The sequence below is a fragment of the Chamaesiphon sp. genome, from assembly GCF_041738855.1.
Lineage (GTDB): Bacteria > Cyanobacteriota > Cyanobacteriia > Cyanobacteriales > Chamaesiphonaceae > Chamaesiphon.
In genome coordinates, this window is sequence record NZ_JBGSPA010000226.1 from 1 (window position 1) to 49,791 (window position 49,791).

Genomic DNA, 49,791 nt, shown 5'->3' on the forward strand with positions numbered 1-49,791 from the left:
CAAGACAGCGCATCAGCGACCGAAATCGCGCTGAGGTCTCCTCGTGCTAAGCGTTTCGGTCAAGACAAGACAGGCGGACTTTGCAGCACTAGCGGCGATTTTAATCGCTGTGCTGTCCTAACCGCCTTGGCGGTTGCTATATCATCCCAAGTAAATCGAATTGACTGAAGCGACTCAAACGTAATCCGATCGCGATCGCGAATTTTTCCCGCCCACTTATCTGCAAATACTCCTTTGTAGACATCATCCCAAGCTGAAGTTAAGAATATGTTGCTGTAATTCTGGAAAGAAGGCATGAAAATCTCGTTCGAGATCGATCGATTCCCGTTGGAGTATTAGCATTGCATCAACAAGCTTAATTCTGGCACCCATCTTAGCTCTAATTCGATAATCAATTCTATCTAGAGCATTTTCTACACCATCTAAATGTTGATAGCTGATTAACCAATCGCCATCCACCATACACCCGATTATTTGTCTAGCTGCTGGTGGGATATCGCCTGAATATTTTTGGAATGATTGATATATCTCTGTCGTAAAATCAGCGAAGATAGTATCAGAATATATCTCCCAATTCTTTACTAGTAAATAGTCGTAAAAAACATCGATTAATATTCCGGCAAACTTACTATACTCTTTATCGATTCTTTTCTTGCTACTTTTGACAATTGGATGGTTATCGGTAATTTTATCAATGGCGTAATGCCTACTGATACCTCGCCTTAAATTACAATTGAGGTCAAATATCTTGCTCTTGCTAGATCGAAATCCTCATACTCACTAATATACAACCATTTGCGATTGCGACCGCCCAGAAGCTTCATAATTTGTTTGTAAGCTAATGGTAAGGTTCCATATTGATACTCGATCGATTCTAACTCTCGATCTTCACAACCTATTAAATCTTCTTCCCTAGCAATTCCTCTCCTCAGAATTTCTGATTTTAGTTCGTCTATATTAGTAATCATGAATTTTCTATATCGATCTAAATAAGTCACATACCGCACAACAATCCAAACCAATCGAGAGTCAAAATCAAGCCGCCATTAGCAGTTCTGACATCTTAGTTTTCAGCTCAGATGATGTAACCAGCGGCTTGTAAACTTCACCCTCATAAGGCTTCCAGAAATAACCAGTCGCGAAATTGCGGAGTGTTGACGGAGAGCCTAGTAATTGCCAAATATCTCGATCGACCACAATTCCAGGTAGACTAGCTACTGTCCCATCGTCGATTAGTTCGCTGTAGGTTCTAAATTCATCAACTTCTACACCGACAATCCCATATCTAAAAGCTGGAGCCGATCGCAATCTTTGATAGAGTAGTATACCTAACTCAGTCATCAGATAAGCACTTTCTGGCGCGTCGATACCGATTTGGCTCAGTCCACTCGGACAAACTCGACACCACCAATTTCCTTCCATATCTGCAAATACATCTGCTTGACATTGAGATTCGCTCCCACTATCGATCGTCCAAGTTACATCACTGAAGTGTTCGGCAAATTTCTCCGCCTGGGATTGTTCCCTACCACATTCCGCCGAGAGGCTAAAAACCCATGCCATCAGTTTACTCCTAATTAAACTAGTTCCCAGGCATCACTAGTAGTAGCCAGTGCTGCTTCATCGATATTTGGTCTCATCCCTAAGCATCGAGCATGACGACCAATTTTGGGTTTACCATTATCTGCCATCATCCCTCGATAATATAGTTTGGTCATTCTACGGCGATCTCAACTATTCGGACAGCATATCATCAACTTCGCTGTCGGAGTATCAGCTTAACCAATTCGATCATTCAACTCATCTTCATCCTCATCCAGATCGATTTCCTCAACCAGAGGCTCCGCCAACAATTCCTCACCATTAACAATCGATTCAACCACCACAACCTGACGAACAAATACCAGAAATTTCGCCATCGGGGTGTTAAACCTGTTGCAGACTTCTCACTCAAATACTTGAAGTGCTCGATCCTCTAAGGCTTGGATGGTAAAGCAGATAGCCAACGGCTTAAAGCTTGCTTGCGTTGCTGACTAAGTTGAGATGGGCTAAGTTCGTTTAATTGCTGTTTACCGAGTGCTTTGGGATTATATATGCCCAACTCCCAAGCTCCATATACGGGATTAGGTAGAGTGATATAGGCTGGCTCGAAGATGCTATTATCAGAGACTTTACCGATCGATCCGTAGCGGTTTTTGTTACTCTCAACATAGGTTCGTCGCGCTTGATTCGTTTGTCCGGCTTTATCATCAAGATCGTTGAGATTATCACCAATCAGAGCCACCACATTATAGGGTTTACCATCTGCTTGACCATTAATTACTGCTGCTCTGCGCCATTCTTTAGATGTATCTATTTTACCTGCTATCGTTTTAGTAAATTCGCCTTTGAGGATAACGGTACTAGGATCTACACCAGTAAAACCGAGAGATTTTAGATTATCGATCGTTAAAACTTCTAGATCGTTTCCTGTGCCATCTTTTTGACTAGATTTAGTTCGATCGGTAATAAAAAATACTTTACCACCATTAGCATTGACATAATTAACAAACTCAACTGATCCAGGTACAGCTACAGCCTGTTTAGCGGCGATCCATTGATTCCAACTACTGGAATTAAACCGATTATTGCTATCAATTAATCCTGCTTGGTATCGGCTATTATCCAAAACGGTTTCATCGATATCGACAATCACCGCTAGATTGCGAATTTTTTGAGATCGAACATAGTCAAAGATCGTTCTAGCTGTATTAAATGCTTGATGAGTCAGAGCCGCATATTCGCCAGATTGCTGTACCCAGTTAAGTGCTAACACGGATTGCTCGTTAAGCTGTTGCTGAGTCAGAGAAGCTGGTGTTTCTGGCTCTTTAAATCCGACAGAGAGAAGGGCTACTGCTGTCAAAGCGGCGGAGAATATTGATTTTTGCACTGTGGTTAGATAGATCGTCAGCAATGACGAGAGCGACGGTTTAACCAGCATATCGCTTTCATACCCGTCAGTGCAGCTAATATTCGATCGATATTGTCTGAATTTCGTCCTGATTTATAGCTTGGATCCCAGTATATCGTAGTGTCTAGATATTCACTACTTGAGCGCATGACTAATCCCTCAGTTAACTTCTCTTTTCTGGCTGATATCACTCCCGACTTGGATCTTCTACATTGCTTTGCCCAACAAGCAGAGATCTACCTCCATTTAGATCCTAATACTTGCCTAATCAAGATCCGTCAGTTCGGTGAGTTACTAGCGCAGGAAATTGCGGCTAGAAATGGTGAATCGATCGATCCAAGTGAATCTCAGGAGCTTTTACTGCGGCGATTAAGCATGAAGGGAATTATAACGAGATCGAGTAATCTTTTTCATGACATTAGAATAGATGGTAATAAAGCTCTTCATCATGGTTTAAGAGATTACGATCGAGCCTTGAAACGTTTGAAAGATGCCCATCAATTAGCCTGCTGGTTTTACAACACTCACAGAGACGAACGTGAGCTAAATACATTTATACTACCACAAGATCCATCAATTGAATGGGAGAAAACGGCCCAAGTATTATCTACTACGAAAGCAGTAAATCAAGCATTAGCAGATAGACTAGCCGAAAAAGAATTTCAATTAAATGAATTATCGACAGCCGAAATTAATGAAAGATCTGCGATCGATCGACAACTTGGAGAAATCAAAGAACTCAAGCAATTATTAGAACAAGAATTAATCGAAAAAGAAGGTATTAGCAACCGCCTGAAAGAACTAGAACAACAGGCAATCAAAATGACTATCATCCAGAAGGAATCAACGATTATGAGATCTCACCAACAAGAAGAAAAAATTATATCAGTAATCGAACTGGGCACTTTGAAAATTGGCACAGTGGTACGAGATCGTTATGAGATATTATCACAGCTAGGTGCTGGTAGCTTTGGTATTGCTTATATTGCTAAAGATCGGGAATCTCCAAGTCATAGGAGTTGTGTTATTAAGCAGTTTAATCAAATAAACATTGCCGATAACGACATGAAGACTGCACGGGAGGGATTCGATCGAGAAGCAAGATTTTTAGAGCAACTAAATCATGATTGTATTCCTACACTCTATGCTCAATTTGAGGAAAAAGGACAGTTCTATATTGTGCAGTCTCTAGTAGAGGGTGTACCATTGTCCCAAGAATTAAAAGCTGGAGAGAAAAAAGATGAACAATATATTAAAAAACTACTCATTAATATCCTTACACCACTAGAGTATGTCCATAAACAAGATATTATACATAGAGATTTAAAGCCAGCTAATTTAATTCGGCGCAATGATGGTGGAATTTCACTCATTGATTTTGGAGCAGTGAAAGAATTAGTAAATCAACCGACAAGTCGAGCCGGAACAACAATTGGAACACCAGGCTATATGCCTAGCGAACAGGCGATCGGACAAGCAACACTAAGTAGTGACATATACGCTGTTGGTAAGATTGCGATTCAAGCTGCTACTGGCGTTTATCCATCTGAACTTGAGAGCGATCGAGATACTGGAGATCCAATTTGGCAATATCTTGCGCCAGAGATTAGTTTGGAGCTAAAAGAGATATTAAACAAGATGGTTAAATATAACTTTGCGGCACGTTATTCAAGTGCTGCTGAAACATTAAAAGCGCTAAAAGTAAATCAATCAACCAATCGAAATAATTCTGATACAGTCATAGAAAAAGTAATAAGTGCTTTAATTGGGTTATTAATTATAGGTATAGGAATTAAGTCTTGGGACTATTTGACAAAAACTAAAATTAGTAATAACACGATTACCGTTGGTATTCTCACTAGTCCAGCCGATTATCGAGAGTTAGGTGATTACTTACGAAAAGAGTTAGTACCAGCAAACTATTTTGATTATCTTCAAGGTAAACAGGTTGGCATTATTATTGAAGGCGATAAAAGCTTATCCTATCAGGAGGTAAAAAAAAGGCTAGCAGCTAAGAAATGGGATATTGTCTTTGCTAGATCTCCGATGATTGCCAGATTTTCTCAAAAACAGAGTTACTCTTATTTAGCAGGAATGTTTCCAGGTAGTGCGACCTACAAGTCTGGAATCTTTGTCAAAGCTAATAGCCCAATTCGATCGATTAATGATATCAAATCGAATACAGTGGTGGCATTAGGCGATTTTAACTCAGCATCTAGTTTTTATATGCCCGCATATGATTTATACGGTAAAACATTCTCAGCCAAAATTGCTCGTGGTGAATCACCAATGAGTATGGTTTCACAAGGTAAAGCTGAAGTTGGTGCAGCAGCTATCGGTGATAAGCTTAAATCCAATAACTCAGAGTTTAGAATTATTCATACGAGCCGGAATATTCCAGGAAGTGGGGTTTATTTATCCCCACAATTTGCATCACAGCACCAACAGATTAAGCAGGTGTTATTGGCTGCGTCAAAGAGTATAACCAAAAAAGTAAATTATGGTGATGTACCTGAACCAAATTATACAGAGTTTGACAAGATTACCGATCGAGTTGACTCGATTATAGAATGCGTCGATTTTGATAAGACTCCCACAAATTTATTTTGCGATCGGTCTGCTAATCGATCGGATAAGTAGATTAGCATAAATATTTGTAACTCAATTATTCATCTTCATCTTCATCCAAATCGATTTCCTCAATTAAAGGCTCCGCCAAATATTCTTCACCATTAGCCATCGATTCAACCGCCACAACCTGATGGACAAACACCGGACATTTCGCCGTCGGATCGACATCGCGCTTGTACAATGGACTTTCCTCCCCGCGACAGAGATAACCATCGAAAAACTCACATACCGCGCAACAATCCATCCCACTCAAGATCGCCGAGTCAACTGCAAAGGATTTATGACTGGCGGGTTTGAGCATCAAGCCGCCTTTTGTCCATTTGGCTGATAATAGTCCCGTTGCGGCTAAATGTTGCCAACGGGGATCTTCTAGTACGCTATCGGCAATGCGTAGCCACGCACCATCGAATTCGGCTTCGATTTCGATGTCAAATTCTTGTCCCGCATCGACTCGCGCTACTTGGGCTTTCGAGAGGTGTTCGGGTGCTTGTCCGAAGGTAATGGTATCGCCGACTTCGGGGATGTGAATCCAATATTTATCGCGCAAATCGCCAGCACGGGAGAGTTCGTGCAAGGCGGACTTGGAGCCGTGGATCAGGATGAGGTGTTGGGGATTGACGCGATGGATGACTTGGGTAATCCCGACTCGATCGGCATGGGCAGAGAGATTGAAGCGTTGAATCTTGGCTCTGACTGTGAGCGCGGTACCATCGAGTTCGATTTCACTCCCTGGTTCTAGGCTTTGGAGGAAGCGTCCAGGGGATTCTTCATCGGTATAGCCAGAGATGAAAACGGCGGCATTTTCCCGTTCTAATAAGATTTTAGCGTAGCCGATGCTGGCTCCACCTGTCAACATGCCAGAGCTGGCGATAATGACTGACGGATGGGCGATCGCGAGGGGGCGTTCTTTGGGGGACGCGATCGAGATGATGCGCGGTGAGGATTTCTCGCTGAAGAAGGGGGACTGGGTTTTGGCGAAGTTTTGGACGGCGGCGGGGAGTAATTCTAGTTGTGTTTGGAATAAGTCGGTGACTTCGCGGACTAAGCCATCGATGTAGACGGGGACATTGACGCTATGAAATAACGCGCTGGTGCGGATGGCGAGGATGATTTCCTGAGCGCGTCCGAGGGCAAAGGCGGGTATTAGAACGTTACCACCATTGCCGACGACTTCGACGATCGCTTTTATCAGATCGCTCTCTTGGCTGCGGCGGGAGGGGTGGGTATCTGCGCCGTAGGTGGATTCGGTGATTAAGATGTCTGCCTGGGGTAAATCAGCGAGTTTTAAGCCTTCTGCGGTGCGGCTGCTGGTGGTATTGTAGTCGCCTGTATAGAGGAGCGATCGATTGCCGTACTGCATGTAGATACAAGCCGCGCCGACGATGTGCCCAGCATGAATGAATCGCACTGTCAAGCCTGGGAGGGGCGAGAAGTCCACGCCGACGGGTTGAGTTTGGAGTGTGAACAGGGTGCGATCGAGATCGTCAGCGGAAAATACCTGTCCGAAGTCTTCATTTCCCTGTCTCTGCTGTGCTGCTTGCACCTTTAAACCGTCTGTCAGCATCACATGGGCGATTTCTCGCGTGCCGTAGGTACAAATCATCGGTACATCAGGAAAATCCCGATGAAAAATCGGCAACGCCCCAATATGATCGAGGTGAGCGTGGGTAATTAGGATCAGATTGGGACGTTCTAATAATTCAAATGCGGGCAGAGGATCGCTCCCTTTCGGGCGAGTCCCAGCATCCATGACGATTTCATACGGCCCAATTTGGACGCGAAAACAAGACGCCCCGATCCCTCGCGCCGCACCCAATGGGGTGACAATCAACCTGTCTAGATATTTATCACCTTCATCGGTGGTTACTTCTTCCCGCTCTGCCCAAACGCTAGATTTGGCAGAAACATACTTACTCTGATGCGGATAAGCATAGACACGCGCCACCTTAGTCCGCGCATTTACCTGAACTCTGGCGCGTAATTCTGTGGGCACTAAGCTTTGAGCTTCCCATTCCCAGGTTGGCTCCTTGACTCTGGTAAGGGATAGCTCCCAATCTCGCTCACATAGCTCCAGATTTAGTGCTGAGACGGCGATTGGCGTAATTTCAGTCTTGCGGTCGCGATCCAGATTTCGGGGGTTATAGACGGTCTTAGGGGCTACACTGGGGAGAGATTTGACGCTCGATTCTGTTACCTCTTGCCCATCGAGTTGGGCGGCTGCGACAATGGTTAATGTCATTCCTACCCGCTGGGCGACAAACTGCCACAATTGCCCAGATTTAACTGGCAACGGCGGCTCGAATAGTGTCGGGCGAATAGTTGCTTCGCCAGGACGCTCGATCTTCAGCGAGACGATATTGTGCTTGCGACTGACTTGATTGGTGCTGCCCACACAGACAAATCGATCTCTTTCAAGTGTGCCATGGAACTGCTCTTCGACGATTTGCAACCGTGTAATATTGCCATCGGTTTGCATAATCGGGATGACGCGCCACTGTCTGCTCCCCTCGCTAATACTGACATCTCCCAGAGGTGCAGCCCGAAATTGACAGCCATCGGGGGTAGTTAAGACTAATTTATTCGGATCGCGATCGTCGGGAGCGATAATGCCACTAACGGTCATTTCACAGTATTGTGCGAGTGAAATTGTGACGTTATTAGTGGACATAAGCGTGTGAGGGATTGGGAATATGGGGCGGTAGATACCATCCAACTATGACTTATTGTATACCTGACAGAGATTTGTCTAACCAAGTTGTCAAATCGGTGGTGGTATTGAAGTCTAATAATGCGTTGCCTAAAGATTCGATCGCTTCAAGATTGAGATTGTTGATGAGATCGATCGAGTTAGGATCTAGCATTCCGAGCTTACGCGTTAACATTCTAAGGATTAACGATTTTCCTTCTTCATTGCGACCTTTCTGAGTAGCAATATCAATTGGTTCGAGATATTTGCGGAAAGGTTAAAAGGTGGCTGGGGTGACTGCTAATTTATGCAACAATCCCAGGCGAGAATCTTTTTAGATGGTTGCATCGGGTGTGAAATAGACATCGATTTCCCGCACTTGAGCGTCGATCGTTTTTGCTGTATAGACAATTTACCTACTTTTCGCTTTAAATCTATCGATTACGACTTCCCAAAGAAAAATAAATGCTGCTGAGGCAACACACTTTCATTTTTCAATAATTTTAGTCCTACCGCCTTCATTTCTTGTTGAATCTGTTTTTGAGTAGTTTTGTGGCGCGGCTTAATATTAACCTTGGGATCTTCACCCCGATATTCTGTTAAGACAACTCGCCCGCCTGGTTGAAGTGCATTCACAATTTCTGTCATCATTTCACGAGGATAGCTAAACTCGTGATAAGCATCTACCATAATTGCTAGATCGATACTCGCTGGCGGTAATTTGGGACTTTGTTCGGTGCCCAATTGCGGTTGAATATTCGTAATCTTGCTATTTTTAATCCGCTGTTTCAACAGCTCCACCATTTCTGGCTGCACATCGACTGCGAGCACCTTGCCTTGAGGTACCTGTCGAGCTATGAGCTGGGAAATATAGCCTGTACCCGCCCCAATATCGGCTACAACGTCGGTAGATTTTAGTCCCAATGCTGCGACCATTTTCTGGGGTTGCTCCTCTGTGGCGCGATCTGGACGCTCTAGCCAGCCTGCGCCCTGATGTCCCATCACTTGGGCGATTTCTCTCCCCATATAATATTTACCCGTACCGTCGAAGCTGGGTTGTCGATAGCTGTAATATTTGGATTGGATCAGAGCAGTGCTAGTTGGTGCGGCGATTTGCCAGCAGATGAGACAGGAGATGAAAAGTTTGCAAAAGTTTTTAAAAAGCATTTAGTTTTAAATGATTGACAGAAAATGTATTTAGTCAGATCGATCGAAAGTTAATAGGTTGAATCCATCCGCCAGTCAGATTCAGGAACGCGCTGATAAATACTATTGTCTCTTTGCATCATATTGTAACCTACCAATTCCCGTCGGAGCGTGGCTTGAGAGTGGCTTTTTGCAGCGTCTGGAGCGCGTCGAGATCTAGACGATAGTATTGAAGACACCCCAACAGGATCGTAGAGTAGGTGCAATTCATGAGTTGCGCCTACTCTGATTATCAATTGAAAATCTAGACATCGGTGGTATCTTGTTCGGCGACTTTGCCAAATAAATATCGATCGCCAATATACTTGAGAATCACCCTGCCAAACTTCGGATCGTCCCTTTCGATCCTGGGCTTGACAACCACGCCTTCCCTACCATGCGTACCACCGATGAGCGAATCACCATCGGAAAATCCTTTAATAACTGCTAGTGAAAAAGCACCTTCATATACTAATGGTACTTGCTCTACTTGATAGCGATCGCATAGAGATTTAAAGATGGGATAATCGACATATTTACCATCCAACAGCAGATCGAAGGCACGGAAATTGATTCTTTTGGCACCATAGGTGTAAGCTTGAATGCCTTGTCCGTAGACTTCGCCATACAAGATCGCTTGTTTGTGACCTTGAGTTTGCAGATCTGCGAGTAAATTTTTGATACCAATTAAGGTGTGAGGAAACCAGTAAGTATTTGCGACGATCGTATTTGGATCTTCTGGTTCTTTGCGACGTAATGTTCTCGAACCAGCCATCATTGTCGGCTGTTCTTCATCGGCGTGCCAGACAAAACCTATTCGACAATTCGTACCGTGAATTTTTTCTGTAGCGATGACTAATTCCCCTATTTCTAATAAATTGGGGTAGCTTCTCATGTTTTCCAAGTTGGTGTATTTAGGAAAATATGGATCTTCGACAGCACTATCACCCGCTTGTGCTTTAACTGGTGGAAAGTACTTTGTGGCGTTGTAAAACTCCGCGACATCCTCACCTAGTTTCATCCCATTTTCGGGGTGAACTACCAGCCCAAACGATGGCTCTCCGCGTAATTTGATGCGATGAACTACCAAGACGCGATCGCCATTAATATCAGTTTTTTCAGATAGGTATGCACCAACATTTAACTGTTCGGCAACTGCTTTGGTCAACACAGTACCTTGCTCGAAATATACAACCAAATCACCAGGTTGATGGACACCTTTTTTGACACACATTTGCCAACCTTGAACGGTAGCTAATTCTAGAGCGTCAGCATTATGGTGAGGTTTAATCTCCAAAATTTCGCAGACTTCGACTTTAATCGTACTCATATCACCGGAATTAGTCTGGGCAGAGCTAAATTATGATTTTTGGGACATTTTACCTGCTCAAGACAAGACCGCGATGTAATACGCGATCGCCAATGACTGCTGAATGGTCGGCACGGTGCATCGTACAACGATTGTCCCAAACAATAATATCATCTGGCTGCCACTGATGGCGATACCACCGATACGGACGAATGGAATGCTGGTAGAGGAGCCGAATGATGCGCCCAGCCTGTGCGGGTGCGATACCGGAGATAGCTTGACAGCGTGCTGGTGTGGACAAAAATAGTGCTAGACGACCGGAAAGCGGATGCCGCTGAAATAACGGATGCCAGCTCTGGGTTTCCCCTTCAGGCAACGTCAAACCAGAGACTACATGCAGTACTTGGGCATCGGCAAGTTGCGCTGTGACTGAGCGAGGTAATGTGTCATACGCCCGATATTGGTCGGAAAATAACGTCCCACCCCCAGCTGTCGGGATCGTCACCGCCCGTAAGGCGGTGTAGGCAGGGGGGTGAGCGATATAGCTAGTATCGGTGTGAAAGACGCTCCTAGGTGGGGTTGTGCGTCCGATGTTGCTGACGATATTCAGATTTGGTTGATGCGATACGGGTGTCTCACCGATCGTAAAAGTTAAGTGCCCCAAGCGATCGAGGAAACGTACAAAATCCGCATCATTTGCTGACTGCTGGCGGAAGACGACAAATCCATTAGCGGCAAGAGCGTGTTTGAGAGGGTCGATATCTGCATCTTGGAGCGCGGTGATGCTGACGCTATTAATTTCAACCCCAAACGGTGAAAGTGCATGAAAATCCATGTTTTTGCTGCTGCTTACTAGTTCTATTCTAGCTACTCTATTCCCAGCGGAGAATTAGACATCTAGTCAAAATCTCTTTATGGTGGGTATAGCAGTACCACAGGAGGTGACTGCATGACTGATTAGCTCTATAGGAGGCTGCTGATAGTGTCTGATTCGATCGAGCGAGTGGCGATTGTGGGTGGAACGCATGGCAATGAATTGACGGGTGTACATCTAGTCAAGAAGTTCGAGCGATTCCCTCAATTGCTGCATCGCGAGAGTTTTGAGTGTGTCACTCTCCTCGCCAACCCCCAAGCAGTGGTGGCAAATCGACGTTATATCGATCGCGATTTGAATCGCAGTTTCGACAATGCAGATTTGGCTAATTTGGCAACTGGTTATGAAGCTCGACGCGCCCAGGAGATCGTGCTGGAACTAGCCAATGTCGATCTGATTATCGATTTGCATAGCTCTACCGCACAGATGGGGTTGACTATTTTGCCGTCGAGCAGGCATCCGTTTAATTTGAAAATGGCGGCATATCTGAGTACACTGCATCCTGATGTGCGAATTTGTTATGGAATCAGGTGCAATGCAGATGACCCGATGCTACGATCGCTCTCACCGCTGGGGTGTACGATCGAAGTTGGTGCGATCGCTCAAGGCGTACTCAATGCCGATCTCCTCATCAAAACGGAAATGCTGGTGCAGGCGATTCTGAACTATGTGGAAGCCATGAATCAAGGTAAGCCGCTACCTGTACCGTCGAGTGTGACTGGCTATCAGGCAATCGGATCGGTGGATTATCCCCGTGATGCTACAGGCGAATTGACAGCGATGATTCATCCTCAGCTTCAGTTTCGAGATTATCAACCATTGCATCCTGGCGATCCGATGTTTTTGACTTTTACGGGTGCAACGATCCCCTATCAGGGTGCAGCGACGGTGTTTCCGATTTTTATCAATGAAGCGGCTTACTATGAGAAAGGGATTGCGATGACTTTTACAGATCGACAGGAGTTGATAGTTGACAGTTGACTGCGAATCGACGGAGCGGCTTGCGCGTCACGGAGGTTCCATCTTTCCTCGCCCCCAGTATGGTCTGACCCAATTGTGAATCAGGTGAAGGTATTCGATCGCTATTCTTTGTTCTACTGGGTAAAGTCGATCTGTGGCGACAGACTTCACTCGTACAGATGAAGCAATAATCCAAACGTGGCAAGGCGATCGTTAGCATCTGTGTCACTGTAGCACTAATTTTATTCAGAAATTGCCGCTCTAACTACAATAACTGTGCAGTCGGAATTCTGCGCGATCGCTTCGGGAATATTACCTTGGATCGTCTGCTGGAGTAGACCCTCCCGACTCGCTCCCAAGATAATCGCATCGCATTGTTTCTCGGCGGCAAGATCGATCGCCATAGCAGCGATCGCATCAGAATAGAGCGGCATAATAGTAGTAGGAATACTTAAACATTGTCGAACAAAATCGGCAGTTGTCGTTAAGTTATTCAGATCTGGTTGGGAATTAGTGGGGTCGAAAAATTGACAGAGGTAAATCTCTGGAGCGCGACTGAAAGAAACTAAAGCTGGCAATAATTTTAGAGCATACTGCATATTGGGGCCACCAGAAATCGGTACTAACCACCGATTGAGATCGGTCAGGCGTAACAGAGCTTCTACCGCAGAGTAAGGAGTTGGCAACTCATTTATTGCTGGCAATTGGCTGATGTTTTGTAACTTTTTACCCAATTTAATTAATACTACCGGACAAGGAGCTTGTCTAATTGCCGTATCCACGGTACTCCCAAAAATCCGACCTGGATTAGCGGTTTTACCCTGCCAACCCATGCAGAGTAGATCGATATGTCGCTCTTTAATTGTCTCTAGAATAGTGGTAGCTGGATCGTGAGCGACGCGGATTTGAGTATGTACCGGAATATCCCAGATTTTGCCTTGGGCGGTGGCTCGTTCTAAAAGTTGACGACTAGATGCAATATCTACCGCAGTTTCAGTAGGAGAACTGGCATGAGGGATGACGATCGCACAGAGGCATTCTAATTCGTAGTCGTGTGCTCTGGCGATCGCCGCAGCTAGTCGAAGTAGGGTATCGGCAGTGTGGGGATTGCTCAGGGGTACTAATAATCGCCCCTTACCCGTAGCTGGCGATCGAGTTTGATAGACGATATAAGAAGGATTGGGCTGGGGTTTGAGGAAGCTCTGGTTACTACTTACCCGCTCGGCTTCACAGCGAATAATATCGGCGCGGGTAATGATTCCCACCAGTTTGCGTCCCTCAATGACTGGTAAGCGACTGACTTGATGGCGATTTAATAGATGCAGGATGGAAGTGAGGGTATCTTGGGGCGTAACCGTAATCACCCGCCGCGTCATAATTTTGACCAAGGGTGTCTGGCGATCCCAAAGCTGGGAAGTGAGCACACCTAGATCGCTTTGAGTGAGGATGCCAACTAATATACCCTTATCTAAAATCGGAAATCCGCGATGGTGAGAACGCGCAAAGGCTTCTAAGGCATCATCCATCGTCATTTGACTAGCAAGTGTCTCCACCCGTCGTTGCATGATGTCAGCAGCAATTAAACCTTCCCAGCGTCGATCGACTAAATTTGGACGCTCGATATTAATCCCTTTGCGGGTGAGTAAATGTTGATAAATAGAGTCGGGAAATAATTGCTCGGCGACTAGATAGGCAACCACCGAGCCAATCATCAGGGGTAAGATCAAATTGAACTGAGCAGTCATTTCCCAGACGATCGCGATTGCCATGATTGGGCGGCGGGTAATGGCACTAAACACCGCACTCATCCCAGTTAACGCATAAACTGTCGGCGAACTCAGAATCAAATTGAAGGGTAGCAAATCGCTATGATAGCCACTCTGAATACCTGTAGCTACTAAATTCCCCAACGCGGCACCTAAAACCAAACTGGGTGATAATAGTCCCCCCGGAGCCGTCGAACCAAATGCGACTAAGCACATCAAAAATTGACTCGCCAAGATCCAGGCTGCCGTCTGCCATTGAATATCACCAAGGACCAAAAAATCTTTTAAATCTCTGCCTCCTTGTAAGGCGTCTGGCAATAAAGCGGTAATAATTCCAGTGATACCGCCAGCTACCGCGATTTTGACTGCTAGCGATCGACCGTGAAATCGAGCGTGATAGAACTGCAAACTTGCCAGCAAACTGCGATTGCAAATCGCGCCCACCAATCCACCCAGAATACCGACAACAATTAGTAATGGAATCTCAGCAACAGCAAACTGGAGCTGGAGATGACTCAGATCGGGAATCATCCCACGCCCACCCAGCCCCAAGGAAACGACGCCACCCACTACTGCCGCGATAATTGCCGTTCCCAAAGTCAGATCGGGCAAATCCTGTAAGAGTTCTTCAATGACAAATATTACCCCTGCCAGCGGCGCATTAAAACTCGCAGCTAGCCCCGCCGCTGCTCCTGCGGCCATTAATTGACGTTGATAGGTGGGAGAAGTATTCGTCCAATAGCTCAATTGAGCGGCTAGAGCTGCACCAATTTGCACGGTGGGGCCTTGTCGTCCTAAAACCAAGCCAGAGCCGAGCGAGAGACAGGTGCCCAGCCATTTTACCACTGCCACCCGCAGATCTAAGGCGATCGGTACATACCCCAAAGCAGCCTTAACTTGAGGAATACCACTGCCTGTTGCTTCTGGTGCCAATCTTTCAACCAGTAAGCCACTCAAGCCGCCACCGACAATCCCCACCATCGGGAGTACCAGCCAAGCTGGATAGATGCCCGTCAAACCCACCCGCCAGCCCTCCAACCACAGGATTGAATGTTTGAGACTAACCGCAGCCAGCGCGGAGACTAAGCCGATCGCACAGGCTTCAAAAATCGCGATTTGTTTCGGGCGCAATACTCGATCGCCTTGTCGAGCAAACCAGGATATCCACATCGGGGGTAAATTCTGATAGAATGTTTCGATCCAGTCCTCAGATTCTGTTCGGCATCAACTTCAGATTGTTAAAATCATCAACGATACCATTATGTTCGCAAGTCGCCAGATCTGAACATACTTTTAGTCGAAGATGACGATCCGATCGCCTCTGGGACAAATGGGTCAGCTCTTCGACGATCTGGTCGCATAATTATTTTGGCTGTTAGATCCAATTTATCATTAAATTCTCACCAACTCCGAGTGCATATCCCCGAGCCAAACTCATGACTAAGCTGGGTACAACTGGAGATCTAAGCAAGGCGGCGGAGTTATTTGGCTCGCTGGAGCAGATAAAATATATAGATGGTTACCAAATTTTCGAGCGAGCATTTATTTAGCACTCTAAATTTAGATAAGACGCCAAGCGCGAAGTAATGAATATGGGAAACATTGTTGGGATCGATTTGGGCACGAGCAACTCTGTCGCGGCGTTTAAATTGGCAGATCTCGAAGTAGTCACCGCTGGCGACAATACACCACCCGATCGCAAATTGACTCGATCGATCGTCACAGTCCAATCCGAACGCTTAGTCGTTGGCGAAGTTGCCTATCGTCAACTCAATGCCGCACCCGAACAGACGATCGTGTCGATCAAAAGATTGATGGGGCGTGGTTTTAGCGACTCTGTAGTCCAAAATCAGCTTGCCGATCTGAGCTATAAAGTGACCGAATCGAGCGAGGGTACCGCCAATAGTCTCGCCGTCTGGCTGTATGGCAAAGAGTACGAACCTGAAGATATTTCCGCCGCCATCCTCCGCCAAGTCATCGCCAACGCCGAAGCATATCAAGCCCAAACCGGACAAAATAGTCGGATTACAGGCGCAGTGATTACCATTCCGGCGTATTTCAACGACAAGCAACGTCACGCCACCCTGACAGCCGCCAAACGCGCCAAACTGACAACTGTCGAACTGTTGCCAGAACCCACCGCCGCCGCCATTTCTTACGGGTTCAAGCCCGATGCTGATGATGTCCAGACGATTTTGGTGTATGACTTTGGCGGTGGTACCTTCGATGCGTCATTGATTACGACAGCGGGGAATCAATTTATCGAGTTGGGCAAAGCGGGCGATCTGTGGTTGGGGGGTGATGATGTCGATAGTCGGCTGGTGAATCTGATTAAGCAAAAGGTAGCCGAGGCAGCTAGTTTGAGATCTTGAAGGATCGATCGCCAGGATGCCACATTATCAACGGGTGCGGTTCCTTCAGGATCTCAAACTAGCTGCCGAACGTGCCAAAATCGACCTCAGTCAAGCGATCTCGGTGCAGGTGCAGCCAGCGACACCATTGCTTGACGAGCTGGGAATGGCGATCTCGATCGATATTACAGTCACTAGAGCCGAGTTTGAAGCCTTGATTTTACCGCTAGTCGATCGCACTCTAGAGATTTGCCAAGAGGCGATTAAATATTCTGATTATCCCCAAGAGACGATCGATAAGGTGCTGTTGGTGGGCGGTTCGGCGCAGATTCCCCTCGTCCAGTCGCGGGTACAGGCGGTATTCGGGCGCGATCGGGTCGTCGTCCATCCCCGCCCGATGTATGCTGTGGCGGAGGGTGCCGCGATCGTCGCCGCTGGATTGACGGAGCAAGTCAGCACGGTATCGCGCAATTACTGTATCGAGTTGGCAGACGAACCGCGATTTGTATTGGTAAAGCAGGGCGAAATCCTGCCGTTGCTCAAAACCCATACCTTCAAAACGGGTAGCGATGGTCAAAAGTTGCTGCACTTCAAATTTTTTAGTCCCGATGATGTCCGCAGCCAGCGCGATCTCCAACCGCACGATGAGTTGATTGGCGATATGTGGCTGGTGCTCAATGCCGCGTATCCGAAAGGGACAGAAGTATTATTGACGATCGAATTGGACGAACAACACAGTTCGATTCAGATTACGGCGATCCTCAAAAATGACCCGTCAGTGCGCGAAAGTTGCTCGTTCTCGCGCGGTGGTGTAGATGAGAAGATTTCGCTCGAAGTTGAATCCCTGATTCAAGAATTAAATGATGAGTGGAATCTCACGCCGTTTGGGATCGCCGAAGTCAATCGGTTGGCTGGCGATATTATGAAATCTGTCAATCAAATCAAGGATGGCAATCTCGAACAACGCCAAGATCGGTTGGCAGCAGCCCAAACTAAATTACATGAATTACAACTATTTGCTTCCAAGGATCTGACTTGGGGCAGTGCATTGCTGAGTGAATTACAGCTAGTCTTGGAATATTGTAGCCAGCACCTACACGATCTCCAAATTACTCGCATTCAGGAACTAATAGAGAAATTACAAAAGATTTTGGCAATCCAAAACTTATCAGCGATCGATTCCTGCTTGGTAGCAGGTCGCAAAGAATGCGAGAATTTGCCCGAACTAGTTCAAGCTGTTTTATATTGTCGAGATGGGATCGCTCATACCAGCACGATCGCCCCTACCCACGCGCAATCAATGAGGATCAAATTCGATCGCCTCTTGACTGCTACCAAATATAACGATCGACCAGAAATCGATCGATTGGTTGCTGAATTGCTCCAAGAAATCGAACCCTATCGCACTAGCGTGACTAGTGGCACTACTATTAGTATTCAACCAACTCGATAATTTATGAATACTAAAATTGTTTGCCCAGTGTGCGATCGCGCAGCAATTGAGGTCGATACTTGTCCCAATTGTCAAACCGATCTATCTCTGATTCGGATGCTATCTGAGCTACCACTGATAGTATCGACCACACCTGATTTTTCGTGGCTCAAATGGTCGATTGGCATCTTGTTGACTGCAATTTTAGTGGGTTGGGAAATATGGGTGCATTAGCTTGGCTCATAATTATCATCGTCCTCAGATTTGCAATCCCGTGGCTCAAGCGCACACTGGATGAACGGGCGAAAAACAAGGTTAAAGCTAGTGGCTCCGGTGGGGGTAATCATCAAACCCGCACTCACAGAGGACGCGATCGTGTAGCGAAAACTCAGTCAGTAGTAGACAACGATCCAGAAGTTATCGATCTGTCTCCGGTAGCAGATTTAGGTACAAATAACTCGGTAAGTTGGGATCTTCAGCAACGAGAACGCGAACGAAGCAACCAAGCTGAATTTCTGATTCAACAGGCAAAATCAGCGATCGCCAGCGATACATCCAACCCATTTGATAGTATCGAATTATTACTCGCAGCGATTGAATTTTATAAAAAAAGTTATTTACTGGTAACTAAAGATAGTTGTATCCAAGCGATCGAGGGGATTCAGCTAGAAATCGATCGGCGTCATCAATTTCAATCACTCATTCGCGAAGCAACAGCCACATTTTATCACAAACAATTTAGTCAAGCTCTGGATACTTTACTCTTAGCTCAACAGCTCTATTCACCCCCACAATTGATTAAGACGATCGCCGAATGTGAAGAGCAAGCCCAAGTCGAAAAAATTTATCTTCAATCCTTAACTGAAGCTAAAACACTCAGTTATACTGGTCGATTTCGCGAGGCGATCGGCATTATCGATCGCGCATTGGTGGAGTTTCCCCGTCAAGATGGGGAAGATCTCAAAATTAGATTGAATCGGGTGATTGCAGCTAAGCAGCAATTGAATCTAGGTAAAATCGAACAGATAATTGGTAATATTACTACCGCCAAATATCATTATACTGCGGCAATCCAACTGCTCCCAGATTGGCAAGAACCACAGTTACAACTGGCAATTATTGAGGTACAATCTGAAGCAAGTAGCACAGCAATATCGCAGCTAAGTACTAGTACCGATTCGCACACAAAATGCTTGGTAGGTCTACTCTATGCCAAACAAGGACAGTACGAGCGCGCTAGAGCAACATGGTCGGAACTCGATCGCCAAACCGTCCGCTCTTACTATCAAGCCGATGTGCAGCAAGACATCGCCCAATGTCAACTCATTCATACTCAAATCAAACAACTAGTCGATCGCGGTGAATTAGAGCAGGCGCGAATGCTCAGTCTCGAATTTATTGCCAGATATGGTAATGATGCAGTCATTGAAAGCAATTTAAAAAATTGTATCCTGCCAGGAATCGAAGCCAAAATTTGGAAAGGCGAAGATTGGCAAAAGATCGCGATCTTGACGCGCGAAAACTGGTCGAGTCAACCAACAATCGTCTCTTTACACAACTGGACAATTGCCCTATATTATGCTACTCAAATCGATGATAATCTTGAAGAACTAATCGGTGCTTGGGCGACAGCGATCGCCAATATCGATCTCGATCCATCGATCCAAGACTTACCTTGGCTCCAGACTAAAGCTAGCTCAGTGGGGGATATTAGTGGTAAATTATGGCAACTACTAGAGCAGCGGATTGAAGCCATCAAAGATATCGATCCAGTCAGATATTTACACCTGCGCGATCGCTATCGTCAGGAATTTTGGGCGATGGAATTGGCGCGATCGACAACAACTGCTAAGATTGAAATTGGGGAACTGACAATTCTCCCTGGATGTTATCAACGCTACTACTCACAAATTTCACTCGGCGAAACACCTCAACTGTGGAAAACTCTCTACACAAATTGGGGTAAAGCAGTTGCTGCTTGTTTGGCTGGCGATCGACACCGCGCCGAAGCGATCGAAATCGATTTAGTAGTAACCAACAGCTTAGAAGCATTTGCCGCTCGATTTATATTTTATCAACAAGGTTGTTATTATCTCCAACAAGAACAGTGGCAGAATGCGATCTATCCACTCAATGATGCTAAAATTACCAATCGTAACGATCGCGAATGGTGGAGTCATCTTGACGAACTTTGTATCGAGCGACGACGTAAAATACATGACTTTGACGAGCATCTCAATTTTGGACAGTTTTGGTACGATCTGTTGCTGAGTCCTCAAAGTGAAGACTATCTCATCCAATACAAAGCATTGAAAATCCAGCAAGAATGGGGTGACTCGATCGTCTCTGACGAGTTATCGCTCTCTAAAATTAAAGATTTGCAATTTAATTATCCCCAGCATCTAGTCGTCAGAGAGATCGCAAGTCAAATTCAAGAATACTGCTGGAAGCATCAATAACTCCAATATCGATATTTTATGCCAACTAAAATTGTAGAAAATCCTTATAAAATCTTAGGAGTATCGCCACTGTCTTCAGATGCCGAGATAACTAAAGCCTTTAGTCTCGCGATGAAGCAGCGCAAATATCCACCCGATGCGATCGCCAAAGCTCGCAAAAGCTTGATGAATCCAGACGAACGCATCATCGCTGATTATTTAAATCCGATCGTCCCCCGCGTCAACCGCTTTAAAATTGCCGACTCAACAGCGACAAATCAAATTGATTACCCAGTTGAAGAAAGATTGACGATTTCCCAAATTGATAAATTGATTGAGATCGAAATCGATAAATTAGTTCGCGTAGATCGAGAGCAGGATAGCGATCGTGAATTAGCCAATCTCGTCTGGGATGTATAAGCAGATGTCCGATCGCCATCAGCCAGAGCAGAGCTTCGTTATCAGTCAAGCCCAACAACAACAAACGATCGAGCAAATCGGAGTGCTACTCAAAGAGCGACTATCATTGCAACAAGCTCTTGCCAACCGCGTCACCATGAATACGGCAAGTAGCGAACAGTTATTTTTAGAACTACTGGAAATATATGACGCACTCGAATCTCTGCATGAATACCTCGCCGCCAATCGTCAATTAACCGCACGAGCGATCGAACGGCTACCGAAATCGATCGGTACTATTCAAAGCAAACTCCTCGGCATTCTTGCCAAAAGACAAGTCGAAAAAATCGCGACAGCAAATCTCGAATCAGCTCTCGACTTGTGCCAAATTGTCGATGCCCAGATCGATTCAGCAGTCACAGCTCCGACGATTACCAAAGTAGTCAGACAGGGGTTCAAAATCGGCGAATCGCTATTACGTCCGGTCGAAGTGACGATCGCTACCCCCGCCGATCGACTGCCAGAATAGCCCCCATCCACCATTCACCATTCACACTCGATCGGGAAGTAGATGACACTCAGCCCATCCAAATACCAACGCATCTATGCAGTAGTCAAGCAAATTCCCAGCGGTACAGTGCTTACTTATGGACAAGTTGCCGAATTAGCGGGTTTGTATGGCAAGGCGCGGCTGGTAGGTTATGCATTATTTAAAGTAGAGATTGCCTCCGATGTGCCGTGGCAGCGGGTAGTCAATTCTAAAGGCGAAATTTCTTATTCGATCGCCCGCTGTGGTGGCGACTATTTACAAAAAACTTTACTAGAACAAGAGGGGATCAAATTCGATCGGGGCAATCGGATCGATCTCAAACAATATCGCTGGCAACCAGCATTCGATTTAATTGATGAGTAACCCAGAGTTGGCATTTTGAATTAGTTAGAGAACCCGTGTGGAGATGTTAGGATCTGTAAATATACTCTTGCAGAAGGTGTAGGTATGACAGTTGCTGTCCAAAAAATGACCCTAACAGAATTCCTTGCCTATGACGACGGCACGGATAAATTGTATGAATTGGACAATGGAGAGCTAATTGACATGCCATCTGAAAGCGAAATCAATCGTCGGATTGCCATGTTTCTGTCGATCTATTTCAGCCAATTGGGCATTCCATCTTATCGACTGACGATGAAGACAGAGGTGGCGGTAAGTGGATCGCGAGTATCGGTGCGCGTGCCAGATTTGCTGATATTGTCTGAAGAATTAGCGACGGAAATGGATGGGGCAAGTCGATCGATCGTATTAATGGATATGCCGCCACCATTATTAGTAGTAGAAGTTGTCAGCCCCAACCAAGAAAAGAGAGATTATCGATACAAGCGCACGGAATATGCAGCGCGGGGCATTGCTGAATATTGGATTGTCGATCCGCTTCAGCAACGGGTGACGGTGTTGGAATGGGTGGAGGGTTTGTATGAGGAAAAGGTATTTGCAGGAGATAATAAAATCGAGTCGAGCGTGTTGGAAAGTCTTGATTTGACTGTCGATCGAGTTTTGCAGGGATGGTAGTTGTGTCTGCAAAAGATATTTTTTAGCGATTCAAAACTAAGCACTAAAATCTAGGCAAACTCTGCTAGTTCCAACCACCTTTCCGTCGTCGAATCGATCGATTTGTTGACTTGTTCGAGATCGGCTGTAAGCTTCTGAAGCTGACTATAAGCGGCATCGGGTGAGTGAGCTAGTGCTTGTTCGAGCTTGACTTTATCAGCTTCGAGCTTGGCGATTTGGGCTTCGAGCTTCGTAAATTCTCGTTGCTCCCAGGTAGACAACCGCCGTTTTTTGGCATCGTCTTTGGGTACTATGACGGGAGTTACTACGGGGACAGATTTGGAAGTAGCGCGATCGGTTTTGGCTGCCAATTTGTCCGCATTGGCTTCGGCTTGTTTGTAGTCTAGATAGACGGAATAGTTGCCAGGATATTCGCGGATTTTGCCTTCAGCTTCGATCGAGAATATTTTCTCAACGGTGCGATCGAGGAAGTAGCGATCGTGTGAAACTACAATGACACAACCGTTAAATTCGGATAGATATTCTTCCAATACGCCGAGAGTTTGGACATCGAGATCGTTTGTCGGTTCGTCGAGGATCAATACATTCGGCATACTCATCAGTACCCGCAACAGAAACAACCGCCGTTTTTCACCACCAGAAAGTTTACTAATCGGCGTATATTGTTGGTTGGGTGTAAATAGAAACCGTTCCAACATTTGGGACGCACTAATTTGACTACCGTCGGCGACTTTGACATATTCACCAACTTCTTTGATATAATCGATCGCACGGAGTTGTTCGGTACCTGCTTCTTGTAAGTCTTCAGAGTGTTGATCGAAGTAGCCAATATGAATGGTGGCACCGATATCGACACTACCTTTGTCAGGTGCCAATCTGCCCGTACAGATGTCCATCAGTGTCGATTTACCTGCTCCATTTTCACCGATGATCCCGATTCGATCTTCAGGCGAAAACTCATAGGTGAAATCGGATATTAATTGGCGATCGCCATAATTTTTAGATACGCCGACTATTTCGATTACTTTCTTACCAATTCGCCGTGTCGGGGTAGATATTTCTACGCGTCCAGTTGTCTGTTTAAATTCCTTTTCCTTGAGATCTTCCGCTCGTCCGATTCGCGCTTTTTGCTTGGTGCTACGCGCCTTGGCTCCCCGCTGCAACCAAGCGAGTTCGCGGCGCAATAAGCCTGCATGTTTGCGCTGGGTGCCCACCATTGACTCTTCCGCCAGAGCTTTCTTTTCTAAATAATAAGTATAGTTACCACTATAAGTAAAAATGTCACCGCGATCGATCTCGATGATCCGATTAGTTACCTTGTCCAAGAAATAGCGATCGTGCGTAATCAATAAAATTGCGCCGCGATACCGACTCAAATACTCCTGCAACCACTCCACCGACAACGCATCCAAATGGTTGGTCGGTTCATCCATCAATAGCGCATCTGGTTCCGACAATAACGCCGCTGCTAACGCAATTCGTTTGCGATATCCACCCGACAAATCGCCGACTTTCGCCTCAAAATCATGAATTCCCAACTTAGTCAGAATAATCTTGGATTTGGTTTCCAAATCCCAAGCATTCACAGCATCCATCCGCTGCATCACAGTAGCTAATTTATTTAATAATTCTGTAGAATCATTGTTTTCAATCTGAGCTAACTTTTCAGATATTTCTTCATAGTCACGGACTAGCTGCATCTGTTCGCCACTATTGGCAAATACTTGTTCTAGTACCGTGTGGTTGGGGTCCATCTCTGGCTGCTGAGGGAGATAGATCGTTGTCACCCCAGGATTGAGCAAAATTTGCCCGCCATCGATCGGTTCCAAGCCCGCAATCATCTTGAGTAAAGTTGATTTCCCCGAGCCATTCATGCCGATCAAACCAACTTTGTCCGCCGCATCTAAGCTAAACGAGCCATCTTTGAGAATCTCTTTAATCCCAAAGTCTTTCTTAACTGATTGCAACGTAAAAATAGTCATGGATTTGGGAGATGGGTTTGATGTTGTTACGATCGACTCAATGGATTGCCCATTTAACTCTAACGGAGATCTGCCACCAACTGCTTGGGGCTAATTATCATTGTAGGTCGATCGCGACTGTTGATGTAAGGTTTTGCCTGATGTTACCCAACTTACATGATACCTTACTCAAGATGATTCCAGTATTGGTACAATACACTTAGTCCTCGCCATTGCCGGAGTGTCGCTTCGATGACCTTATCAACAGTAGTAGTAACGCATCCTCGATTTGAATCTTTTGAGGACTATTTAGCCTATACAGATGACAACAATCGACTATATGAGTTATTCAACGGGGAATTAGTCCAAGTGCCACCAGAGTCAGGATTTAATATTGGGATTGCTAATTTTTTATTTAGTTTTTTCCTGCCGATTGTCGGCTATTTGCGAGTGCGAGGACATGGACTAGAATTGGAAGTCAATGGAGAACCCCGCAATCGTTATCCTGACTTGACGATTATTAAAACAGAACACATCGAGCTATTGCGTTCTCGCAATACCATTAGATTGCAAATGGCACCGCCAGATTTAGTTATAGAAGTAGTTAGTCCTGGCGATTTGCAGCGAGATCGGGATTATATTGCCAAGCGAATACAATACCAAGATCGAGATATTCCTGTCTATTGGATTATCGATCCACATGTTCGAGAAATTATGGTTTTAACATTGACAGCAGCAGGATATCAAGAGCAAATTTATCGGGGTGATGATAAGTTACAATTTCAAGATACATTGCTAAATTTAACCGCCGATGAGATTCTCTCGGCTGGTTGCTGATAATTTAATTGCTGAAATTCAATTTATTGAATACTCGACCCAAATTACAGCTCCTCAATCTCAAAATCCTTGGATCGAATTTGCGGGAATTTTCAAAGACGATCCAGATTTTGCAGACATTGCTCGAGCGATTAGATCCGAAAATATGATGCTCAGAAATTGAGCGATCGATTTAACCTTCCTTCAGCACTATTTTTGGCAAAGTAAGTCGATCCAACGATCGATCGCATCGTAAAAGCCTGAAACCTAGCTGGTGGGCAGTGCCCACCCTACTAAAGCTAAAACTGAAACCTAAAGCTTAAAGCCTAAAACCTACTTTCTCATTTACGGAACTTGCAAACTAATCCAACCCTGCTCTGGAATGTGCTGACGATAACGACCGCAATCAGAGAATACCAGTGCCATCTGTAGCCCATAATCGGGTTCGAGGTTGAGATCTGCCCAGGGTACGGCGATTTCTAGACACTTATCCCAGGCGACTAGGGCATTGCTCGATCGCGCTTCCCAACGATCGTAATCCATTGCCTCTTGCAACCAGCTATACTTGGTCGTCAGATCGATCAGCAAGCGATGGTGGAACCGATAATTAGTCGGTGCTTTGCGGGGTAATTCTGCCAATGGAATCGGGCTATTGTGCATGACTTCCTTGGGATAGTACCAAGCCAAATTCAACTCATTGGGGATCTCGACTCCTGGTTTGACACCAGCTCTGAAGTCTAGCCGCAGATAGAAGTTGACGTGATCCGCTCCATAGTAGACCCGCTGAATCGGACTACTTTGGTGCATCGTGCCGCTAGCACCGCCGATCTCCAATCGTCCCGCCAAATTCCAATCTTGCTCGTCCCCAAGTCCATCGATTTTGGGATTGATAAATCCCTCTGGACGATAAGTAGTCTTGCGTTCGTGGGACTCTACGGCAATGCTCAATTCAGCAGGTACAGGCTCATTCAATGCTTGATAGAGGGCGATTAGATGTTCGCGGAATAGTTGGTCGAACATCGCATCTTGGTTGGAGGAGTGCCCCTCTCCGAACCACCAGAACCAATCCGAACCTTCGGCGGCATAGAGGGCTTCCCACGCTGCGGGATTATTGGTTTCTGTCGCTTCGGGATGGTTGGCAAGGACTTGTCTGGCAGTGGTGAGTAGATCCCACGCCCGATTCTTGGCGGGATCGCCTATCCAGGTAGTCAGGCTACCATCTACCCATGAACCTGTATGGAGTGAGGGCGCAGGGAAACTCGCAGTAGCGGGGAATTCATCGAGGAATTCGGAGACGGTGACGAGTTTGATGCTCTCATCATCGCTGAGAGTCTGATAAAGATGTTCGAGGAAGGGTTTACCATCGAGGTGATAGTGTTCCCAGCAGTTTTCGCCGTCAAGGGCGATCGTTACTAGCCATGGTTGTTCGAGACTGGTACCATCATGTCCTTCTTTGGCAAGGAGGGACTTAGAAATCGCATGGAGATGTCCGACGAGATCGGCAGAGGCGGTTTCGGCGGGCATCCCACTATATGTAAATCCAATTAAATCCGATAATCGGCGATCGCGAAATACCATCGACAAGTCGCCATCGGGCGTACTCACCTTGTAGGGACGATACAGAGACTGTGGTTCGAGCACATTGCCCGCACCGTCGCGATGGAAATAATGCTGGAGCGTACTCCCCAAAATCGTCTCATCCGTACACAGCCACTTGAACCCTTGTCGCGCGACATAGGGCAACATTTCTGGGCTGACAGCTTGTTCTGACGGCCACAAGCCCCGTGGAACGCAACCAAAGCGATCTTTGTACATCTTCCAAGCTTTACCGAGATGGCGGGGAATATCTTCCGCCCACTGAAATCTTTTTTCGGGTAGCGTCATATTGGGAATAGCAACCCGTCCCACGTTGGTATCTGCCAGTAGCGGCAAAATTGGGTGAGTATAAGGCGTCGTCGTCACTTCCAGTTGACCCGATTCCTGCATCTGCCGATGTTGGGGGACAATTCGGCGCAAGATTTCTCGTTGTTTGGAGTAGATCCGCTGTCTGTCACTCAAGCTAAAGTCTCGATCCTGTTTGAGCCAATGCGCGATCTCGGGATCTTCCCAGAACAAGGGATCGAACCAGGCGAGATTGTGCCATGCCAATAAGTCGCTATAATCGCGATCGACCCACTGCTCGAAACACCACGGTTCGCCGCGTTCTTGGCGTTGGTGGTACAGTTCGCTATATCGTGGGTGAGGATCGATCAGGGTATGATGATTGGCATCAAAAAAGTGCCGAATAATAAATTGTTTCTGCGCGGCTTGCAGTTGCTCGACAGGCATCAATGCTAGTTCGAGATACGGATCGAAGGCTGTCCCCGCAATATAGTCCTCCAACTGCAAGATCAGCGATGGCACCAAATTGACTGTCTGATGCAGTTTGGGATATTTTTCGAGTAATAAAATCAGATCCAAATAATCTTTCGTGCCATGCAAACGCACCCACGGTAATCGGTACTTACCATCGCGGTACTTGTACAGAGGTTGATGCTGGTGCCAGATAAAGGCGACATGGAGAGGATGCGGCATAGATTAAGTTATGAATTGATGATTAATTTGAGCAGAGGCTAATCGATGCTCTTGCAGAGCGGCTACGCTTACGACTAGATTGTCAAATTTTGACCGATCGTTTGCGATCTTAACTCACTTCTTTTGGTGAAAACACACTTTGAGCCAAATCTGACTGGGGATCGCGCTATTGGTTCACAACACTTAATCAATTAGGCTTTAGGGTTTAGGCTTTAGGGTTTAGGGTTTAGGGTTTAGGCTTTAGGGTTTAGGCTGTAGGCTTTAGGCTGTAGGCTTTAGGCTTTAGGGTTTGGGCTTTAGGCTTTAGGTTTTAGGCTTTAGGTTTTCAGGGCTTGGAGGGTTGGGGCAGCAAGCATCCTTCTGTTCACCATCCACCATTCACCATCCACCATTCACCATCCACCATTCACCATCCACCATTCACCATCCACCATCCACCATCCACCATTCACTAAGTTAATTTATCCGCTTGAGCGAAATGGGGATTAACTTTTGACCTGTAGCTAGCGGGATCTTGAGCGTGAGATTATCGCGATCGAGACATTTGTAGGGGAGCTTGACTGGGGGCAAATCGCGATTGCCAAAGAGCATAAACAAGCGATCGCCAGTGAGTTTGATATTAGTACCCAAGTTGACTTTGGTAGTCAGTCGTTGGTAATTTTGAGAACTAAATGTCAAAGTACTATCGGCATTGACCTGAAATCTCGCGTTAGCATTGCCAGCGATCGCCAAGCCGATCTTCTCGATTTTAGCTCCAGTTTCTGCGGTCTTGAGCGTGAATTTTTGTTCGACATCTAAGGCGTCAAATACTGCATTGCCATCTCTGTTGATGGTGACTTTCGCATATCCAAGTAGCAGCGGTTCGGTGACTTTGGCTTGCGTAAAAGTTTGGACACTCGGCAACCAATATGCAGCCAAATCGGCGATCTGCCAGGTGCCAACATAACAATATGGCTCCCCAAGTGGTGGTGGCGGAATCTCGACTTTTGGGGCGGTTTGGACGATTGGTGATGCCCAGCGTCGAGGGGGAGTGGGTGTGGGGTTGGCGCGATCTACCAGCCGCAGTGCGATCCGCGATTTTGATTTGCGACTAGATCTGCCAGTCGCAGTAAAATCATACTGTTGACCGCGATCGCGGCTAGTTGTCGTCAAGCACAGTTGCGATACCTCGCTGACGACTGGAAAACTAAACCGTGAATCGGCACCATCACGCTCATCGGCTCGTTGGTGTAGTTTCTGGTTGAGAGCATCGCTATTGCTGACATCATTATGAAAAAACCTCAATGCTTGGGCTTTGTCATACAGCGCAAATTTGAGAATACCCACCCCAGTAGTCTTGACTTTGAGGGTAATCCGCGTATTTGGTTCTACCGATAATCCATAACAGACTTCCCCCTCGGGGTTGCTCGGCGATGGTGTGAGCGATCCGCGATATGTTTGTCCCAACGTCATCGGGAGTACGGGGGAGGCACGTCTAGCCAGTGCAGTTGGCGCGATCGCGAATACTAGTAGCGGTAAAATCCGCAGAATTGATAGCTGGGACATATAGGTAGATGAGCACTCTATGGTAAAGCCTCTCCCGGGGAGCATCGATCGATGATGTCTGTCTAGATCTAATCCGATCGCCAGACACCACCAAGTAGGTCGATTGTGAGAAAGTAGTATAGCTTCATACTGCCCAATTAATCCTCCAATCGACCAGCTAGATTGGAAAATGATAATAATTTTAATTTTGGGGTTGCTTTACACTATATTGACCGATCGCCTTGCTTTTACCCTACCCTCTCTGGTATTAAGAAATCGTATAATTTGCGCTCTGACTCTGGCGATCGCGATTACAGTAAGGGATGAGCTGCTGCGATCGTCGATTGGCTACGCTCTTCTATCTCCCATTAACTTAGAACGCCACTATGGAAACTCAAGATCTGATCCTATTGGTCGTATTGCTCGTACCAGGATTGCTGTTATCGGTGACCATTATGCTCACCTTCGCGGCTGGTGGTTAATTACTTTGTTCCTGTTGTCCAATTAGCAATTAGCTAGCTAGGGTAGTGAGTGAATGGTGAACAGTGGATCGCCTATTTCTGAGGTGGGAAGGGAACAAGTGCGCGTAAATATTTATTAGCTAAAAATTGCCTAGAACCTAGATGGTGGGCAGTCCCCACCCTACTTTTACTACTTCTGGGCACTGCCCACCTTACTTCAACCTTCCGATCTGTTCAGCAGCGATCGAGCACACCATTCACTATTCACTATTCACCAATCCCGCTGGGTCAAACTGCGGGCTAGACTATAACAGTGTTCGGCTGCGTCCCACTGCTGAAGACTGCTGTGAACTCGACCTTTATTGAACCAAAATTCAGGATTTTCGGGAGCTAGAGCCGTGGCTTGCTCGAAACTAAACAGGGCATTGTCAAGTCGATCGAGTTCGAGGAGGCAGTTGCCACGACTATTCCAGGCGGTGGCGCGATCGGGATCGAGATTGAGGGTGACTTCATAGTCGGTGAGTGCGGCTTCAAATTTGCACCGCAGCAGATGAATATTGCCCCGCCGATACCAAGCTGGAGTGTATTCTGGGTCTAATCTCACAGCGCGATCGAGACTGGCAATGGCGGCATCGATTTGACCGAGAGCTTGCTGGGCGATCGATTGCTTGTACCAGGTTGCGGCATCATCATCGCGCAGTTTGAGACTAGTTTGATAGCAGTGCAAGGCTTCGGGATACTGTTGGAGGTTGAGATGAGTCGTTCCCTGATTATTCCAGCCGCTGGGGTCTTGGGGAGCTATCTGAGTCGCGCGATCGTAACTGTGGAGGGCAGCTTCCAAGTTACCTAGTTGAAACAGGGCATTGCCGCGACTATTCCACGCGCGGGTCGTCAATGCGGTACCAGTGTCAGTGGTAGCTGAAGACAGAGTGAGGGCGCGATCGAAGCTCACTACCGCAGATTCCCAGCGACCGAGTTCGAGCAGGGCATTGCCGCGATAGTGGTATGCTTGGCGATCGTCGGGATTGAGGATCGCACAGTTGTCATAACAGGCGATCGCATCTTCATATTTGTGGAGGTGCGCTAGAGCTACACCGCGATTGAGCCAGACGAGCGGATCTTGGCGATTGAGATTGACACTTTGCTCATAACATGCTAAAGCTTCTTGCCAACAGCCGAGATGTTGAAGGGCGATGCCGCGTCCGTTCCAGGCATTGGCGTCGGGATGGATTTCGAGGCTGCGTTCGTGGGCGGTAGCGGCTTCTTCATAACGGCTGAGGTGAAATAGAGCCTTGCCGCGATTGTGCCAGCTTTGATAGAACTGCGGTTGGAGGGCGATCGCTTTGTCGTAGCTGACGAGTGCGGCTTCATACCGTTGGAGCGATCCGAGGACGTTGCCGTGATTATTCCAAGTGTAACAATCGTCCGGTTGGATCTCCAGGGCGCGTTCGTAGCTATCGAGCGCAGGTACCAATTGCCCCAATCCAAACAGGAGGTTGGCTTGTTGGTACCAAGCTGGAGCGTAGTCAGGGGTTAATGCTACACAGCGTTGGTAACTATGGAGATTGTCAGTAGGATCGGTATGGAGTTGAAACTGTGCTTGTCCGCGCTGGTACCAAGCCAAGCCAAAGTTGGGATCGCACTCGATCGCTCGATCGTAACTGCTCAGGGCATCATCCCAGCGTTCCAGGTGACTGAGGAGATAGCCGCGATGGTACCAGACGTCGGCGAGATCGGGGGCGAGTTCCAATGCCTGCCGATAAGCACTCAGTGCGCCAAAAAACTCACCTTGATGATATTGGGCTTGTCCCAATAACTGCCAACTACTCGCCCGCTCTGGCTCTAGCGCGGTAGCGGCTTGGAGACTAGCTACCGCCGTCGTATACGCGCCTAGTTCGATCGAGACGCGCCCATGCTGTTCCCACGCATCGGGATTGTCAGGATCGAGTTCGATCGCTTGACAGCAAGAGATCTCGGCTGTTTCCCAGTCGCCTTGAGCGGCTTGGGCGCAGCTTTGGTGGTAGAGGATCGCATAAGTTTGGGGCGCGAGGCTGAGGGCGCGATCGTAGCAACTATTGGCATCTTCCCACCGATCGAGGGCGGCGAGAGCCAAACCTTTGTCATACCAGACTGCTGGCTCATGTTCGTTGAATTTGAGCGCGACATCATAGCAGGAGATCGCCGCTTCCCAGCGGCGCAATTGAGCCAATACCTGTCCGTGACTATAACAGAGGTCGTAACTAGCAGATGTCAAGGCGGTGACGCGGGCGTAGCAGCTAGCGGCGCGTTCCCATTCCTGTAACTGTTGGAGAGCCTTGCCTTGACGATACCAGGCTTCGGCGCGATCGGCTTGGAGATTGGTGACTTGGGTATAGGCAAATACCGCGTCGGCTAGCGCGTCCATTTGCCAGAGGAGATTGCCCAACCCGTACCAAGTATCTGGATCTTGGGGGTAATATTCCACCGCTCGATCGTAAGCAGCCAGCGCACCTGCGAGATCGCCGATTTGGGTCAATTCTTTGCCCAAGTTGTGCCAAGCGGGATGGTAATCTGGTTGAAGCTCGATCGCTTGGTGATAGCTGGCGATCGCCTCCTGTTGGCGACCCAGATGTGCTAGCGTCAACCCGCGATCGTTCCAACTGTGATAATCTCCGCCATTGAGCTGGAGGGCGCGATCGTACGCCGCTAGTGCTGCGGCATAGTCTTGGAGTCTGAGCAGCGTCTTGCCCTGAAAGTACCAAATCGGCGCAGCCGTGACATCGAGCTTGAGAGCTTGCTGATAGCTGTAGAGAGCCTCTTCCCATTGTTCTAAGTGGCTCAAAGCATAGCCACGCTGACACCAACACTCAAACCGAGCTGGCTCGATCGCTAGAGCCGCATCATAGCTGACAACTGCTGCTGGATAACGGCGGAGTTTGAATAATGACTGTCCTTTGCCCTGACTGGCGGGATAGAAATTGGGAGAAATCGCGATCGCCCGATCGAAATTAGTCAGGGCGTATTCATGCCTACCCAAAGCAGCCAGAGCATTGCCGCGCTCGTACCAAGCCAGATAAAAATTGGGATCGATCGCGATCGCCCGATCGTAACTTTCCAATGCGGCGGTATATTCCTGCTGTAACCCTTGGACGATCCCATACCGATGCCAGATCGCCGGATCTTTGGGCTGGAGCTGGAGTGCCCGATCAAAGCTGGCTTGCGCTTCGGGGTAGCGTCCGAGTTTGACCAAAGTGCTGCCACGAGCGTCCCAAGCTCGCTCGATTTCCGACTGAAGGGCGATCGCCCGATCGTAGCACGTCAAAGCCTCCAGGTGTCGCTCTAGCTGTGCCAGAGCGTGGCCCCGATCGTACCAGATATAGGCATCATTTGGTTGATAGCCGATCGCCCGATCGTAACTAGCGATCGCCTCTACATATTCCCCCTGCTGCGCCAAGGCGATCCCCTGATTGTACCAAGCGGGATAAAACTCGGGATTGAGCTTGAGCGTGTGAGTGTAGCTACTAATTGCCTCATCATGCCGCCCGAGATGAAACAGCACAAAGCCCAAATTGTTCCAAGCTTGATGATAGTCGGGCTTGAGCTTGAGCGTGCGATCGTAACAGTCCAATGCCTGCTCGTATTGGCTCAGATGAAACAGTGCCATCCCTTTGTTGTACCAAGCCTGATGAAATTGGGGTTGGAGTTTGAGCGTGCGCTCGTAGCTGGCGATCGCAGCGTCATAGCGGTGGAGATGAAACTGGGCTACACCTAAGTTGTTCCAAGCCGTGTAGAACTCAGGATGCAGCCGAGTTGCCTGTTCGTAGCTCCCAATCGCCGCCTCAAATTTGCTCAGTTTGAAGAGTGTTTTGCCTTGATTATTCCAGGCATCACTGAGGGTGGATTCGAACTGAGTCGCTTTGCGATAGCAGTCGAGGGCGGATTCGTACCGTCCGAGTTGGAACATCGCTTGACCCCGATTGTTCCAAGCTGCGGCATCTTTGGGGGCGAGGGTGGTGGCTTGAGTGTGGCAGTTGAGAGCTTCTTGGGGTCGATCGAGTTTGGCGAGGATATTACCCCGATTAGTCCAGCCTTCAACAAATTGGGGTTGCAGGTTGGTGACGACTTCATACCTGCGGAGTGCGGTCTCCAACTCACCCAGATGAAATAAAATATTCCCGCAATGGTTCCAGGCTTGATAAAAGTCTGGCTGGAGTTCGGTGACTTTGGTATACGCTGCCAAGGCTGGCTCAAGTTCACCCAAGCAAAATAAGACTTTGCCTTTGTTGTACCAAGCTACTTGAAAATCTGGAGCCAGATCGATCGCGCAATTGTAGCAGCGTAGCGCGTCCTGAAAACCTTGTTGCTCGAAGTGGGCGACACCTAGATTATTCCAAGCTTGATGAAATTGCGGATTTAGTGTTGTTGCTTGCTGATATGACCCGATCGCGGCGGTAATATTGCCCAACTGCATCAATACTTGACCTTGGTTATTCCAGGCAAATGGATCGCTAGGTTCGAGCTGCAAACTCCGTTCATAACAGGCATAAGCCGCTTGCGCCTGTCCGATCTCTAATAACAACCAGCCCTTATGAGTGAGGGTAAGGCGATCTTCTGGCTGAATTTCTAGTGCGCGATCGTAGGCTACTAGAGCCGCATCATAGTCCTGTAATTCAAATAAAGTTCGCCCTTGTTGATACCAGGCAAAATGGTCGCTATGATTGAGCGCGATCGCCCGTTCGCAACAAGCGATCGTCTCTGGATAGCGTTTGAGTTGAAACAATACCCAGCCTTGATTTGCCCAAGCTTCAGCATCTTGCGGTTGCAGTTCGATCGCTTGGGTGTAAGCATTGAGAGCTTCATCCCACCGCTCTAGCCCGACCAAAACCCACCCCAAGTTTGCCCAAGCTTCCTGCTTGTGGGGTTGCAGTTCGATCGTTTTGCTATAGCAAGCTAGCGCAATATCCAACTTACCTGCATTTCGATACGAGTTTCCCTGACTATACCAAGCTGCTGGATCGTCTGTAGCCACAGGGAGAATTAAGTAGGCGGACTCTGAGTCGAAATCTGCTTTTATTGTCTCATCTTCGGCGACGGCTGTCGAAGCTGTCTGTCCATCAGCTAGAGATTTAGTCTCATCATCGGCGGGAGATTGAGACGCCGCGATCGCGCGATCGCTCTCTACATCGTTAGCGATCGTTGACTCTTGGCTACTTGTAACTAGATCTGCACTCCGATCTGAGTTATGCCGATGACTGAGACTGCCCCAAAATCTACTTACCATAATTATTTTAAAAGATATTCAAAATGCTGCAACAGACTTGAGACAATGACTTCTGAGCATCTAAAAAGTAATTTCGCCCAAATTTTAGCGATAAAAATTGTGGTAGTTTCCTAGTCACTTGGCAGTTTAGCGATCCGCACTGACAACCACAAATTTACTAGGAGATACTGAGGCGTCATAGTATTATTAAATACATTGAAATGAATAGTATTTAAAATATTACCAGCCCCAACTAGATGCTTCGTCAATTTGGCAACCGATCGAAGGTATTAAAAAGACGTGTTAAATGGTAGCAACTAGTCGATTGAGGCGGAGTTTAGACTGTTTTAATTATTGTAGATTATCTGGCATCGGGATGAGAAGTCACCGGAATTGCCAACCGCTGTTTACAGGCAATCCGGCTGATGCTGACGTTGCTGGAGCGATCGGTGCCAGAGCCAACTAGGGTGATGAGATCGTCGCAGCAGTCAGTCGATCGCTAGTTGATTTCCCACTCATCATAACGTTCAGCATAATAGCTGAGGAGGCGATCTAATTGCCGCAAATCTAACTCAGTAAGTCGATCGGCTCCTGTAATTTCTAGACCGCCAAGCTGGCTCTCGGTGTAGCTAAAGGCGCGATCGATCGGCTCCAAAAAAGTGACAGTAATGCCTGCAATTTGTCGCAAATGAGCGGCGACTTCTCGGTACACCGCCAACGGTAGCTGGTAGTTACAGATTGTAAAGGCTGGAGTCGGAAGGAGCATGGGAATTAGGTTTTAGGCTTTAGGTTTTAGGCTTTAGGGGGTAGATATAAGTTTGTTTGTGGCGAAGATCTTTACCCCACCCTAGCCCTCCCCCGATCGAGCGGATGCAACCTTTGCTGTAGGCAGGGGAGGGGACAAGAGCACCCCCTTTATAAGGGGGGGTAGAGCAACATCAACAGCGAAGTCTAGCCAAAGGGTAAGAGGTATCGATCACTTCAGCAACACTTTCGCCGCCGCAGCCACACCAGCCCCTGGCGCAGAACCAGTATGCCCGAGTTCAGCGATCGTCGCTTCGAGCGCAGCAATCGCCGTGAGGATGTCCCGATCGCACACAAAGCCCAAATGACCGATTCTGAAAATCTGACCTTTGAGACCATCCTGACCGCCAGCCAGGACGATATCAAATTTCTTCTTCATCACACTTCGCACCTGTTCGGCATCTACAGTCGTCGGTGCCACTGCGGTGATCGCGGGGCTACCATGTCCGTCAGGCGCATACAATGGCAATCCCATCGCCGTAGCGGCGGCACGGGTAGCGTGCATGTGTCGCTGGTGACGCGCAAAAATATTTTCTAGCCCCTCTACCTTCATCATCTTTAATGCAGCTTGGAGCGCGAAAATCAGGTTGACTGGGGGTGTAAATGGGGTAGTGTTTTTAGCAGCGTCTTTGCTATATTTACCCAAATCCATGTAGTAGCGAGGTAATTTAGCCACTTGATAAGCTGCCCAGGCTTTGGGACTGACGGTCACAAAACCCAAACCAGGAGGGATCATGAACCCTTTTTGGGAACCAGAGCAAACCACATCTAGACCCCACTCATCGATCGGCACATTGACGGCACCCAGGCTAGTGACAGCATCGACGATGATGAGCGCGCCGTGGGCTTTGACATGCTTGGTAATGGTTTCCAAGTCATTGATGACGCCTGTCGAAGTCTCGCTATGAGTGACGATGACGCCTTTGATGGCTTTGGCAGTATCTGCATCCAAAGCTGACTTCACCGCATCAGGATCGATCGGTTGTCCCCAGGGTGCGCTGACTTCAACGACATCGAGCGCAAATGCTGTGGCAACTTCCGCCCACCGTTCGCCAAATTTACCATTGTGAACGACCACCACGCGATCGCCAGGACTGAAGAAATTAATTATCCCGGCTTCCATCGCCCCAGTGCCAGAAACAGTCAACATCAAGACATCATTTTGGGTTTGGTGCAACCACTTGAGATTGGCAGTCACATCTGCCATAATCTGACTAAACTCACCACTCCGGTGCCCGATCGGATGCTTGGCTAAAGCCAGTAACACATTCTCAGGTACTGGTGTCGGCCCAGGAATCATCAACATTAATTTGTTTTCCACAATCTTTATCCCGTTCAAATATATAGTTAAACTTACAAGCTAGAATCGATCCACTCGCGACTGGGTAACTGACCGATTTTAATTTGGAGAATGTCAATTTTAGCTCAAGATCGCGACAGGGGATAGGGGTCTAGCTCGGTACCACAGTCGATCGCTGCCAGTGAGTGGTTGAGATCGCCACAGTTGCCACTATATCCAATTTCCATCCCTCCCAACCGCGATGGGACAGGAGTGCTGTGCGATCGACCGCAAATCTGGGCACAATAACATCAACTGGGTAACTGACCGATCTCCGGTCGCTGCTACCAACCATTTTCTGCTTGATGTCTTTGACCGATCGACGGCGAGCCAATCGCAATAGTTGCTATACTCATGCTGATGGCTAAATAGAGCGAATCTAATTTGCTAGTACGCGATTGCCGATGTCAGGTCTGTTTTGAGGATATTATGGCATGATGTTGATGGTATATAGTAGTAACCTTTAAATCGCAAAAAAATGTTATGACAAATAATCTGATTCCTTATGATTGTGGTGACGACGATGTAATTGCTTTTGGAGAGGCAATGTTTCGGTCTGGGAAGCTCAAAAAGGCGATCGGTCAATCCTTTGATGGCTCAGTTGGTAGGGCGATCGATCAGAAACTACGTCAGCATGGATTGGAGATTCCCATTCGGATGATCGGTTCGACCCGATTGGCAAATGAGCATTGTCAATGGTTCGATGAAGGAATTAGTTGTGAGATCCTCGATCTATCTACCCGTCGCTGGTGCAAAGGTAAAGTAAGGGTACAAGTTTCGGTGGAATTTTTGGTAGAAGATACTACCGAGAAAATGTTATTACCAGGCGAACTCGATCGCGAAGACATCGCTACTGATGAGTATGTCAACAGCGAATATGTCCTCACAGGTATTCATCACAATAACAATGGTCAATAGTGTAGCTAAGTAGGGTGGGCACTGCCCACCAGTTGATATTTACGCAACTTATTCGATCGAACTTACCTGCTTCAGAGTTGTCGGTTATTCGATCCACATTCATAAGTCAGGTCATCATTTGTGCGGGCTTTTTTGGCTCAACCAGTCAGCGGTATATTTGCTAATGTGCTGATAAAAATCAATTCGTTGCGCGCGCAAGAGTTCCGATCTGTAGTCCTTGGCTCGATCGAGATTGCGTGCAGACATTTCCGTCATCCGCTGGGGATCTGTGACTACTTCTCGAATTTTGGTAGCCAATGCCACGGCATCGCCCGCAGGTACCAAGTCTGTCGCCGCCAGTAGTTCGGGAATGCCCCCGACAGATGAGCCAATACACGGCAATGCTCGCGCCATCGCCTCCACCATTGCTTTGGGCAAGCCTTCCTGATATGAAGGTAAGACGAACAGATCGGCTTTGTCCAATTGTTGGCGCACAGCCGCCCCCGCTGGAATAGCTCCCAAAAAGTGGATTTTGTCTGTGACTCCTAATGCTGTGGCTTGTGCCTCCAACGCTTGCCGAAATTGACCATCCCCAGCGATCGTCAAATTGATATTTAACCCCTCTTTGATACAGATGCCGACGGCAGCGATCAGGATATCTGGAGCTTTATAAAGCTGGGCGAGAGTGCCCACATAGATCAGTGAGATCGGGCTGTGCTGGGCACCAAACAAGCGTGGCGCGCCCACAATGGTATCCGATGGAAGATGCACGTCCGAAATCCCCGTCGAGAGCACATCTGCTGAGGCTGGATAACGTCGTTGCAGGGCTTGTTTGGTGACATAGTTGACGGCGCAGGCATCCTGGCACCATTTCCGCAACTGGCGAGGTTGTCGCCACCGAAGGTAGGGGCGAAGCGGATGTGTCATCGCTCCTGGCGCGTAGACATCATAAGGATCTGCCAACACATCCAGTGCGTACAACTTTTTGAGTTGATTTGCGACATCGATCCCTACTGCACTGAGCGTTCCAGGGCCATTGCAGAGCAAGACATCACACTCTTCCAGACTAGCTTGGATCGTATTGCGAATTGTTTTGGACTGAGCTAAATATTGATAGGGACCTTTATAAAAAGGTACCGTTCGGAACACAACTCCATCCCCGTCCGCCGGACGCCATGAATCATCGATCTTAGCGATTTCTTGTAATCTAGTCATGATGATAAGCTGGTCGAAACTTTGGCGCGGGATCGTCCAATATTCATCGTAATTTGCGACTGACTGGGTATGAACCCGACCATCGGGAGTGCGATAAAATACCGCAGCATCAATTGTCAATAAAGCTTTTACCATTAAACGTTCTTAGTTAAATACGTGGATCTGAAAATTAGATTGCTACTCGCTCTTTACGAACTAAATCAATCATATCTTCCAAAAGTTTGGTGCCAATATTTTTCCAGGAATAGGTAGTCTCCGCAATAATACCAGCTTCCTGAGCCATTTTATAAGCAGAGGCGTAATCTTGAGAGATCGCTAACATCGCTTGAGCTAGCGCATCAGCATCGCCTGGGGGGACGATCGCGCCATTGCGCTCGTGAATGATTTGCTCTGGTAAAGCACCGACATTGGTCGCAATCGCGGGCAGTCCATTTCCCAAACAGACTGCGGCTACGCCTGATTGTGTCGCTGACAAGTAGGGCATAACTGCTATCCCGTGATTGGCGACGATCTCCGCCAATTCGGCTTCAGCAACCCAGCGATTGATTAATTGAATTCCTAACTCGGACATTTGGGTTTTCAACTGTTCGTCGATCGTCCCTTTGCCAACTATTGAGAGTGAAAGATCGGGGTAGACCTGTTTGGCGATCGCAAAAGATTTGACTAATATTTCTACCCCTTTATATTTTTCAATCCTGCCAAAAAACAGAAATTTGTTTCTGTTTGTGGCAATTCGATCTAGATCGATACTAGCAGCAGGCTGAATAATGCCATGCGCTGATTTCAGGATCGGTATCTTCGGAAATTTGAGCAATAGTTGTTGATAAGAATAATCAGAAATTCCCACCAAAGCATCTGCTTTATTAGGATAGAAAAACTGATATGCAGTAATTAATGGCAACCAGCGATCGGGATGGGTTTCTACATCATGAATAACATCAATTGTCAATACTTGGGAAGAAATCGCTTTTTTTATCATCCCAGCCCAAGGCCCAGAGCCAGTATCCAAGAGGATATCTGGTCGATCTCGATCGATTTCTTTAGCTACATTCAATGGCTGCTGAGTTACCATCGACCATAGCAGTGTGGAAAAGCCACTATATGTCTCAAATGTTTTGATTTGACAGGGTAGCTCCTGCCATTTAGCTAGTAGTTCATTATTAGCGGAAAGATAACAGGTTACCTTCACTATTTTTGAGAGCACCCTGACGAGTTCGTAAGTATAGTGACAGATCCCACCTTGTTTACCGATATACAAAATACCTAAATGAATGCTCGAACGATCTGCCATCTTTTTAGTACTTTAAGTTGATATTGAGTCTAGTTGAAACTAATTCTCGATCGCCACCAGTAGGGTTCAAGCTTTATTTCTCACCTTTCCTCATGGCATTTGATAGCTCTTTGACCCGATTTGGACTCAATTTACTGAGCCATCTCATCCAGAGATAAGGAACTACAGAGTACCAGATCAATGGTCGAAATACCATTTGAGATGAGCCGCGTGGATAGAATAGAAAAAATGATACAAAGATCGCGATAATTGCCATTTTTGCCGGATCGCGATCGCGAAGGCACCACTCGACAGATTTAGCCAAGAAGAATCCAATCATCCCCATCAAAATAATCCCAAACCAGCCGAAGTTGAGATAAGCTTCTGCAATAAAGGAAAATCCAAAACTCCCGCCGCGCTCGGCAAATTCTTTGTCAAGTTCGCCGACCAACCAAAAGTCGGGAATGTCATAACCAGACATCGTTAAAGCCGGATGCCGACCTGATGAGAATACATTGGGGATCAAGATCAAAAGACCCATAACAAAGCTCGACCCCAGCGCGAACGGTCTGACTGTCGGTACTAGTTGCATCGTCCAACCGATCGTGGTAGCACTAAATCCCATCTCGGAAATTGAGGAAACTAGCGGATTGTTGACCCCCGCAAGTGTTTTGCTCAGAAATTCCATTGAGAATAAATCTACACCTGCTACTTCATTTCTCGTCGCCCCGATCACTGGAAATACCACCATCAGCATCACTGCGGAGATGGCTACAAGTAGCATCCTCGGGAGCGGACGCACTACGCTATCCCATAACCACAACATTGCCAATAACGGCATCACCGCCGCGCCCCGCGTCCCGATCGCTAGCTTGGCGCAAGTATAAAACAACAGATAGAGGACTGCAAATATTCGTAATTTGGGTTTGTCTTTGCCACCAGCAATGACCAGAAAGACCCCAGGAAAGATAAAATCCGCGATAATCGATGCCGATCCAGCAAGTCCAGTGACAGCTTGTTGCTCGTACACAGAGGCATAACCACCAGATCTAGCAACTTGAATCGCCCCGAGTGCTGTTACCAAGACGGGGAGAATCGAGATGTATAGAAAAATCTGACCGACTGTGACGATCGTCCGGGCGGGGATGACTGAAGACCTAAACGACGATCCGATTGGTGGTTCGGACGCGCCGAGCTGGAGTGGCACATACGGAACGATTGCCGCACTAGCAGCAGACTCGATCCTGGACTTGGGAGCTACATCGAAGGCACTGCGATCGAGCAGTTGGAGAAACTGGCGGGGGGCACTTTTTTGGCGATCGAGGACGATACACAGTAGTGCGCCAAAATGCATGGCTGCGAATGCCAGCGTGACTAGATACACTACTTGTAACGACTCACCGACTGTAAATACATTATTTAAAAATCCATTTTCATTGAGATTGAAAACTTCTAAGACGATCTGTCCGCCATTAAAGATCAGAGCTGACAGTAGAAACAATACATACGGGTCGAATAAGCGTTTGGTCACTGAGTACCAAGATCCAAAAAACCAAATTGTTAGCCCCAAAAAGAGGCAGCACATCGCGTAAAATGTTGCTTCTACCGAAAACATAAATCCCGCTGGATTGACGGCATAAACCATCCCAAAAATTACCAATCCAATCAAAATATATGATTGAATCAATACTATCAGCCAATTTTCACGGCTTTTTTGTACTATCATCCATCTGTCTCCACCACTATGTATTTGCTACCGTCCGATCGCATCTGCACCTGCCTCTCTACTAATTTCGATCCCAGCTCGACCTAAATTAAAGCTTTATCTAGAGTACCCAGCTTCTTGCTCGTACTTCCTACCCGCACACCGCGATAGATCTGCATCAGCTCTCTCACCCCAACTTGAATATTGAAAGAGCTATCCTGAATTGTCGTTAAGGCTGCCATCCGATCGATCTTTGGCTGCTGCCGAGAGCGGAGAATGCGATCCGCCCACACCGAGGCTGGTTGGGACAAACTCAAGCGGGTGACTAGCGATTCGAGCAGGCAGACTTCGGCGGTAATCGCCTCAGACAAGAAAGCCGTCAAACCTGCTGCTTGCACCTCGATCCCCACTAGCGGCAACCCTTCACACAAAGAAGGCATCACAAACGCATCCATGGCTGAGAGCATCAAGCGGGGGACATCGGGACGACTACCAACAAATAGCGTCCGCGCGCCGATCCCTTTGGCGACCGCTTCCTGCTCGATGGTCGATCGCAATGGGCCGTCGCCGACCAATAATAGATAAGCCTGTGGCTCTCGGTTGAGGATTTCCGCAAAGATATCGAGCAGAAAAGTATGGTTCTTTTGCTCCTGAAAGCGACCGACATGTCCGATGACAAATGCTGCTGCGGGGATGCCCAGTTCGGCGCGGACACTCGCAGCATCGACCTGTTGTGCAAATGGGGTCAGATCGACACTACAGTAATAAATCTGCCAGCGTGGATCGGTTTGCCAATTTTTGCCAAATAAGTTGGCACTCGCCACCTCACTACATCCTAGTCCCAGGGTGGCATGACGATCGATCCAGTACGTCATCAATTTAAAATATTGCCGCCGTAGCCATCCAGCTTGGGCTTCGAGAGCGGTAGAGTCGATATGACTGTGGCAGATCCGCATCGGTACGCCAGCTTGACGAGCCAACCGGAAAATGTAGCCATTGTAGTGATGAATATGGCTGTGGACGATATCATAAGGGCCATACTCACGTAGGATTTGGGTGAATTTTTGAGCGTACTTGACCGGATTGGCATGTCCCATGCAGGAAATCACCCGCCCACCGAGAGCGCGAATCTCATCATCATAGGCACCTACAGCCGTCGTACTGACGAGAAAATCCAGATGGAAGCTGTGGCGATCGATATTGCGGAGGATATGCATCAGCCAAGTTTCTGCACCCCCACGATCCATCGTACCGACAACGTGGAGTATACGGATGGGCGGGCTACCAAGATCGCGGTTCATAATTTCTGAGCGGCATCTGAAGATGAAAATGTAGACAAAACGACTGATTTCTCGATCGGGTTGTGCCTCAAGTTTATTGAACTACTATCCCCAACGTCATCAGCAGTAATACTCAATCCCAGGGATGCAAGTCTTGATAGATCGTCATTTGAGCTTGGAGATCGCATAAGTAATTACACCTGCATTGAGCAACAATTGGGTGAAGGCTGCCATGATTAAGGCTAAAGCCGCTCCTCTCATCCCCATGGTGGGAATCAACCACAGACAGGCGAGTGCGGAAGTTGCCGTGACGGCAATAAATAAGGGGATCTGGACTCGGAAATACCGAGCGGCAGTGATCGCATAGCCCAAAGCTGATGATACATAGCCAACTGCCGCCGCGATCGTCAACAATAGGAATAATTCTTGGTGTTGGGCATATTCTGGGCGATAGATCAGCGTGAGTACTTGTTTGCCACCGATCCAAGCAAACAGAATCCCGATCAGCCCCAGACCGCCAAAAATGATCGCTAACTGAATAGTCAAGATCGAAAACTTCCGCCGATCGGCAGCAGCATAATACCTTGCCAGTCGCGCACTACTAGATTCAGCCAAGGCATTAATGACAATACTCCCCACCACCATCAAGTACGATAATGCTCCAAAAATACCTAAGGTTTTTTCACCTAAATAATTTTGAATAAAATAGCGCGGGACATTGAGATTTAGCGAGATCAACATCATCACAAAGCCTAATGGCAGTGATAACCACGCTAACTTGGATAGAGCTGTGAAATCCCATCGCGATCGCGGCATCATCAGCTTCAAATAGAGGAAGATTCTTGCCAAACTTAACGGCAGCGGGAGCCTCGCAAATCTGTAAATATTTTCCGAGTTCCAGTTCGGTTGCACCGTGATTACTGGCGATCGATCTACTTTGACAGCCGCATATTTAATGAGCAGTTTGGAGGTATTGGGTAGATCGATACCGACCAGGACTATCCCCCACGCGATCGCCAGACCGACTGTCCCCCACACTACGGTACCAGAGAGGTAGACACCCAGACTCATCAACGTCAACGAGAGTATCCCCTTGACGATCATCGATCGCGCGATCCGATCCATCTGCTCGTTTTGCTGGATGAACCCATAGCAGACATCACTAATCGACTCAAAGGCTTTCGCCACCGCGATCAATAAAATTGATAAAGATGTTTCGGTGCGATATCCGGCGGTGGTAACGATGCCGATGATGACTAGCAGGGCGACTGTCGTACCGAGTAGTCTCAACGCCAAATAGTCACCAAATAAAAATTCTCGCTTGGCATCTGTGACTTGTACTGTCCGCAGATGTAGATTGGTAAACATGATTACTGGTGCAGTAACTGCCAGCCCTAATGTAAATTGCCCCACCATTTCTGGACTTCCCAATTTGGCAATTGTCACCAGCATCCCCCATTGGCAAGCAGCATAGATGACATTTCCAATTAATGTCCAAGAAAAGTTATGGCGTAATTTCATACTGTTGTTATTGCGGTGCGCTAATGACCCGATCGCTCAAATCATCAATAGTCTTTCTTTAGATTCTAACCGATGAATATGTAATTAATGAAAATTAAGCATTTATGCCGAACCGCCAATTCAGTCAATTAAAGGCTACTATGATAAAATATTGTGAGTACGCTAAGTAGGTATTTTTATTGTCAATCAATCAGAATACTTTCATTTAATTTGAGCAACTTACTTTGTGAAATTAACTAATAACTAATGACTTGAAGTGAAGATACTGGTATTTCAGTCGTTGGGAGTCTGAGAAATATTAAAGTGTAGATATATTATGATGCCTTTTAAGTTGTTAATAATTAACATAGCATTGAACTTATTTTTTTTAAACGCCACTAACGCGCAAACCACAGAGCCAGCACGGGCGGGCGATGTCTCGTCTCGACCCATCAGCTCTGGGAAATCGCCGCAGCGGATGAGTACAGCACGACCGCTGTTGCCAGCACCGCCCCAGATTGCGAAGTTGTCCGTGGTAGTGACTCAATTTGGCGCAGTCCCCAATGATGGTACTGATGATACGGTGGCGATCCAAACAGCGATCGACACCATCGCTCAAAAAGGTGGCGGGAGTGTGATGTTCCCGCCTGGTACCTACCGGATTTCGATCCAACGCCAGGGCAAACATCTCCAAGCTCTTAAATTGCGATCGCGGGTGAGATTGGCAGCGAGTACGACCAAAGGCGCAACCCTCAAGCTCGCAGATCGCCAGGGGAATTATGAGTCGCTGATGGGTACAGCGGAATACAGTACCCCACTGACGGATTTTGTCATAGCAGGACTGACGATCGACTCCAATGGTCAGCACAATCCCGTGCTGAGGGGTGAAAGCAATGGCAGAAATAGTCCCGATTTTGGCGATGACCAGACTGCCTTACCGCGCGCGGCAGTAAGGGTTTATACAGGGAAACGCATTCGGATCGATCGGACGCGATTTACCAACCAAAATGCGGTCTGGTCGGTGGTGGTCAACGGGACTTTGGAGGGGATGACGGATGTCGCGATTACCAATTCGCGCTTTGACAATGTAGGTGGGAATGCCGTCGATTTCGATCACTCTTCAATCTATACCCAAGGTGCGCGGATGCTCCTAGACAAAAATGTCTTTGTCTCCCGCTCTGGCCCTGGTACCAAAGGCGCGCGCACGGCGATCGAAATTCATGGGAACGATCAGACAGTCATCGGGAACACCATCACCGGCTATGCCAACGGCATCAATGTCACGGGGGTCGGCACTCCCGTCTCGCAGCGTCAGCTCTATCAAGACAATCGCCTCGATGATGTGAATACGGGCTTCACGCTATGGTTTGGGATTCATCCAGGTACTAATCCCGCACTACCAGCATTGCAAAATGTGACGCTCCGCCGCAATACGGTCAATATCAACTCCACCAACTGGCTGCGATCGGGAGTAGCTGGGAGCCAAGGACCTTCGGCGGGGATTATGCTCGATCCCAATAGTAATGCGTCGATCCAAGATTTGACGATCGCGGACAATCGCATCACCTTTGTCAATGCCCAACCTGTGACTTACGAGCACGATCGCTTCTCTGGTGGGATCGTGTTGTGGAAGTATACTCATCCAAACGCGCCGATCGATCGCCTGACTATTGCTGGCAATCGGATCGTCAACGCTCCAGGGGCAGGGATTTGGTCGAATGCCGCGCTGGGAGGAGCTGGTAGCTCCTCCATCGCCAATAACACGATCGTCAATCCTGCCCGCAGCTATCGCCTAGCTGAAGACAATTCTGGAGCCTCGCGGGCGGCGATCTATCTTCAGGCAAATAGCAAGAATCGCAATCTCCGCATCCACAATAATACGATCGTCGATACGCTCGAACCAACGCGATTGAAGTATGGGATCGTAGCCAATTCGGCGTGTACTGGCAGTTGTGGTATTTCCCAAAATATTGTCAAAGCTTCGACATCGATACCTGTGCGCGCAAATGTGAGCTGGGGCGTTCGTCCGCTAGTCCCGACGCGCTTATCCACGTCGATCGATGTCCGTAAAATTTTATTATCATCCCTGCTGCTGCTGCCGATCGTGAAGCGTCCACTCTACAGCATCGCGCTGGCTTTAGTTTTGATGCCGATCGGCATTTAGCCAGATCGGGATCGGCATCCCGATCTTACCGAGGAGGACAACCCCCAGACAAATACCTAGTTGTGGCAATAACATTGATAATATCCCCTGTCAGTTCCCAAAAATTGTTACAATACTTAATAGGGCTAACTAACATCACCTCATGAACACCACATCTGCTAATCAGTTCTCACCAGAGATGAATCGAGTCGATGCTCCGTCTAACCAGTCAGTAGCAGCCGTATCCACTGAACTAGTGGCTGATGCAGAAGTTGTGAATTCCAGACGAGTGAAAGAAATTACCGACGAAACATGGCTAGGCTACGACCCGATCGCCACCGCCGAATATTATAGTAGTCAACCCCTGAAAGTATTTGCCCGCTTCCTGAGCATTTTCCTACCGATCTTTAACTTTGCCTTCGGATTGTTGCTTGACAAATTCACCAACCGTAGCAAAGAAAATCTCGGTAAACGTGCGATCCAAATTCGGACACTATTAACCAAATTGGGGCCAGCATACATCAAAATCGGTCAGGCACTCTCTACACGTCCTGACCTAGTACCGCCTCAATTTTTAGAAGAACTAGCGCAACTCCAAGATAATATTCCTGCCTTCTCCAACGAAATTGCCTATCAATTTATCGAAGAAGAACTCGGCGATAGACCCGAAGCCATCTATGCTGAAATCAGCGATTTACCGATCGCTGCCGCTTCACTCGGACAAGTATACAAAGGCAAACTCTGGAGTGGTGAAACCGTCGCGATCAAAGTTCAACGCCCAGGACTCGCAGACAGTATCGGCTTAGATTTGCATGTCGTGCGGACGCTCTCTATTTGGGCGCAAACTAATTTCCCCCAAATTCGGAGTAACTTAGTTTCGATCGTCGATGAATTTGCCGAGCGGATCTTCGAGGAAATGGACTACGAAAACGAAGGGCGCAACGCTGAAAAGTTTGCCGAATTGTATGGCAGTATGCAGGATATCTACGTACCTAGTATTTACTGGCAATATACGGGTAGACGCGTCCTGACAATGGAATGGATTACGGGGACAAAACTAACCAACCTTGAAGCAGTCGCCGCACAAGGACTCGATGCGACATATCTAGTCGAAGTTGGCGTTCAATGTTCGTTGCGTCAATTATTAGAACACGGTTTCTTCCATGCCGATCCTCATCCTGGCAATCTTTTAGCGACACCCGATGGTAAATTAGCTTACCTAGATTTTGGGATGATGAGCCAAGTTAAACCATACCAACGGTACGGGTTAGTAGAAGCGATCGTGCATTTAGTAAATCGAGATTTTGATGGGCTAGGACGAGATTTTGTTAAGTTGGAATTTCTGACTCCAGATACAGATCTCACCCCGATTATTCCTGCCTTAACTTATGTTTTTAATAGTTCGCTCGGTATTAGCGGTACCAATATCGCCGACTTAGATTTTAAGAGCGTTACCGATCAATTGTCGGGCGTAATGTACGAGTTTCCCTTTCAAGTACCAGCTTACTATGCCTTGATCCTGCGATCGCTCGCCACCCTTGAAGGTATTGCCATTTCTGTCGATCCTAACTTTAAAGTACTCGCCAAAGCTTATCCCTACGTCGCCAAACGACTACTCACAGATCCCGCTCCAGATCTGCGAAACTCCCTCAAAGAACTATTATTCAAAGATGGTTCCTTCCGCTGGAATCGCCTCGAAAATCTCCTCAATAATGCACGGAGCAGCGACGAGTACGATCTCAACCAAGTTATCGACCAAACACTAGATTTTATTCTCTCCGATCGCGGTACCTTTATCCGTGACTACCTCGCGGATGAAATCGTCAGAGGTTTAGACAATTTTGGTAATAACACCCTCCAAAATGTCACCCACGCCATTCAAAAAGGGATCGGCATGAAGGTACCAACGACCGTCAACAACACCCAAGAGTTATCCGAAGGGCTGGGACACATCCAACGGATTTGGAACATCTTGCAGCAGACCAAAGGCTTCGATCCGACGATCGTTTTACCCAAGATCCCCCAAATCTTACTCAAGTCCGAAACCCAATCCTTCGGACAAAAAATCGCTAGCGGTTTAACCCAACGGATGGCAGCTCGGTTGATTCGCGAGGTCTTATTGCAAGATGTGCCGACTGTACCTGTAAACAATCGACCCCAACTCGCTTTACCCAATCGCATCAGACCATAAATCGTTCGCGTAGCGTACCGGAGGTAATCGCAATCTACTCTAGATGGGTACCTCGTGTGGGTACCCTTTTTTGTGAGCAATTACGACGATATCGATTAGGAATGCGAGGCTAGATCCCCGACTTCTTGGAGAAGTCGGGGATCTGACATGCTAGATGCGATCGCAATCGCAACACACCCATTACGAATAACCTGAGTTCGATGAGGCTAGCCTCATCATCAAATCAATTACCTGACTGTGTTTGAGCCAATCACTACCAATCCTCAAAAACTAAGTGTTTCATAAATTATTATCAATAAGCTCTGCTTGTTGATAATTAGCGGT

40 protein-coding genes are annotated in these 49,791 nt (G+C 47.3%); 14 read left to right on the forward strand and 26 right to left on the reverse strand.

From position 1 onward, the window contains the following. Nucleotides 1-59 precede the first annotated feature (59 nt). From ACEW9I_RS25060 to ACEW9I_RS25090, 7 genes are all read right to left on the reverse strand, one after another. Complete coding sequence (locus ACEW9I_RS25060) at nt 60-296, reverse strand: hypothetical protein (RefSeq protein ID WP_373543057.1); 237 nt, start codon at nt 294-296, stop codon at nt 60-62. Further along, nucleotides 244-747: an ACP phosphodiesterase gene (locus ACEW9I_RS25065; protein WP_373543093.1), complete on the reverse strand. Its 504-nt coding sequence runs from the start codon at nt 745-747 to the stop codon at nt 244-246. Before ACEW9I_RS25065 ends, ACEW9I_RS25060 begins: the two co-directional genes overlap by 53 nt. After that, a complete protein-coding gene (locus ACEW9I_RS25070; RefSeq protein ID WP_373543058.1) occupies nt 723-968 on the reverse strand; it encodes a hypothetical protein in 246 nt (81 codons plus the stop codon). The genes ACEW9I_RS25065 and ACEW9I_RS25070 overlap by 25 nt, the downstream gene beginning before the upstream one ends. A 67-nt stretch (nt 969-1,035) precedes the next feature. Then, the gene (locus tag ACEW9I_RS25075) at nt 1,036-1,563 is read right to left on the reverse strand and encodes a hypothetical protein (RefSeq protein ID WP_373543059.1); all 528 of its coding nucleotides are present in this window, start codon (nt 1,561-1,563) and stop codon (nt 1,036-1,038) included. 14 nt (nt 1,564-1,577) lie between these two features. After that, nucleotides 1,578-1,718 (reverse strand): hypothetical protein, encoded by a 141-nt coding sequence (locus ACEW9I_RS25080; protein WP_373543060.1) that lies wholly within the window; start codon nt 1,716-1,718, stop codon nt 1,578-1,580. 60 nt (nt 1,719-1,778) lie between these two features. Continuing rightward, entirely contained in the window at nt 1,779-1,919 is a 141-nt protein-coding gene (locus ACEW9I_RS25085; protein ID WP_373543061.1) for a hypothetical protein, read from the reverse strand. A gap of 56 nt (nt 1,920-1,975) precedes the next feature. Next, nucleotides 1,976-2,980, reverse strand: a complete 1,005-nt coding sequence (locus ACEW9I_RS25090) for a 5'-nucleotidase, lipoprotein e(P4) family (protein ID WP_373543062.1) — start codon at nt 2,978-2,980, stop codon at nt 1,976-1,978. 117 nt (nt 2,981-3,097) lie between these two features. Between ACEW9I_RS25090 and ACEW9I_RS25095 the strand changes: the two genes are divergently transcribed. Next, nucleotides 3,098-5,590, forward strand: coding sequence for a PhnD/SsuA/transferrin family substrate-binding protein (locus ACEW9I_RS25095; RefSeq protein WP_373543063.1), 2,493 nt, complete (start codon nt 3,098-3,100; stop codon nt 5,588-5,590). Nucleotides 5,591-5,615: 25 nt separating this feature from the next. Here ACEW9I_RS25095 and ACEW9I_RS25100 read toward each other — a convergent pair whose 3' ends face one another. The 6 genes from ACEW9I_RS25100 to ACEW9I_RS25125 form a co-directional block, all read right to left on the reverse strand. Then, nucleotides 5,616-8,249 (reverse strand): MBL fold metallo-hydrolase, encoded by a 2,634-nt coding sequence (locus tag ACEW9I_RS25100; RefSeq protein ID WP_373543064.1) that lies wholly within the window; start codon nt 8,247-8,249, stop codon nt 5,616-5,618. A 52-nt stretch (nt 8,250-8,301) separates the two neighbouring features. Further along, complete coding sequence (locus tag ACEW9I_RS25105) at nt 8,302-8,520, reverse strand: DUF4351 domain-containing protein (protein WP_373543094.1); 219 nt, start codon at nt 8,518-8,520, stop codon at nt 8,302-8,304. A 188-nt stretch (nt 8,521-8,708) separates the two neighbouring features. Continuing rightward, complete coding sequence (locus ACEW9I_RS25110; protein ID WP_373543065.1) at nt 8,709-9,434, reverse strand: class I SAM-dependent methyltransferase; 726 nt, start codon at nt 9,432-9,434, stop codon at nt 8,709-8,711. A gap of 50 nt (nt 9,435-9,484) precedes the next feature. Beyond that, entirely contained in the window at nt 9,485-9,571 is an 87-nt protein-coding gene (locus tag ACEW9I_RS25115; protein WP_373543095.1) for a hypothetical protein, read from the reverse strand. A 146-nt stretch (nt 9,572-9,717) separates the two neighbouring features. Then, nucleotides 9,718-10,782 (reverse strand): RNA ligase family protein, encoded by a 1,065-nt coding sequence (locus tag ACEW9I_RS25120; RefSeq protein ID WP_373543066.1) that lies wholly within the window; start codon nt 10,780-10,782, stop codon nt 9,718-9,720. A 49-nt stretch (nt 10,783-10,831) separates the two neighbouring features. After that, nucleotides 10,832-11,596: a TauD/TfdA dioxygenase family protein gene (locus ACEW9I_RS25125; RefSeq protein ID WP_373543067.1), complete on the reverse strand. Its 765-nt coding sequence runs from the start codon at nt 11,594-11,596 to the stop codon at nt 10,832-10,834. 144 nt (nt 11,597-11,740) lie between these two features. Between ACEW9I_RS25125 and ACEW9I_RS25130 the strand changes: the two genes are divergently transcribed. Then, on the forward strand, nt 11,741-12,616 hold the full coding sequence (locus ACEW9I_RS25130; protein WP_373543096.1) for an aspartoacylase: 876 nt from the start codon (nt 11,741-11,743) through the stop codon (nt 12,614-12,616). Between the two features lie 221 nt (nt 12,617-12,837). On the opposite strand, the gene ACEW9I_RS25135 is transcribed toward ACEW9I_RS25130, so the two are convergent. Beyond that, entirely contained in the window at nt 12,838-15,531 is a 2,694-nt protein-coding gene (locus ACEW9I_RS25135; RefSeq protein WP_373543068.1) for a chloride channel protein, read from the reverse strand. Between the two features lie 422 nt (nt 15,532-15,953). Between ACEW9I_RS25135 and ACEW9I_RS25140 the strand changes: the two genes are divergently transcribed. The 8 genes from ACEW9I_RS25140 (at nt 15,954) to ACEW9I_RS25175 (ending at nt 22,548) form a co-directional block, all read left to right on the forward strand. Then, nucleotides 15,954-16,733: an Hsp70 family protein gene (locus ACEW9I_RS25140; protein ID WP_373543069.1), complete on the forward strand. Its 780-nt coding sequence runs from the start codon at nt 15,954-15,956 to the stop codon at nt 16,731-16,733. Nucleotides 16,734-16,749: 16 nt separating this feature from the next. Next, nucleotides 16,750-18,165, forward strand: a complete 1,416-nt coding sequence (locus tag ACEW9I_RS25145) for an Hsp70 family protein (protein ID WP_373543070.1) — start codon at nt 16,750-16,752, stop codon at nt 18,163-18,165. Between the two features lie 3 nt (nt 18,166-18,168). Continuing rightward, nucleotides 18,169-18,378, forward strand: a complete 210-nt coding sequence (locus ACEW9I_RS25150) for a hypothetical protein (protein ID WP_373543071.1) — start codon at nt 18,169-18,171, stop codon at nt 18,376-18,378. Then, nucleotides 18,366-20,603, forward strand: coding sequence for a hypothetical protein (locus ACEW9I_RS25155; protein WP_373543072.1), 2,238 nt, complete (start codon nt 18,366-18,368; stop codon nt 20,601-20,603). The genes ACEW9I_RS25150 and ACEW9I_RS25155 overlap by 13 nt, the downstream gene beginning before the upstream one ends. Nucleotides 20,604-20,621: 18 nt before the next feature. Then, complete coding sequence (locus ACEW9I_RS25160; RefSeq protein ID WP_373543073.1) at nt 20,622-21,002, forward strand: molecular chaperone DnaJ; 381 nt, start codon at nt 20,622-20,624, stop codon at nt 21,000-21,002. After that, nucleotides 20,995-21,510 carry a nucleotide exchange factor GrpE gene (locus ACEW9I_RS25165; protein ID WP_373543074.1) on the forward strand — a complete coding sequence of 172 codons (516 nt, stop codon included), beginning with the start codon at nt 20,995-20,997 and terminating at the stop codon, nt 21,508-21,510. The genes ACEW9I_RS25160 and ACEW9I_RS25165 overlap by 8 nt, the downstream gene beginning before the upstream one ends. A gap of 42 nt (nt 21,511-21,552) precedes the next feature. Then, nucleotides 21,553-21,894 carry an MGMT family protein gene (locus ACEW9I_RS25170; protein ID WP_373543075.1) on the forward strand — a complete coding sequence of 114 codons (342 nt, stop codon included), beginning with the start codon at nt 21,553-21,555 and terminating at the stop codon, nt 21,892-21,894. Between the two features lie 84 nt (nt 21,895-21,978). Next, the gene (locus tag ACEW9I_RS25175; RefSeq protein ID WP_373543076.1) at nt 21,979-22,548 is read left to right on the forward strand and encodes a Uma2 family endonuclease; all 570 of its coding nucleotides are present in this window, start codon (nt 21,979-21,981) and stop codon (nt 22,546-22,548) included. A 50-nt stretch (nt 22,549-22,598) separates the two neighbouring features. Here the strand turns inward: ACEW9I_RS25175 and ACEW9I_RS25180 are convergent, their stop codons facing one another. Continuing rightward, nucleotides 22,599-24,530 (reverse strand): ABC-F family ATP-binding cassette domain-containing protein, encoded by a 1,932-nt coding sequence (locus ACEW9I_RS25180; RefSeq protein ID WP_373543077.1) that lies wholly within the window; start codon nt 24,528-24,530, stop codon nt 22,599-22,601. 231 nt (nt 24,531-24,761) lie between these two features. Between ACEW9I_RS25180 and ACEW9I_RS25185 the strand changes: the two genes are divergently transcribed. Next, the gene (locus ACEW9I_RS25185; protein WP_373543078.1) at nt 24,762-25,346 is read left to right on the forward strand and encodes a Uma2 family endonuclease; all 585 of its coding nucleotides are present in this window, start codon (nt 24,762-24,764) and stop codon (nt 25,344-25,346) included. A 324-nt stretch (nt 25,347-25,670) separates the two neighbouring features. On the opposite strand, the gene ACEW9I_RS25190 is transcribed toward ACEW9I_RS25185, so the two are convergent. The 6 genes from ACEW9I_RS25190 to ACEW9I_RS25215 all read right to left on the reverse strand — a co-directional run bounded on the left by ACEW9I_RS25190 (nt 25,671) and on the right by ACEW9I_RS25215 (nt 37,600). Further along, on the reverse strand, nt 25,671-27,899 hold the full coding sequence (locus tag ACEW9I_RS25190) for a glycoside hydrolase (RefSeq protein ID WP_373543079.1): 2,229 nt from the start codon (nt 27,897-27,899) through the stop codon (nt 25,671-25,673). A 456-nt stretch (nt 27,900-28,355) separates the two neighbouring features. Next, on the reverse strand, nt 28,356-29,444 hold the full coding sequence (locus ACEW9I_RS25195; RefSeq protein WP_373543080.1) for a hypothetical protein: 1,089 nt from the start codon (nt 29,442-29,444) through the stop codon (nt 28,356-28,358). Nucleotides 29,445-30,155: 711 nt separating this feature from the next. After that, on the reverse strand, nt 30,156-35,144 hold the full coding sequence (locus ACEW9I_RS25200; protein WP_373543081.1) for a tetratricopeptide repeat protein: 4,989 nt from the start codon (nt 35,142-35,144) through the stop codon (nt 30,156-30,158). Nucleotides 35,145-35,622: 478 nt separating this feature from the next. Next, nucleotides 35,623-35,889 carry a hypothetical protein gene (locus ACEW9I_RS25205; RefSeq protein ID WP_373543082.1) on the reverse strand — a complete coding sequence of 89 codons (267 nt, stop codon included), beginning with the start codon at nt 35,887-35,889 and terminating at the stop codon, nt 35,623-35,625. A 210-nt stretch (nt 35,890-36,099) separates the two neighbouring features. Further along, the gene (locus ACEW9I_RS25210) at nt 36,100-37,248 is read right to left on the reverse strand and encodes an alanine--glyoxylate aminotransferase family protein (protein WP_373543083.1); all 1,149 of its coding nucleotides are present in this window, start codon (nt 37,246-37,248) and stop codon (nt 36,100-36,102) included. Between the two features lie 130 nt (nt 37,249-37,378). After that, nucleotides 37,379-37,600 carry a hypothetical protein gene (locus ACEW9I_RS25215; RefSeq protein WP_373543084.1) on the reverse strand — a complete coding sequence of 74 codons (222 nt, stop codon included), beginning with the start codon at nt 37,598-37,600 and terminating at the stop codon, nt 37,379-37,381. A gap of 149 nt (nt 37,601-37,749) precedes the next feature. On the opposite strand from ACEW9I_RS25215, the gene ACEW9I_RS25220 reads away from it, so the two are divergent. Then, nucleotides 37,750-38,184 carry a KGK domain-containing protein gene (locus ACEW9I_RS25220; RefSeq protein ID WP_373543085.1) on the forward strand — a complete coding sequence of 145 codons (435 nt, stop codon included), beginning with the start codon at nt 37,750-37,752 and terminating at the stop codon, nt 38,182-38,184. Between the two features lie 114 nt (nt 38,185-38,298). Here ACEW9I_RS25220 and ACEW9I_RS25225 read toward each other — a convergent pair whose 3' ends face one another. The 5 genes from ACEW9I_RS25225 to ACEW9I_RS25245 form a co-directional block, all read right to left on the reverse strand. Continuing rightward, on the reverse strand, nt 38,299-39,513 hold the full coding sequence (locus ACEW9I_RS25225; protein ID WP_373543086.1) for a glycosyltransferase family 4 protein: 1,215 nt from the start codon (nt 39,511-39,513) through the stop codon (nt 38,299-38,301). Between the two features lie 34 nt (nt 39,514-39,547). Then, nucleotides 39,548-40,669, reverse strand: a complete 1,122-nt coding sequence (locus ACEW9I_RS25230) for a glycosyltransferase family 4 protein (RefSeq protein ID WP_373543087.1) — start codon at nt 40,667-40,669, stop codon at nt 39,548-39,550. A gap of 73 nt (nt 40,670-40,742) precedes the next feature. After that, nucleotides 40,743-42,374, reverse strand: a complete 1,632-nt coding sequence (gene wzy / locus ACEW9I_RS25235; protein ID WP_373543088.1) for an O-antigen polysaccharide polymerase Wzy — start codon at nt 42,372-42,374, stop codon at nt 40,743-40,745. An 83-nt stretch (nt 42,375-42,457) separates the two neighbouring features. Further along, nucleotides 42,458-43,654: a glycosyltransferase family 1 protein gene (locus ACEW9I_RS25240; protein WP_373543089.1), complete on the reverse strand. Its 1,197-nt coding sequence runs from the start codon at nt 43,652-43,654 to the stop codon at nt 42,458-42,460. Nucleotides 43,655-43,798: 144 nt separating this feature from the next. Continuing rightward, complete coding sequence (locus tag ACEW9I_RS25245; protein ID WP_373543090.1) at nt 43,799-45,154, reverse strand: lipopolysaccharide biosynthesis protein; 1,356 nt, start codon at nt 45,152-45,154, stop codon at nt 43,799-43,801. A gap of 352 nt (nt 45,155-45,506) precedes the next feature. Between ACEW9I_RS25245 and ACEW9I_RS25250 the strand changes: the two genes are divergently transcribed. Both ACEW9I_RS25250 and ACEW9I_RS25255 read left to right on the forward strand, forming a co-directional pair. Further along, the gene (locus ACEW9I_RS25250; protein ID WP_373543091.1) at nt 45,507-47,297 is read left to right on the forward strand and encodes a glycosyl hydrolase family 28-related protein; all 1,791 of its coding nucleotides are present in this window, start codon (nt 45,507-45,509) and stop codon (nt 47,295-47,297) included. Between the two features lie 142 nt (nt 47,298-47,439). Next, nucleotides 47,440-49,467 carry an ABC1 kinase family protein gene (locus ACEW9I_RS25255; RefSeq protein ID WP_373543092.1) on the forward strand — a complete coding sequence of 676 codons (2,028 nt, stop codon included), beginning with the start codon at nt 47,440-47,442 and terminating at the stop codon, nt 49,465-49,467. Nucleotides 49,468-49,791: the final 324 nt, after the last annotated feature.

Coding starts and splice junctions, on each gene's coding strand:
- ACEW9I_RS25185 (WP_373543078.1), top strand. CDS start 24,762: ATGACCTTATCAACAGTAGTAGTAACGCATCCTCGATTTGAATCTTTT.
- ACEW9I_RS25090 (WP_373543062.1), bottom strand. CDS start 2,980: ATGCTGGTTAAACCGTCGCTCTCGTCATTGCTGACGATCTATCTAACC.
- ACEW9I_RS25190 (WP_373543079.1), bottom strand. CDS start 27,899: ATGCCGCATCCTCTCCATGTCGCCTTTATCTGGCACCAGCATCAACCT.
- ACEW9I_RS25070 (WP_373543058.1), bottom strand. CDS start 968: ATGATTACTAATATAGACGAACTAAAATCAGAAATTCTGAGGAGAGGA.
- ACEW9I_RS25225 (WP_373543086.1), bottom strand. CDS start 39,513: ATGGTAAAAGCTTTATTGACAATTGATGCTGCGGTATTTTATCGCACT.
- ACEW9I_RS25220 (WP_373543085.1), top strand. CDS start 37,750: ATGACAAATAATCTGATTCCTTATGATTGTGGTGACGACGATGTAATT.
- ACEW9I_RS25060 (WP_373543057.1), bottom strand. CDS start 296: ATGCCTTCTTTCCAGAATTACAGCAACATATTCTTAACTTCAGCTTGG.
- ACEW9I_RS25120 (WP_373543066.1), bottom strand. CDS start 10,782: ATGAGTACGATTAAAGTCGAAGTCTGCGAAATTTTGGAGATTAAACCT.
- ACEW9I_RS25080 (WP_373543060.1), bottom strand. CDS start 1,718: ATGACCAAACTATATTATCGAGGGATGATGGCAGATAATGGTAAACCC.
- ACEW9I_RS25110 (WP_373543065.1), bottom strand. CDS start 9,434: ATGCTTTTTAAAAACTTTTGCAAACTTTTCATCTCCTGTCTCATCTGC.
- ACEW9I_RS25255 (WP_373543092.1), top strand. CDS start 47,440: ATGAACACCACATCTGCTAATCAGTTCTCACCAGAGATGAATCGAGTC.
- ACEW9I_RS25085 (WP_373543061.1), bottom strand. CDS start 1,919: ATGGCGAAATTTCTGGTATTTGTTCGTCAGGTTGTGGTGGTTGAATCG.
- ACEW9I_RS25125 (WP_373543067.1), bottom strand. CDS start 11,596: ATGGATTTTCATGCACTTTCACCGTTTGGGGTTGAAATTAATAGCGTC.
- ACEW9I_RS25150 (WP_373543071.1), top strand. CDS start 18,169: ATGAATACTAAAATTGTTTGCCCAGTGTGCGATCGCGCAGCAATTGAG.
- ACEW9I_RS25240 (WP_373543089.1), bottom strand. CDS start 43,654: ATGAACCGCGATCTTGGTAGCCCGCCCATCCGTATACTCCACGTTGTC.
- ACEW9I_RS25205 (WP_373543082.1), bottom strand. CDS start 35,889: ATGCTCCTTCCGACTCCAGCCTTTACAATCTGTAACTACCAGCTACCG.
- ACEW9I_RS25195 (WP_373543080.1), bottom strand. CDS start 29,444: ATGTCCCAGCTATCAATTCTGCGGATTTTACCGCTACTAGTATTCGCG.
- ACEW9I_RS25165 (WP_373543074.1), top strand. CDS start 20,995: ATGTATAAGCAGATGTCCGATCGCCATCAGCCAGAGCAGAGCTTCGTT.
- ACEW9I_RS25135 (WP_373543068.1), bottom strand. CDS start 15,531: ATGTGGATATCCTGGTTTGCTCGACAAGGCGATCGAGTATTGCGCCCG.
- ACEW9I_RS25075 (WP_373543059.1), bottom strand. CDS start 1,563: ATGGCATGGGTTTTTAGCCTCTCGGCGGAATGTGGTAGGGAACAATCC.
- ACEW9I_RS25140 (WP_373543069.1), top strand. CDS start 15,954: ATGGGAAACATTGTTGGGATCGATTTGGGCACGAGCAACTCTGTCGCG.
- ACEW9I_RS25230 (WP_373543087.1), bottom strand. CDS start 40,669: ATGGCAGATCGTTCGAGCATTCATTTAGGTATTTTGTATATCGGTAAA.
- ACEW9I_RS25245 (WP_373543090.1), bottom strand. CDS start 45,154: ATGAAATTACGCCATAACTTTTCTTGGACATTAATTGGAAATGTCATC.
- wzy (WP_373543088.1), bottom strand. CDS start 42,374: ATGATAGTACAAAAAAGCCGTGAAAATTGGCTGATAGTATTGATTCAA.
- ACEW9I_RS25145 (WP_373543070.1), top strand. CDS start 16,750: ATGCCACATTATCAACGGGTGCGGTTCCTTCAGGATCTCAAACTAGCT.
- ACEW9I_RS25180 (WP_373543077.1), bottom strand. CDS start 24,530: ATGACTATTTTTACGTTGCAATCAGTTAAGAAAGACTTTGGGATTAAA.
- ACEW9I_RS25100 (WP_373543064.1), bottom strand. CDS start 8,249: ATGTCCACTAATAACGTCACAATTTCACTCGCACAATACTGTGAAATG.
- ACEW9I_RS25155 (WP_373543072.1), top strand. CDS start 18,366: ATGGGTGCATTAGCTTGGCTCATAATTATCATCGTCCTCAGATTTGCA.
- ACEW9I_RS25095 (WP_373543063.1), top strand. CDS start 3,098: ATGACTAATCCCTCAGTTAACTTCTCTTTTCTGGCTGATATCACTCCC.
- ACEW9I_RS25175 (WP_373543076.1), top strand. CDS start 21,979: ATGACAGTTGCTGTCCAAAAAATGACCCTAACAGAATTCCTTGCCTAT.
- ACEW9I_RS25200 (WP_373543081.1), bottom strand. CDS start 35,144: ATGGTAAGTAGATTTTGGGGCAGTCTCAGTCATCGGCATAACTCAGAT.
- ACEW9I_RS25170 (WP_373543075.1), top strand. CDS start 21,553: ATGACACTCAGCCCATCCAAATACCAACGCATCTATGCAGTAGTCAAG.
- ACEW9I_RS25160 (WP_373543073.1), top strand. CDS start 20,622: ATGCCAACTAAAATTGTAGAAAATCCTTATAAAATCTTAGGAGTATCG.